The organism is Gluconacetobacter brunescens (assembly GCF_048695475.1).
Lineage (GTDB): Bacteria > Pseudomonadota > Alphaproteobacteria > Acetobacterales > Acetobacteraceae > Gluconacetobacter.
Genome location: NZ_JBLHEN010000001.1, coordinates 1 through 57,671, shown reverse-complemented (window position 1 = coordinate 57,671; position 57,671 = coordinate 1). Strand labels below are relative to the sequence as shown.

41 protein-coding genes and 11 pseudogenes (1 of these 52 running past the window's edge) are annotated in these 57,671 nt (G+C 60.0%); 24 read left to right on the top strand and 28 right to left on the bottom strand.

All coding sequences use genetic code 11. The annotated features are described in order from the left end of the window. Together ACMAUO_RS00265 and ACMAUO_RS00260 are read left to right on the top strand one after the other, a co-directional pair. Positions 1 to 167, top strand: partial view of an alpha/beta hydrolase gene (locus tag ACMAUO_RS00265; RefSeq protein ID WP_420357147.1) — the 3' portion only. It extends 784 nt beyond the left edge of the window; the window shows 167 of its 951 coding nt (coding positions 785–951); its start codon lies off the left edge, out of view; the stop codon is at positions 165 to 167. A 235-nt stretch (positions 168 to 402) separates the two neighbouring features. Beyond that, entirely contained in the window at positions 403 to 1,653 is a 1,251-nt protein-coding gene (locus ACMAUO_RS00260; protein WP_420355012.1) for an MFS transporter, read from the top strand. A 377-nt stretch (positions 1,654 to 2,030) separates the two neighbouring features. Here the strand turns inward: ACMAUO_RS00260 and ACMAUO_RS00255 are convergent, their stop codons facing one another. After that, positions 2,031 to 3,716: an NAD(P)/FAD-dependent oxidoreductase gene (locus ACMAUO_RS00255; RefSeq protein WP_420355011.1), complete on the bottom strand. Its 1,686-nt coding sequence runs from the start codon at positions 3,714 to 3,716 to the stop codon at positions 2,031 to 2,033. 176 nt (positions 3,717 to 3,892) lie between these two features. On the opposite strand from ACMAUO_RS00255, the gene ACMAUO_RS00250 reads away from it, so the two are divergent. The 3 genes from ACMAUO_RS00250 (at position 3,893) to ACMAUO_RS00240 (ending at position 7,417) form a co-directional block, all read left to right on the top strand. After that, the gene (locus ACMAUO_RS00250) at positions 3,893 to 4,912 is read left to right on the top strand and encodes a cation diffusion facilitator family transporter (RefSeq protein ID WP_420355010.1); all 1,020 of its coding nucleotides are present in this window, start codon (positions 3,893 to 3,895) and stop codon (positions 4,910 to 4,912) included. 4 nt (positions 4,913 to 4,916) lie between these two features. Then, positions 4,917 to 5,828 (top strand): cation diffusion facilitator family transporter, encoded by a 912-nt coding sequence (locus ACMAUO_RS00245; RefSeq protein ID WP_420355009.1) that lies wholly within the window; start codon positions 4,917 to 4,919, stop codon positions 5,826 to 5,828. A 212-nt stretch (positions 5,829 to 6,040) separates the two neighbouring features. Further along, entirely contained in the window at positions 6,041 to 7,417 is a 1,377-nt protein-coding gene (locus ACMAUO_RS00240) for a chloride channel protein (RefSeq protein ID WP_420357146.1), read from the top strand. Between the two features lie 39 nt (positions 7,418 to 7,456). On the opposite strand, the gene ACMAUO_RS00235 is transcribed toward ACMAUO_RS00240, so the two are convergent. After that, positions 7,457 to 8,524: a WD40 repeat domain-containing protein gene (locus tag ACMAUO_RS00235; RefSeq protein WP_420357145.1), complete on the bottom strand. Its 1,068-nt coding sequence runs from the start codon at positions 8,522 to 8,524 to the stop codon at positions 7,457 to 7,459. A 5-nt stretch (positions 8,525 to 8,529) separates the two neighbouring features. Beyond that, the gene (locus ACMAUO_RS00230) at positions 8,530 to 9,516 is read right to left on the bottom strand and encodes a CobW family GTP-binding protein (RefSeq protein WP_420355008.1); all 987 of its coding nucleotides are present in this window, start codon (positions 9,514 to 9,516) and stop codon (positions 8,530 to 8,532) included. A 182-nt stretch (positions 9,517 to 9,698) separates the two neighbouring features. Here ACMAUO_RS00230 and ACMAUO_RS00225 point away from each other — a divergent pair, with 182 nt between their 5' ends. Next, entirely contained in the window at positions 9,699 to 10,457 is a 759-nt protein-coding gene (locus ACMAUO_RS00225) for a hypothetical protein (RefSeq protein WP_420355007.1), read from the top strand. 4 nt (positions 10,458 to 10,461) lie between these two features. Here ACMAUO_RS00225 and ACMAUO_RS00220 read toward each other — a convergent pair whose 3' ends face one another. The 6 genes from ACMAUO_RS00220 to ACMAUO_RS00195 all read right to left on the bottom strand — a co-directional run bounded on the left by ACMAUO_RS00220 (position 10,462) and on the right by ACMAUO_RS00195 (position 16,343). Then, positions 10,462 to 11,568 (bottom strand): glycosyltransferase family 4 protein, encoded by a 1,107-nt coding sequence (locus tag ACMAUO_RS00220; RefSeq protein WP_420357144.1) that lies wholly within the window; start codon positions 11,566 to 11,568, stop codon positions 10,462 to 10,464. 10 nt (positions 11,569 to 11,578) lie between these two features. Continuing rightward, positions 11,579 to 12,247: a glutathione S-transferase family protein gene (locus tag ACMAUO_RS00215; protein WP_420355006.1), complete on the bottom strand. Its 669-nt coding sequence runs from the start codon at positions 12,245 to 12,247 to the stop codon at positions 11,579 to 11,581. 275 nt (positions 12,248 to 12,522) lie between these two features. Further along, positions 12,523 to 13,635: a tRNA 2-thiouridine(34) synthase MnmA gene (mnmA, locus tag ACMAUO_RS00210; protein ID WP_420355005.1), complete on the bottom strand. Its 1,113-nt coding sequence runs from the start codon at positions 13,633 to 13,635 to the stop codon at positions 12,523 to 12,525. 22 nt (positions 13,636 to 13,657) lie between these two features. Then, positions 13,658 to 13,972 carry a ferredoxin family 2Fe-2S iron-sulfur cluster binding protein gene (locus ACMAUO_RS00205; protein ID WP_420355004.1) on the bottom strand — a complete coding sequence of 105 codons (315 nt, stop codon included), beginning with the start codon at positions 13,970 to 13,972 and terminating at the stop codon, positions 13,658 to 13,660. Beyond that, positions 13,960 to 15,201, bottom strand: coding sequence for a cysteine desulfurase family protein (locus tag ACMAUO_RS00200; protein ID WP_420355003.1), 1,242 nt, complete (start codon positions 15,199 to 15,201; stop codon positions 13,960 to 13,962). Before ACMAUO_RS00200 ends, ACMAUO_RS00205 begins: the two co-directional genes overlap by 13 nt. Beyond that, positions 15,198 to 16,343, bottom strand: a complete 1,146-nt coding sequence (locus ACMAUO_RS00195; protein ID WP_420355002.1) for a cysteine desulfurase family protein — start codon at positions 16,341 to 16,343, stop codon at positions 15,198 to 15,200. Before ACMAUO_RS00195 ends, ACMAUO_RS00200 begins: the two co-directional genes overlap by 4 nt. Before the next feature lie 612 nt (positions 16,344 to 16,955). On the opposite strand from ACMAUO_RS00195, the gene ACMAUO_RS00190 reads away from it, so the two are divergent. The 3 genes from ACMAUO_RS00190 to ACMAUO_RS00180 all read left to right on the top strand — a co-directional run bounded on the left by ACMAUO_RS00190 (position 16,956) and on the right by ACMAUO_RS00180 (position 19,501). Continuing rightward, positions 16,956 to 17,621 (top strand): alpha/beta hydrolase, encoded by a 666-nt coding sequence (locus ACMAUO_RS00190; RefSeq protein ID WP_114726738.1) that lies wholly within the window; start codon positions 16,956 to 16,958, stop codon positions 17,619 to 17,621. 240 nt (positions 17,622 to 17,861) lie between these two features. After that, positions 17,862 to 19,103 carry a tyrosine--tRNA ligase gene (gene tyrS / locus ACMAUO_RS00185; RefSeq protein WP_420355001.1) on the top strand — a complete coding sequence of 414 codons (1,242 nt, stop codon included), beginning with the start codon at positions 17,862 to 17,864 and terminating at the stop codon, positions 19,101 to 19,103. Next, positions 19,103 to 19,501 carry a DUF4186 domain-containing protein gene (locus tag ACMAUO_RS00180; protein WP_420355000.1) on the top strand — a complete coding sequence of 133 codons (399 nt, stop codon included), beginning with the start codon at positions 19,103 to 19,105 and terminating at the stop codon, positions 19,499 to 19,501. Before tyrS ends, ACMAUO_RS00180 begins: the two co-directional genes overlap by 1 nt. Here ACMAUO_RS00180 and ACMAUO_RS00175 read toward each other — a convergent pair. Next, the gene (locus tag ACMAUO_RS00175; protein ID WP_420354999.1) at positions 19,467 to 19,808 is read right to left on the bottom strand and encodes a Rieske 2Fe-2S domain-containing protein; all 342 of its coding nucleotides are present in this window, start codon (positions 19,806 to 19,808) and stop codon (positions 19,467 to 19,469) included. The two genes, ACMAUO_RS00180 and ACMAUO_RS00175, sit on opposite strands and share 35 nt — an antisense overlap. 122 nt (positions 19,809 to 19,930) lie before the next feature. Here ACMAUO_RS00175 and ACMAUO_RS00170 point away from each other — a divergent pair, with 122 nt between their 5' ends. The 3 genes from ACMAUO_RS00170 (at position 19,931) to ACMAUO_RS00160 (ending at position 22,545) form a co-directional block, all read left to right on the top strand. Then, positions 19,931 to 21,193, top strand: a complete 1,263-nt coding sequence (locus ACMAUO_RS00170; protein WP_420354998.1) for an aminopeptidase — start codon at positions 19,931 to 19,933, stop codon at positions 21,191 to 21,193. Beyond that, entirely contained in the window at positions 21,190 to 21,681 is a 492-nt protein-coding gene (locus ACMAUO_RS00165) for a hypothetical protein (protein WP_420354997.1), read from the top strand. The genes ACMAUO_RS00170 and ACMAUO_RS00165 overlap by 4 nt, the downstream gene beginning before the upstream one ends. Positions 21,682 to 21,981: 300 nt before the next feature. Beyond that, positions 21,982 to 22,545 carry a hypothetical protein gene (locus ACMAUO_RS00160; protein WP_420354996.1) on the top strand — a complete coding sequence of 188 codons (564 nt, stop codon included), beginning with the start codon at positions 21,982 to 21,984 and terminating at the stop codon, positions 22,543 to 22,545. Positions 22,546 to 22,750: 205 nt separating this feature from the next. Here the strand turns inward: ACMAUO_RS00160 and bfr are convergent, their stop codons facing one another. Beyond that, positions 22,751 to 23,239: a bacterioferritin gene (bfr, locus tag ACMAUO_RS00155; protein WP_420354995.1), complete on the bottom strand. Its 489-nt coding sequence runs from the start codon at positions 23,237 to 23,239 to the stop codon at positions 22,751 to 22,753. Positions 23,240 to 23,471: 232 nt separating this feature from the next. Continuing rightward, positions 23,472 to 24,356, bottom strand: coding sequence for an ion channel (locus ACMAUO_RS00150; protein ID WP_420354994.1), 885 nt, complete (start codon positions 24,354 to 24,356; stop codon positions 23,472 to 23,474). Between the two features lie 265 nt (positions 24,357 to 24,621). Between ACMAUO_RS00150 and ACMAUO_RS00145 the strand changes: the two genes are divergently transcribed. Continuing rightward, entirely contained in the window at positions 24,622 to 24,855 is a 234-nt protein-coding gene (locus tag ACMAUO_RS00145) for a VOC family protein (protein WP_420354993.1), read from the top strand. 91 nt (positions 24,856 to 24,946) lie between these two features. Beyond that, positions 24,947 to 25,213: pseudogene (locus ACMAUO_RS00140) on the top strand (integrase core domain-containing protein); the annotation flags it as partial. 40 nt (positions 25,214 to 25,253) lie between these two features. Here the strand turns inward: ACMAUO_RS00140 and ACMAUO_RS00135 are convergent. From ACMAUO_RS00135 to ACMAUO_RS00085, 10 genes and pseudogenes are all read right to left on the bottom strand, one after another. Next, on the bottom strand, positions 25,254 to 26,372 hold the full coding sequence (locus ACMAUO_RS00135; RefSeq protein WP_420354992.1) for a hypothetical protein: 1,119 nt from the start codon (positions 26,370 to 26,372) through the stop codon (positions 25,254 to 25,256). A gap of 11 nt (positions 26,373 to 26,383) precedes the next feature. Further along, the gene (locus tag ACMAUO_RS00130; RefSeq protein ID WP_420354991.1) at positions 26,384 to 28,210 is read right to left on the bottom strand and encodes a glycosyltransferase; all 1,827 of its coding nucleotides are present in this window, start codon (positions 28,208 to 28,210) and stop codon (positions 26,384 to 26,386) included. A 5-nt stretch (positions 28,211 to 28,215) separates the two neighbouring features. Next, entirely contained in the window at positions 28,216 to 29,349 is a 1,134-nt protein-coding gene (locus ACMAUO_RS00125) for a glycosyltransferase (protein WP_420354990.1), read from the bottom strand. 42 nt (positions 29,350 to 29,391) lie between these two features. Next, positions 29,392 to 31,065 (bottom strand): hypothetical protein, encoded by a 1,674-nt coding sequence (locus ACMAUO_RS00120; RefSeq protein ID WP_420354989.1) that lies wholly within the window; start codon positions 31,063 to 31,065, stop codon positions 29,392 to 29,394. A 184-nt stretch (positions 31,066 to 31,249) separates the two neighbouring features. Next, positions 31,250 to 32,110 carry a WcbI family polysaccharide biosynthesis putative acetyltransferase gene (locus ACMAUO_RS00115; RefSeq protein ID WP_420354988.1) on the bottom strand — a complete coding sequence of 287 codons (861 nt, stop codon included), beginning with the start codon at positions 32,108 to 32,110 and terminating at the stop codon, positions 31,250 to 31,252. Positions 32,111 to 32,534: 424 nt separating this feature from the next. Next, a pseudogene (locus ACMAUO_RS00110) lies at positions 32,535 to 32,723 on the bottom strand (transposase); the annotation flags it as partial. A 251-nt stretch (positions 32,724 to 32,974) separates the two neighbouring features. After that, a complete protein-coding gene (locus tag ACMAUO_RS00105) occupies positions 32,975 to 33,859 on the bottom strand; it encodes a DUF6492 family protein (RefSeq protein WP_420354987.1) in 885 nt (294 codons plus the stop codon). 687 nt (positions 33,860 to 34,546) lie between these two features. Continuing rightward, positions 34,547 to 34,749: pseudogene (locus ACMAUO_RS00100) on the bottom strand (transposase); the annotation flags it as partial. A gap of 345 nt (positions 34,750 to 35,094) precedes the next feature. Next, on the bottom strand, positions 35,095 to 37,959 hold the full coding sequence (locus tag ACMAUO_RS00095) for a glycosyltransferase (RefSeq protein ID WP_420354986.1): 2,865 nt from the start codon (positions 37,957 to 37,959) through the stop codon (positions 35,095 to 35,097). Positions 37,960 to 39,250: 1,291 nt separating this feature from the next. Then, positions 39,251 to 39,565 (bottom strand): annotated as a pseudogene (locus ACMAUO_RS00085) (transposase); the annotation flags it as partial. On the opposite strand from ACMAUO_RS00085, the pseudogene ACMAUO_RS00080 reads away from it, so the two are divergent. Together ACMAUO_RS00080 and ACMAUO_RS00075 are read left to right on the top strand one after the other, a co-directional pair. Beyond that, positions 39,515 to 40,424 (top strand): annotated as a pseudogene (locus tag ACMAUO_RS00080) (IS630 family transposase). The pseudogenes ACMAUO_RS00085 and ACMAUO_RS00080 sit on opposite strands and share 51 nt — an antisense overlap. Before the next feature lie 93 nt (positions 40,425 to 40,517). After that, positions 40,518 to 41,276: pseudogene (locus tag ACMAUO_RS00075) on the top strand (IS5 family transposase). On the opposite strand, the pseudogene ACMAUO_RS00070 reads toward ACMAUO_RS00075, so the two are convergent. Continuing rightward, positions 41,252 to 41,702 (bottom strand): annotated as a pseudogene (locus ACMAUO_RS00070) (transposase); the annotation flags it as partial. The pseudogenes ACMAUO_RS00075 and ACMAUO_RS00070 sit on opposite strands and share 25 nt — an antisense overlap. A 406-nt stretch (positions 41,703 to 42,108) precedes the next feature. Between ACMAUO_RS00070 and ACMAUO_RS00065 the strand changes: the two are divergent. Together ACMAUO_RS00065 and ACMAUO_RS00060 are read left to right on the top strand one after the other, a co-directional pair. Next, positions 42,109 to 42,843, top strand: coding sequence for an FkbM family methyltransferase (locus ACMAUO_RS00065; RefSeq protein WP_420354985.1), 735 nt, complete (start codon positions 42,109 to 42,111; stop codon positions 42,841 to 42,843). Between the two features lie 146 nt (positions 42,844 to 42,989). Then, positions 42,990 to 43,606, top strand: a pseudogene (locus ACMAUO_RS00060) (IS5 family transposase); the annotation flags it as partial. A gap of 201 nt (positions 43,607 to 43,807) precedes the next feature. Here the strand turns inward: ACMAUO_RS00060 and ACMAUO_RS00055 are convergent. Further along, a complete protein-coding gene (locus tag ACMAUO_RS00055; RefSeq protein ID WP_420357142.1) occupies positions 43,808 to 44,158 on the bottom strand; it encodes a transposase in 351 nt (116 codons plus the stop codon). A 42-nt stretch (positions 44,159 to 44,200) separates the two neighbouring features. Between ACMAUO_RS00055 and ACMAUO_RS00050 the strand changes: the two are divergent. The 4 genes and pseudogenes from ACMAUO_RS00050 to fcl form a co-directional block, all read left to right on the top strand. Then, positions 44,201 to 44,995 (top strand): annotated as a pseudogene (locus ACMAUO_RS00050) (IS3 family transposase); the annotation flags it as partial. A gap of 251 nt (positions 44,996 to 45,246) precedes the next feature. Beyond that, positions 45,247 to 45,342, top strand: a pseudogene (locus ACMAUO_RS00045) (IS5/IS1182 family transposase); the annotation flags it as partial. 151 nt (positions 45,343 to 45,493) lie between these two features. Beyond that, the gene (gmd, locus tag ACMAUO_RS00040; RefSeq protein ID WP_420354984.1) at positions 45,494 to 46,624 is read left to right on the top strand and encodes a GDP-mannose 4,6-dehydratase; all 1,131 of its coding nucleotides are present in this window, start codon (positions 45,494 to 45,496) and stop codon (positions 46,622 to 46,624) included. Further along, positions 46,624 to 47,562, top strand: a complete 939-nt coding sequence (gene fcl / locus ACMAUO_RS00035; RefSeq protein WP_420354983.1) for a GDP-L-fucose synthase — start codon at positions 46,624 to 46,626, stop codon at positions 47,560 to 47,562. Before gmd ends, fcl begins: the two co-directional genes overlap by 1 nt. Before the next feature lie 21 nt (positions 47,563 to 47,583). Here fcl and ACMAUO_RS00030 read toward each other — a convergent pair. Next, positions 47,584 to 47,746 (bottom strand): annotated as a pseudogene (locus ACMAUO_RS00030) (transposase family protein); the annotation flags it as partial. 82 nt (positions 47,747 to 47,828) lie between these two features. On the opposite strand from ACMAUO_RS00030, the gene ACMAUO_RS00025 reads away from it, so the two are divergent. Next, the gene (locus ACMAUO_RS00025; RefSeq protein WP_420354982.1) at positions 47,829 to 48,140 is read left to right on the top strand and encodes a transposase; all 312 of its coding nucleotides are present in this window, start codon (positions 47,829 to 47,831) and stop codon (positions 48,138 to 48,140) included. 305 nt (positions 48,141 to 48,445) lie between these two features. Next, on the top strand, positions 48,446 to 49,441 hold the full coding sequence (locus tag ACMAUO_RS00020; protein WP_420354981.1) for an SGNH/GDSL hydrolase family protein: 996 nt from the start codon (positions 48,446 to 48,448) through the stop codon (positions 49,439 to 49,441). A gap of 955 nt (positions 49,442 to 50,396) precedes the next feature. Here the strand turns inward: ACMAUO_RS00020 and gltB are convergent. From gltB to ACMAUO_RS00005, 3 genes are all read right to left on the bottom strand, one after another. Further along, the gene (gltB, locus tag ACMAUO_RS00015) at positions 50,397 to 54,944 is read right to left on the bottom strand and encodes a glutamate synthase large subunit (protein WP_420354980.1); all 4,548 of its coding nucleotides are present in this window, start codon (positions 54,942 to 54,944) and stop codon (positions 50,397 to 50,399) included. A 5-nt stretch (positions 54,945 to 54,949) separates the two neighbouring features. Beyond that, positions 54,950 to 56,404: an NAD(P)-dependent oxidoreductase gene (locus tag ACMAUO_RS00010; RefSeq protein WP_420354979.1), complete on the bottom strand. Its 1,455-nt coding sequence runs from the start codon at positions 56,402 to 56,404 to the stop codon at positions 54,950 to 54,952. Positions 56,405 to 56,609: 205 nt separating this feature from the next. Continuing rightward, complete coding sequence (locus ACMAUO_RS00005; protein WP_420354978.1) at positions 56,610 to 57,533, bottom strand: complex I NDUFA9 subunit family protein; 924 nt, start codon at positions 57,531 to 57,533, stop codon at positions 56,610 to 56,612. Positions 57,534 to 57,671 lie beyond the last annotated feature (138 nt).

Here is a 57,671-nt window from a genome sequence, read left to right as displayed (position 1 = left end):
AGCAGAGCCTGATTTACGCTCATGCGCTCGAAGATGCCGGGGTTCCCGCCGAGGTTCATCTTTTCGCAAGAGGTGGCCACGCTTTTGGTCTGCGGCAGACGAATCGTCCAATCACAGGATGGCCCACATTGGTGGAGAACTGGCTCAAGGAAATCGCGATCCTGTAGACCGGGTGGCAGCATTTCACATGCGCGTGTCCGGAAGGCGACAGTCGCAGGTTCCCGCCAAAAGCATCGAGAGCCCGTGCATACTCGGCCGTCATCGCCGCCAGCCCGCATTTTCGGTCAGGCTCTCAGGGCAGATGGGCCGCAGCCTGCGTGAATGTGCTACGGATTGCGTCCATGTATAAAAATGGAAGCAATCCATGACATTCTACAGGCGCTGGCCGTTCGGATATCAAGCATGAACGAAACGAGTTCCGAGAGGCATCTCGATAATCCCGGCAAGCGCGGCTGGTCGCCTACGGTCATCCTGCTGCTCGGCGTGGCGGGGATGCTCGATTTCATCGACCGGTTTGTGTTCTCGACGGCGAATGATGCGATCAAGCATGATCTGCATCTCTCGGATGCCACGGTGGGGCTGCTGGGGGGAACGGCCTTTGCGCTGCTTTATGGCGTGATGATCGTGCCGTTCGCGCTGATTTCCGACCGGGGATTTGCGGCGCGCATGGCGTCGTTCGGGATTGCGCTGTGGAGTGTCGCGACCGCCCTGATGGGGCGCACGCATGGGATCGCCAGCATGGCGGCCGCCCGTGTGTGCGTGGGGCTGGGGCAGGCTGCGTTCTCGCCCTCCTCCGCCTCGCTGAACGCGGCCTACTCGACGCCGGAGAAGCGCAGCACGTCGTTCTCGATCGCCTACGGCATATCCTATCTTGGCTATATCGTCGGGCTGGCGGGGGGCGGCTGGCTGGTGGAGCATGTCGGCTGGCGCATGACATTTACGGCGGTCGGGTTGGCGGGAATTCCGGTCGCGATCCTGATGGTTCTGTTCGTCCGCGAGCCGCGCCTGCCGCATGTGGCGCGAGAGGCGGAATCATGGCGGGCGTTGCTTGCCAACCGGCCGTTGCGCGACCTGCTGCTGTATGGTGTGACCGGCCAGGTCGTGACCTACGGCGTCACGTTGTGGGGGGTTTCCTTCTATATGCGGTCCTTTGGCCTGTCGTCGGGGCAGGCCGGTGCGTGGTTCGGAATCGGCATCGGGATTGCGAGCGTGGTCGGGACCTTTCTTGGCGGGCCGATTGCCGACCGCGTGGCAGCACGCTTCGGTTTCCGTGGTGCGATGCGGTTCGCCTTCTGGGCCTATCTCATTGCCCAGCCGTTTCAGGTCATCCAGGTGCTGACGCATTCGCTTGATCTGTCGCTGACGATGCTGGTGGTGACATCGACGCTCTCGGCCCTGTGCACCGGCCCGGTTTACGGGGCGATCCCGAGCGTGGTGCCGGCGCATCGCCGGGCGGCCGCGATGGGGATGTACGCACTGCTGGCCAATGCGATCGGCATCGGGCTCGGCCCGCCGCTCTTCGGGTGGATCAGCGATATGCTGACGCCGCATTTCGGCGCCGATGCCCTGCGCATGTCGCTGCTGGTGGCTGCCATTCTCAGTTTCTGGCCGGCGGTGCATCTCTTCCAGTTGCAACGCCGGTTCGGAAAATAGACGATTACCGCACCCTTCTCACCGATCGGGTGGAAGACCGCGGGCGCTTGGAGCCTGATCGAAAATGTGGGCTGGTGAGCGAGAGTGCCGCGCAGCGGCACGACCGTCGTGGGTTTCCGAGCCTCGGCGCGGAGCGGCCTTGATGGCCGTGAGCACCGAAGCACAGGAAACGCGCGTCGGATTGCCGTCAGCGCGCGTTTTCGGTCAGGCGCTTGGAGCCTGATCGAAAATGTGGGCTGGTGAGCGAGAGTGCCGCGCAGCGGCACGGCCGTCGTGTGTTTCCGAGCCTCGGCGCGGAGCGGCCTTGATGGCCGTGAGCACCGGAGCACAGGAAACGCGCGTCGGATCGCCACCAGCGCGCATTTTCGGTCAGGCTCTTACTGGGCCTGGGCGCTGCGGGTCATGGTCTGGCGGATCAGCCCGTCCACCGGGCGGCCCGCCATGGTCAGGGCCACGGCTTCGGCCACGCGGATGCCGTCGATGGCTGCCGAGAGGATGCCCCCGGCATAGCCTGCCCCCTCGCCCGCCGGATACAGGCCGGCAACGTTGGTGCATTGTCCGTCCGGGCCGCGCGGAATGCGCAGCGGCGAAGACGTGCGGGTTTCCACGCCGGTCAGGACCGCGTCCGCCATGTCGAACCCGTTCAGTTGCCCGCCGAATGCCGCCAGTGCTTCGCGCATCGCCAGTACCACGAAATCCGGCAGGCAGGTGGCAAGGTCGGTCGGTGTGACGCCGGGGCGGTAGCTGGGCTCGACCGTGCCGAGATGGGTGGAGGGGCGGCCGGCGAGGAAGTCGCCGACGCGCTGCGCGGGAGCGCGGTAATCGCCGCCACCGGCCAGAAAGGCCTGGCGCTCCCAATGGCGCTGGAAGGCGATGCCGGCCAGCGGGCCACCGGGATAATCGGCATCGGGCGTCACGCCGACCACGATCCCGGCATTGGCGTTGCGCTCGGCGCGGGAATACTGGCTCATGCCGTTGGTGACGACGCGCCCTTCCTCCGAAGTCGCGGCCACCACCGTGCCGCCGGGGCACATGCAGAAGGAATAGACCGCGCGTCCGTTGGAGGCGTGATGCACCAGCCGGTAGTCCGCCGCCCCCAGCAGCGGGTTGCCCGCCTGGGTGCCGAACCGTGCCGCGTCGATCACCGATTGCGGATGTTCGATCCGCACGCCGATGGAAAAGGGCTTGGCCTCCATCGCCACGCCGTGGCCATGCAGCATCGTGAAGGTGTCGCGCGCACTGTGGCCGACCGCGAGCACGACGTGGTCGGCCGCGATCTCCTCGCCATCCGCCAGGCGCAGCCCCACGACCCGCCGCGCGCCGGCTTCATCGGTGGCCAGCAGGATATCCTCGACGCGGGTATCGAACCGGTAGGTGCCACCCAGGGCCTCGATCTCGGCGCGGATATGCTCGACCATCGACACCAGGCGGAAGGTGCCGATATGCGGCTTGGAGAGATACAGGATCTCTTCCGGCGCGCCCGCCTTGACGAATTCATGCAGCACCTTGCGCCCGTAATGGCGCGGATCGCTGACCTGGCTATACAGCTTGCCGTCGGAGAACGTACCGGCCCCGCCTTCGCCGAACTGCACGTTGCTCTCGGGCGTCAGCACCGATTTGCGCCAGAGCGCGAAGGTATCGACGGTGCGTTCGCGCACCACCTTGCCCCGTTCCAGGATCAGCGGGCGCAGGCCCATCTGCGCCAGCAGCAGCCCCGCCAGCAGGCCGCACGGCCCCGCCCCGATCACCACCGGGCGGCGATAGCCCGGCCGGTCGGCGAAACTGGCGCCGTCGCGCATCACGAAATGATAGGCCGTGTCGGGCGCGACGGCGACATGCGGCGTGCCGGCTAGCCGCGCGAGGACGGCTGCCTCGTCCCGCACCGCGCAATCGACCGTATAGACCAGCGTGATCGCCCCCCGCCGCCGCGCGTCGTAACCGCGACGGAAGATCGTATGGTCCAGCAAATCCTCGCCCGCGATGCCCAGCCGGCGCACGATTTCCGCCGCCAGCGCATCGGGCTGGTGATCGAGAGGGAGCCTGATTTCGGTCAATCGGATCATGCGGGGCGGAGCATCCGTTCGCGGGAGTACGGGAGTGTTCAACAGCGGGCCGGCGCGACCGGCAGCCACGCGCCGTGCCTTATCACGACCGCGCGCCATGACGAAAGAACGCGGGACTGGCCCCCGGCGCAATGCTTCTGATAGAGAGAGCCGCCGTTCGAGGAGAACCCGCTTTCATGGCCCATTCGCACGATTCCGCATCCGCGCACGGGCATGCAGGGCCGACCGGGGCGCACGCATGCAACCATGACCATGACCATGACCATGACCATGACCATGACCATGACCATCATGGGCACCACGGACACGGGCATGTCCATGCCCCCGCGTCGTTCGGCGCCGCCTTTGCCTGGGGAATCGGGCTCAACCTGGTCTATGTGTTCGCCGAGGCCGCCTGGGGCGTTACCTCCCACGCGCTGGCCCTGCTGGCCGATGCCGGGCACAACCTGTCCGACGTGCTGGCCCTGGGCGCGGCGTGGCTGGCCCACACGCTGTCGAAGCGCGCGCCCAGCGCCGAATTCACCTACGGGCTGCGGCGGTCTTCCATTCTCGCAGCGCTGGGCAATGCGGTGGCGCTGCTGCTGGTCACCGGCGGCATCGTCTGGGAATCGATCCTGCGGCTGATCGAACCCACGGCTGTTCCGGGCGGCACGGTCATGGCCGTGGCCGCAGGGGGCATCGTGGTCAATGGCGCCACGACCCTGCTGTTCGCCCGTGGCGGCGACGATTTGAACATTCGCGGCGCCTTCCTGCACATGCTGGCCGATACGGTGATGTCGGCCGGCGTCGTGGTTGCGGGTGCGGTCATCTACTATACCGGCTGGGCCCGGCTGGACCCGATCGTGGGCTTGGCGCTGTCCTGCGCCATCGTCGCCGGCACGTGGTCGCTGCTGCGCGATTCGCTGGACATGGCGCTGGACCGTGTGCCGCGCACCATCGACCGCGCGGGCGTGGAAGCCTATCTGCGTGCCCTGCCGGGCGTGGAGGACCTGCACGACCTGCATATCTGGCCGATCAGCACCACCGAGACCGCGCTGACCGTGCATCTGGTCTGCACCGCTCCAGCCGACGACACGCTGCTGGGCGATGCGACCGACACGCTGCGCACCCGCTTCAGCATCGGTCACCCGACCTTCCAGATCGAAACCCTGTCCTACGCTACCCGCTGCGTGCTGGCCGACGCGAGCGTGCCCTGAGCCCATGCCCGAGATCAGGATGCCCGACATCAGCAAGACCGCGCTGGCCTGGACCAGCCTTGGCGTCAGCATCGCGGCGCTGGGCCTGAAATACGCGGCGTGGCGCGCGACCGGCTCGATCGCGCTTTACTCCGACGCGGTCGAGACGATCATCAATGTCGTGGCCGCCCTCACCGGCCTGTGGGCACTGCATATCGCCAGCCTGCCGGCGGACGAGAACCATACCTACGGCCATTACAAGGCCGAATATCTCTCGGCCGTGGCCGAGGGCGTGCTGGTGCTGATAACGGCCTTCGTCATCGGCCGCGAGGCGTGGATCGACTGGCAGCATCCCAGCCTGCCCGATGCGCCGTTGCTGGGCCTTGCATTGAACGGGTCGGCCGGGCTGCTGAACCTGGCGTGGGCGCTGGTGCTGCTGCGCGCCGGGCGTGTGAAGCGGTCGCCCACCCTGGTCGCGGCCGGCCGGCATGTAATGTCCGACGTCTGGACCACCGTCGGGCTGGTGGGCGGCTTCATCCTGATCCCGCTGACCGGATGGCCGTGGATCGACCCGCTGCTGGCGGGGCTGATCGCGCTCAACGTGCTGCGGGTGGGCTGGGGCATGATGCGCGAATCCATTGCCGGCCTGATGGACGAGGCCCCCGACCCCGAGACGCTGGAGACGATCCGCCAGGTCATCGCCACCAGCGGCCACGGCGCGATCGAGGCGCATGACCTGCGCGCCCGCATCGTCGGTGCCATGGCCTTCGTGGAATTCCATCTGGTCGTGCCCGGCGCCATGAGCGTGGATGCGGCACACGAGATCTGCGACCGGATCGAGGCCGCGCTGCGCGCGCGCATCGGCGACGCGCTGATCCATATCCATGTCGAGCCCGACCGCAAGGCCAAGCATTGCGGGATCGCGATCCCCCAGTGAGAACGCCCGCATCGTGAAAGTTCCGTTGTGTCGGGCACAACACAGCATCCGCCCCCCGTCAGGGATATGTGCGCGGTTCCTGTGGAAACATCGGCCGTGTACGGAGTAAAGGGCGGTACATACCGCACGTTCCCCGGTCCATCCGGCCCGGGGCCATTGTTCCGGACACCCCGCCGATGAAGACCGACCTGACCGAACTGCGCATCCGCCATATGCGACATCTGCGCCGTTCCGCCCGGGTCACCACCGCGCAGTGGCGCCGCAAGATCGTGTACTGGACGGCGTCCGTGGTGGTCGGCCTCGTCGCCGTTGGCTTCGCCACCTCCGCCGACAAGGCCTCCGCCCTGTGCGACCGGCTGGTGGCGTGGGACCCGTGGGTGATGCTGGCGCTGACGCCGGCCGGCCTCGCGCTCTCGACGTGGCTGACGCGCACCTGGTTCCGCGGTGCCCAGGGCTCGGGCATTCCGCAGACCATCGCCGCCCTGCATCTGGAAAATTTCACCATCGTCGACCGGCTGCTGTCGCTGCGCATCGCCTTCGGCAAGATCCTGCTGACCACGCTGGGCCTGCTGGCCGGCGCCTCGATCGGCCGCGAGGGGCCGACGGTGCAGGTCGGCGCGGCCATCATGCATGGTTTTGGGCGGTGGCTTAATCTCTCCACGGTCAGCGTCCGGCGCGGGCTGATCCTGGCGGGGGGCGCCTCGGGCGTGTCGGCGGCCTTCAACACGCCGCTGGGCGGAATCGTGTTCGCGATCGAGGAACTGAGCCATTCCTTCGAACAGCGCACCAGCGGCACGATGCTGACGGGCGTGATCCTCTCGGGCGTTACCGCCATCGCGCTGGTCGGCAACTATACCTATTTCGGCCATACCGACGTCGTGGTGCCGATCGGCATAAGCTGGATGGCGGTGCTGACCTGCGGCATCCTGGGCGGCATCAGCGGCGGCGTGTTCTCGGCGATCCTGATCCGCACCTCCCAGGGCCTGCCGGGCGCGCTGGGCCGGTTCGTCACGCACCGGCCGATCGCCTTCGCCGCCCTCTGCGGGCTGGTGCTGGCCATCCTGGGGATCGCCTCGGGCGGCATCACCTACGGCACGGGCTATATCCAGGCGCGCGAGATCATCGCCGGGCAGACCAGCTATCCGGCCTCGTTCTTCATCCTCAAATATTTCGCCACCATCGTGTCCTACTGCTCGGGCATTCCGGGCGGGCTGTTCGCGCCGTCGCTGGCCATCGGGGCGGGGATCGGCGGCTGGGTGGCGCAGTTCCTGCCGCATACGACGCCCGGCGCGGTGGTCCTACTGGGCACGGTCGCCTATTTCTCGGCCGTGGTGCAGGCGCCGCTGACGGCCAGCGTGATCGTGATGGAAATGTCGGACAACCAACAGGTCACGCTGGCGCTGCTGGCCACGTCGTTCCTCGCCTATGGTGTCTCGCGCATGATCTGCCCGCGCTCGCTCTACAGTGCGCTGGCGGAGAAATTCCTCTCGGTGGTGGAACACGCCCCGCCGCCACCGCCGGCCGAGACGCCCGCCCCCGGCGCGGGCGGTGGCGTCCTGCCCGCCCCTGCGGCCTCCGACCGCGCCTGATCGCACCGGGGCCGCTGACACGGCCCCGGTGCCGAACGCCTAGCGTGCGGCCAGATCGACGATCCCGATCGCGCCGTCCTCGGTCCCGAATGCCAGGCCGGTGCCGTCGGGGCTGAAGGCCAGCGCCGAGATCGCCCCGCCGCCGGAATCGCGCACCGGCAGAACCTTCTGCGCCGCCGCGTCTTCCAGCAGGATGGTGCCGTCGGCAAAGCCCGCCGCCACGATCTCATGCACCGGATGGCACGCCACGCGCCGGCAGATCACGCCGGGCATTCCGGCCAGTTCGACCGGCGCCTTGCCCATCGGGCCGCCGCCGAAGAACGGCCACATCACCACGCTGTCCGCCCCGCTGGTCACCAGCCACTTGCCGGTGCGCGAGAAGGCCATCGACTGCACCTTGGCCGGATAGCCGCTCATGCGCATGTTGTGCCCGTCGGCCAGCCGCCAGCCATGCAGTTCGTTTTCCTGCATGCTGGTCACCAGCGCATCGCCGCCCGGATGGATGATGATGCCGGTGTGGCTGCCCTTCCAGTCCAGCCGCCGGGGGTTGTCGACCTTGGCCTGCACGAACCACATCGACGCGCCGTTATAGTGCGACGCCGCCACCCGCTTGCCCTTGGCATCGAAGGTCAGTCCGCTGACGGTGGAGGGATGCTCCAGCACCTTCAGCGTTGTCGTGCCGGCGGCATCGCGCAGTTCGACCTGCTTGCCGGAGGCAAAGGCGATCACACCCGATTTCGGCGTGTTCTTCGCGTCGATCCAGGTGGTGACATGCTCGATCCAGCGCCGGCCACGTACCAGGTCGGTCACCGCGCCGTCCGCGCCGATCCGGCGCAGCGTGGAATCGTCGCCGCCGGTCAGGAAGCCGGTCGGCGCGGCGTCGGGTGCGAGGCACAGGATGGCGCCGTCATGCACCGTCTGCACCTGCCACGCGGCGGCGTTGGTGAAATCCGCGCGCGCCGCCAGCACCACGTCGCCCTCGGCGGTCGCGAAGGCGAACTGGTTGCTGTCGCGCGATGCCACGCAGCCGATGACATGGCCATCGAGCGTGCGCGTGGCGCCCCGCCGTTCGAGCAGCCCGGCCGGGGCCCCGCTTTCGGTCTGCATCCCCGTCATCGTGCGCGGCAGCTCTCGAAGCCGCGACGCAGGCGCGGGCGGTTGAGGTTGCGGCCGATCATCACCAGGCGGGATTCCTTCTTCTCGCCTTCTTTCCACGGCCCGATGAAGCCGCCATCGGCCATCATATGCACGGCCTGGAAGGCGAAGCGCCGGTCCTCGCCCTCGTAGTTCATGATGCCCTTGGCGCGCAGGATGTCCGGCCCCTGCTCCTGAAGCACCGCGCCGATCCATGCCTGGAACTTCGCGGCGTCCAGCGGCTCTTCCACCACATAGGAGACCGAAGTCACGTTCTCCTCATGCGAGTGGCTGGTGTCCTCCAGAAAATGCGGCGCATGCTCCAGCGCCCGCGCGAGGTCGAACCCGCCCTGGTCCAGCACCTCGGCCAGCGCCACATTGCCGCGCTGGGCACGATGCAGGCGCGCCACCGGGTTGATGGTGCGAATGCGTGCCTCGATGGCTTCCAGCGTCGGCTCGTCCGCCAGATCGGTCTTGTTGAGGATGATCACGTCGGCGAAGGCGATCTGGTTCACCGCCTCGGGGCTCTCTTCGAGGGTCTGCACCACGTTCAGCGCATCGACGACCGTGACCACCGCATCCAGCCGCGTCTTGCCGCGCACGTCCTCGTCGACGAAGAAGGTCTGCGCGACCGGCGCCGGATCGGCGAGGCCGGTGGTCTCGACGATGATGCCGTCGAATTTCGTCCGCCGCTTCATCAGGCTGCCCAGGATGCGGATCAGGTCGCCCCGCACCGTGCAGCAGATGCAGCCATTGTTCATTTCGAACACTTCCTCGTCGGCATCCACCACGAGGTCGTTATCCACACCCAGTTCACCGAACTCGTTGATCACCACGGCGTATTTCCGCCCGTGTTCGGCCGTCAGGATATGATTGAGCAGCGTCGTCTTTCCGGCACCGAGAAAGCCGGTCAGCACCGTGACCGGCACCAGCCCGTCGCCGGTCGCCGCTTGGGTCTCAGACATGTCGTCTCCTGTCCATGCGTCCATATTGGCTTCAGCATATAGGCGCCCCGGCGCGTCCATCCCATCCCCCGCGTGAGGGAAACAGGCGCATACCCACCGGCGGCCCCGTCCCGCACCGAGTGCCATTAACCACCTGTTAACGATTCTTCCGAACACTCGGGCGGCTATCAAGGGATAGAACGATGCCCGTTTCCGCCGTCATCACCCAGACCGGCACCTCCCCTGCGGCCGTGGCCGACATCGCGGAAAGCGAAACCGCCCTCGTCGTCACCACCGGCCAGCCGGGTCGGGCCGAAACGTCGTCGGTCATCGTCACGCTGTCGCAGGCGGGCCTCGCGTTTCTGGCCGATTCGTCCACCCAGGGTGGAAACAGCGAGTCCGCGTCTCAGACGGCGCTCGCGCGGCTGGATCAGGATATCCAGTCCAGCCAGCAATCCATCCGGGCCATGGCCGAGCAATGGGTCGATCGGCTCACGGCGCAGATCCGCCAATTGATGCTCATGGAAGCCTTCATGTCGCCCAAGGCCCTGGCCGGCGAACTGGCACAGCTCGCCCGCCAGCTCGCGGTCGCCGTGCAGCAATATACGCAGAATCAGGGATCGGCCCCCAGCCTCGCCAACGTGGGCACCATGATCACGACCGCGCCACAGGCCACAACCCAGGCCCCCGCGCCGGACGATCAGGACATCCCGGATGTCTCCGAGCCGGCCGATACGGCCAATACACCCGATCCTGCCTCCGAAAGCACTTCGCCTACCGGGCAGAGCGCCACGGGGACGAACGACAACCAGAATTTCCAGCAAGCCGTGCGGACCCTGGCAAAGCAGATGGAAGCCCTTCTTCGGGAGGCCCGGCACCGCCTGAAGACACAACCGGACAGCGACATCCAGGTCGCCCAGCGCGCCCTGAACGAGGTCGAGCAGACCCTGCCGCAATTATAGACGGCTAAAGGTCATCCGGCGGCCGTCCCGCGACAGCCGCCCGACGCAGAGCGCCCAGCCTTTCGCGCGCCGCCACGCAATCGAACAGCGCCGCCCGCGCCCGCCCGCGCGCCGAGAGCACGGCGCGCCGTTCGGGTGAGGTCGCCAGGTCGCCGATCGCCGCCGCCAGCCCGGCGACCGGGTCCGGCGGCGCCAGGATGGCGGCATCGCCCACCAGGTCCCGCAATCCGCCCACCGGCGAGGCGACCAGCGCCGCGCCACAGGCCATCGCCTCCAGCGCCGTCAGGCCGAACGGTTCGGCCCAGCGGCTGGGCACCACCACGATGGCGGCCCGCGCCATCTCCTCCAATACCTGTTCATGTGGCCGATATCCCGCCATCTCCACCCCGGCCGCCTGCGCGGCGGGGCGCAGGGCCCGCAGAAACGGTGTTTCGGGCGAATCCGCGCCGAACCGGTCGGCCCCGATCATGCACGCCCGCCAGCCCGGCAGATGCGGCAGCACCGCGCCACAGGCGGCGACGAATGCATCCGTCCCCTTGTCCGCCACCACCCGTCCGGCAAACAGGATTGTCCGCTCCCGCGCCGCCGCCGGCAGCGGCGGCGGCAGGGAGGCGATGTCGATGCAGTTCGGCATTACCGCCACCGCGACATCGGGCAGCCCTTCGGCAAAGCGCTGGCGCACCCAATCCGACACCGCGATGACCTGCATGCGCCGCGCCAGCGCCGCCCGCTGTGCGGGCGATACAGCGCCCCGCATGCCGCACGGGTCGTTATGAAGGGTCAAAATCATGGGCAGATCGGGGAAGCAGCCTGCCAATGACAGGGCGATATCGGGCCGATTGTGGATTTCGACCAGCGCCGGCCTTACCTGGCGCACGATTCGCGCCACGCCGGCCGAATAACGCCCTACCATGCTGCGGGGCCAGATGATCCATGGCACGCGCTGCACCGCCTGAAACGCCACGCCGGCAAAGGGCCGTTCGACTGGCGACCCGACCACGATATCGCCGGGCGCTACCAGCCGATGCACCAGCAGGCTGATCGCCCCCGCCTGCCCCGGCGCAAACCGCTCGCGCGGCGGCAGCACGGTCAGGACCGGCGCGCTGTGCATCACCAGCCGTTCAGGCGAGGGTTTCGAACCGCTCCAGTTGCCACGATTCCGGCTCGCGGGCCGCATCGTCATACCAGCGCGCCATCAGCGGGTGCGCCCGCAACAGGGTCGCGTAATCGGCCGCCACCGTCGACAGTTGCACGCCGTAGCCCAGGAAGCGGGCGATCACCGGCGCGAACATCGCATCCGCCACCGTCAGGTCCGCGCCGAACAGATACGGGCCGCCCTGCCCGAACGCGGCGCGGGTGCCCGACAGCAGGGCGTCGATCCGCGCGATATCGGCCTGCACATCTTCGGCCAGGCCACCCGCCAGCGGTCGGCCGTGGCGGCCCAGATTCATCGGCAGGGCCATGCGCAGCGGCCGGAAGCCGGCATGCATTTCGGCGGCGATGCTGCGCGCATGCGCCCGCGCCAGCCGGTCCGACGGCCACAGGGCGGGCGTGATCTCGGCGCAATATTCGCCGATCGCCAGGCTTTCCCACACGCGCGCGCCGCGATGCTCCAGATAAGGCACCATTCCGTTGGGCGAGACCGCCTTGATCGCGGTCGTGCCGCCGCCGCCGGCAAGCGGAATCACCACCTCCTCGACATCCAGTCCCGCCAGATGCACGGCCAGCCAGCCACGGAGCGACCAGGAGGAATAGCGCCTGGTGCCGATATAGAGTTTGCCGTCCGCCATGGTGGGTCCCCTTTCGCAAGAGCCTTTGTTCTTTTTTGAAAAAAAGAACCAAAAAACTTCTGATCTGTTCAGGAGCCTTGTGCTGGGGGCACGCGAGGCTCTTTAAGAGCCTGACCGAAAATGCGCGCTGGCGGCGATCCAGCGCGCGTTTCCTGCGCTTCGGTGCTCACGGCCATCAAGGCCGCTCCGCTCCGATGCTCAAAAACACACGCCGGGCGCGCCGCTATGCGGCGCTCTCGCTCACCAGCCCACATTTTCGATCAGGCTCTAACGGATCAAAGTCTTTTTGCTTCTTTTTCTTCAGAAAAAGAAGATGCTACCGGCTCCCGCCGCCGGATGAACCCGCCGCCCAGCACCCGGCTGCCATCATACAGCACGCAGGCCTGCCCCGGCGCCGGCATCGCCGGCTCGTCCAGCGTCACGATAGCGCCGTCCGCCGTCCGCCGCACTGTCGCCGCCCGCACCTCTTCGCGCGCGCGGATCTGCACCATGCAGCGCAGATCCTCTTCCGGCGGAGGGATCAGCCAGTTCATGTTCCGCAACGCGACCTCATGCACCGCGCCACGCGCACGCGGGCCGATCACCACCCGGCGCGCCGCCGGCTCGATCCCGACCACCATCTGCCGCTCGCCGTCGCGCATCGCGGCATTGCCCAGCCGGCGGCTCTGCCCGACCGTAAAGCGGGTCACACCGTCATGCTGGCCGACCACCCGGCCGGTTTCGTCCACGATCTCGCCGCTGCCCGCCATTTCGGGGCGCAGCTTCTCGACCACTTCGGCATAGGAGCCGTCGGAGACGAAGCACAGATCCTGGCTGTCGGGCTTCGAGGCGACTTCCAGCCCGAACCGCTCGGCCTCGGCGCGCACGGCGGCCTTGTCCGGCATGTCGCCCAACGGAAAACGCAGGAAATCCAGTTGCTCGCGCGTGGTCGCGAACAGAAACCACGACTGGTCGCGGGAGGCATCGACCGGGCGATGCAGTTCCGGCCCGGCGGCGCCTTCGATGCGGCGGACGTAATGGCCGGTCGCCATCGCATCGACGCCCAGATCGCGCGCCATGCCCAGCAGGTCGGTAAATTTCACGCCCTGATTGCAGGCCACGCACGGCACCGGGGTCTCGCCGCCGGCATAGGCGTTGGCGAAGGTCTCGATCACGCTCTCGCGGAACCGGCTTTCGGCGTCGATCACATAATGCGGAATGCCCAGCCGGTCGGCCACGCGGCGCGCGTCATGAATGTCGCGCCCAGCACAGCACGCGCCCTTGCGCGCGCTGGCCCGCGAATCATAGAGCTGCAACGTGGCACCCACCACCTCGTGGCCCTCGGCCACCAGGCGCGCGGCCACCACGCTGCTGTCCACGCCGCCCGACATGGCGACCATGATCCGCATGGGCTGGGGTCCTTCCGTTCGTTCAGGCCGTACGGGGCAGCCGCACGACCAGCCCGTCGAGGGCTTCGGTCATCACGATCTGGCAGCCGAGGCGCGAGGTCTTTTCCAGCCCGAAGGCCAGGTCCAGCATGTCTTCCTCGTCTTCGGTCGGCTCGGCCAGCTTCGGCGCCCATTCGGGGTCGACCACGACGTGGCAGGTGGCGCAGGCCAGCGAGCCCTCGCACGCGCCTTCCAGATCGACCCCGTGCTTGTGGGCGATCTCCAGAACCGACAAGCCGACCGGTGCGTCGACCTCGCGACGGGTTCCGTCATGCTCGATGAAAATCATATGCGGCATTCTGCTATCCTGGCCGTGTCGTCATCAGTGGGGTGAAGGGCGGCGACCCCCGCCGCGCGCGCATCCGCCACCGCCCGGCACAGGATCGCCGCCGCGCGATCCATATCGGCGGCTGAGGTATAGCGTCCCACCGCCAGACGCAAGCTTCGCGCGGCCGCGTCCGCATCCAGCCCCATCGCGGTCAGCACATAGGAGGGCACCAGTTCGGCCGAAGAACAGGCCGATCCGGTGGAGACACACAGATCCGGCGCCCGCGCGATCACATCGAGCGCCCGCACCTCGGGGAACCGCAGATTGAGGTTGGCCGGCAGCCGGTGCGTCATGGACCCATTGACCACCACACCCGGAATGGCCGCCTGCAAACGGTTTAGCAAACCGTCGCGCAGCCCCGCCATCCGCCGCGCTTCCTCCACCCGCACCGCACGCGCGATGCGGCAGGCCACGCCGAACCCCACCAGCAGCGGCGTGGCCAGCGTGCCCGAACGCAGCCCCCGCTCCTGCCCGCCGCCCGAGAACAGCGGGGCCAGCCGCACGCGCGGCCGCCGGCGGACATACAGCGCCCCCACGCCCTTGGGCCCATAGAGCTTGTGGGCGGAGACCGATGCCAGATCGAGATCCATCGCCCGCACATCCAGCGCCACCTTGCCCGCCGCCTGTGCCACGTCGCTATGCAGCAGCGCGCCGGCCGCGCGCACCTCCGGCGCCAGGGCGGCCATGTCGTGCAGCACGCCGGTCTCGTTATTCGCCGCCATGATGCTGACCAGCAGGGTCGGCACCGCCAGCGCCGCGCGCAGCACCGCCGGGTCCAGCCGCCCGTCCGTCCCCACCGGCAGGATCACCGGCTCGAACCCCTCCGCCGCCAGGTCGCGCACCGACTCCAGCACGCATTTATGCTCGGTCGCCACGGTGATGACACGCCGCCGCGTATCGCCCCGCGTCGCCAGATGGCGCACCGCGCCCTTGATGGCGATGTTGTTGGCCTCGGTGGCGCCGGAGGTGAACACGATCTCGCGCTCATCCGCCCCCAGCAGCGCCGCGACCTCCGCCCGTGCCGCCTCCACCGCGTCGCGCGCCTGCCGGCCCATCGCGTGGTCCACGCTGTGCGGATTGCCGAACGCCTCGGCGAACCAGGGCATCATCGCCGCCACCACCTCCGGGTCGCAGGGCGTGGTGGCCTGATAGTCCAGATAGAGGGGGCGCATGTTCGCGCCGGAAATGTCCGCTGTCATGCCCCTGCCTCCTCCAGCGTCGCGCGGCGCGCGGGCAGCCGAGCCGCCATCGCGCGATAGGCGTCGATAAAGCGCATCACATCCTCCTCCCGCGTCGTCCAGGGCAGCGAAACCCGGATCGCCTCGCCCGCCAGCGGCCCAAGCCCCATCGCCTCCAGCACATGCGACCGCGCCACCTTGCCCGACGAACAGGCCGACCCGGCCGACACCCCGAACCCGGCGAGATCCAGCGCGATCAGTTGCGTCTGCGCAGCGCGCTCCGGCAGCGCCAGAGAGGTGGTGTTGGGCAGGCGCGGCGCGGCGTCGCCGCAGGCCACGGCCCCCACGGCCACCGCCGCCGCCTCGATGGCATCGCGCCAGCCCGCCATTTGGGATGTGCCGTCTTCGTTCGCCAGCGCCCGGACAGCCTCCGCTGCCGCCTCGGCCATCGCGGCGATTGCCGGCAGGGCCGGCGTGCCGCCGCGCCGCCCTAGTTCCTGCCCGCCGCCGGCCATGACTGGCGACAGCACCCGCGTCGTCTCGCCGGCCAGCAGCAGCGCCCCGGCCCCCTTCACCCCGCCGAATTTGTGCCCCGATATCGCCAGGCTGTCGGCACCCAGTTCGCGCAGATCCACCGCGATCCGCCCCGCCGCCTGCACGGCATCGACATGCAGCAGCGCGCCGTGGCTGCGGCAGAGGCGCGCCGCCTCGGCGACCGGCTGGATGGTGCCTACCTCATTATTCGCCAGCATCAGGCAGACCAGCGCCGGCGGGGCATCCGGCTCGGCCAGCATCCGCTCCAGCACATCCAGCCGCACCACGCCGTCGCCATCCACGGGAATGCTCTCCGCGACCGCCGCCGCACGCACTGCGTCATGCTCGATCGCCGAGGCCAGCACCCGCCGCCCGGCCCCCAGTCCGGCTACCGCCAGCAGGTTGGCCTCGGTGCCGCCGGAGGTCATGACGCAATTCTCCGCCCGGGCGCCGAACAGGCCCGCCAGCCGCTCCCGCGCCGATTCGAGCACGGCGCGCGCCTGTCGCCCCGCCCGATGCACCGATGACGGATTGCCGGTCACGGATGCCGCACGAACCATGGCCTCCAGCGCCGCCGGCCGCACGGGTTCCGAGGCGTTGGCATCGAAATAGATCCAGTCCCGCTCCATGCCATTCTCCCCCTGTTTCCGGTGCCCGCCCGTTCGGCATGACGGCACGCTGCGGGCCGCGCCGGCCAGTGTAAACACGAATTATCTGGCAATTGGCGATTCCGGATCGCTATATACATCCCCACAGCAAGGCGGTCGGTCCATGAACCGCCGGAAGCGCGATGAGTATTGTCAATGCCGGGCGAACAGCATCGTCCGCATGGGCGTTCAATGGACGGTGGCTACCGCCCTGATGCAATGAAGGGATACTGGACTATGGCCACACCCCGCAGGAAGTCAACCAGCCAGCCTCAGGCGGCCTTCCCTGGGGTTCCATGACTGTCTGAAATGCAATCCACGCCTGACGAACCGGCATTTCGCGCCGCCCTCGCGTTGCGTCACTTTAACGAGGATGCAATGTCGGCCTGCCCCCATCCCATTCGGATCGGCGCTGTCGGTATGACCAGACGTCAAGCGTGATCGCAAGGGCCATGTGCCCATCTGTCGGGGGCGGACCGTGAGCCGCCCTTTCATATCCGCCGGCAGGCGACGGGGCATCGTCGTCCACCGGCCGCCACAGTAACGATCCCGACGCCATGCCAGAGGGCGCGGGAAGCATATTGCGGGATACGAATGCCTGAGGTCATGTTCGCCGGCCCCGACGGCCGCCTTGAGGGACGTTATCACCATTCAAGCGAGCCCAATGCGCCGCTCGCTCTGGTCCTTCATCCGCACCCGCTTCATGGCGGCACCATGAACAACCGCATCACCTATGCGATGTATCGCTCGTTCGAGAAGATGGGTTTCTCGGTCATGCGATATAATTCGCGTGGGGTCGGCCGTTCGCAGGGCCGCTACGATGGCGGCATCGGTGAAATCTCCGACGCCGCTGCGGCGCTGGACTGGATGCAGATGGTCAACCCGAATGCCGGCGGGCTGTGGATCGCCGGCTATTCGTTCGGTGCTTTCGTCGGCATGCAGCTTCTGATGCGCCGGCCGGAAATCACCGGCTGGATCAGCGTCGCGCCGCCGGCCAATCATTACGATTTCGGCTTCCTCGCCCCCTGCCCCTGCGGCGGACTGATGATCGCCGGCGAGGCCGACGAGCTGGTTCCCGAGCCCGCGATCCGCAAGCTGGTCGACAAGCTGAACACCCAGAAGGGCGTCTCGGTGGATTATCGCATCTTCGCCGGCGCCGACCACGTCTTCGCCAACCATGCCGACCAGGTGGCCGAAGCCCTGGAAGACCATGTCAGCACCATCATGGCGCGCGGCGCGCTGGCCCTGGCCGCCGACTGACCCCCTGTTGCCGCGCCGCCGGGCTTTGTTCCCGGCGGCGCGGCAAGAGATTGCGCTCCATCCTCGCCCGGGTCTCCCAGAAACCTGTCTGGAAATGCGCGGAGGACACGCCACCAGCACGCATTTCCAGACAGGTTCGTCTCTGGGTTCATGTCCTGGGGCCGGCATGCTAGAGGATCGCCGCCCCTGTCCGGCATCTTCCATCCGGCCGGGCCGCCATAAGACCAGAGTGACCCGACCATGCCGAAAAGCAAATTCCTCCAGGAAGCCGAGGCCCGCGGCTTCATCTTCCAGTGCACCGACATCGACGCGCTGGACGCCGCCCTGACGGCCGGCCCGGTGGCCGGCTATATCGGCTTCGACCCCACGGCCGACAGCCTGCATGTCGGCAGCCTGATCCAGATCATGATGCTGCGGCTGATGCAGAAGCACGGGCACCGGCCGGTCGCGCTGATGGGCGGCGGCACGGCGCGGATCGGCGACCCCTCGTTCCGCGAGGAAGCCCGCCAGTTGATGACCGGCGAGACGATCGCCGCCAATCTGCGCGGGATCGAAGGCTGCCTGCGCCAGTTTCTGAATTTCGACGGCGACACCGGCGCGCGGCTGGCGAACAATGCCGACTGGCTGGACCGGCTGTCCTATATCGACCTGCTGCGCGATGTCGGGGTGCATTTCTCGGTCAACCGCATGCTGGCTTTCGACTCGGTGCGCTCGCGCCTGGAGCGCGAACAGGGGCTGACCTTCCTGGAGTTCAACTATTCCATTCTCCAGTCCTACGATTTCCGTGAACTGAACCGCACCATGGGCGTGACCCTGCAAATGGGCGGGTCCGACCAGTGGGGGAACATCGTCTCGGGCATCGACCTGGTGCGCCGCACCGACCAGAAGCAGGTCTTCGGCCTGACGACGCCGCTGCTCACCACCGCCTCGGGCGCCAAGATGGGCAAGTCGGCGCGCGGCGCGGTGTGGCTGTCGGCGGCGCGGCTGCCGGTGTTCGAATACTGGCAGTTCTGGCGCAATGTGGAGGATGCCGATGTCGGCCGCTTCCTGCGCCTGTTCACCGACCTGCCGCTGGACGAGTGCGACCGGCTGGCCGCGCTGGAAGGGGCGGAGATCAACGAGGCCAAGAAGATCCTGGCCACCGAAGTGACCGCCCTGTGCCACGGCCGGACCGCCGCCGAGGAAGCCGCCGAGACCGCGCGCCGCACCTTCGAGGCCGGCGAATCCCCCGCAGCTCTGCCCGCGACGACGATTCCGGCCGACCTGCTGGATGCCGGCATCCCCGCCTTCCGCCTGTTCGCCGAGAGCGGCATGGCCGCCAGCAATGGCGAGGCACGGCGCCTGATCCGTGGCGGCGGCGCCCGGATCAACGACGTGGCGGTGAAGGACGAAGCCCTGATGGTCACCCCGGCGGACCTGGTGGACGGCGCGATCAAGCTGTCTTCCGGGCGCAAGCACCACCTGCTGGTGCGGCCGGCCTGATGAACCGGCTGGGGGAAAGCAGGGCCGTCGACGACGCCCCGCCCCCGCCGATCCCCGACGCGCTATGGCAGGCCCTGGCCCGCTCGGCCTTCCGCGCGCGCTTCCATCTGGACGCGAAAGACCGCGCCTATCTGGAAGACAAGGGCCTGCCGACGATCATGAAGCACGCGGCGGATTTCATCGCCCGCCGCCTGGCACCTGCCAGACCGGCGCGCGACGGTCGCCAGACGCCTTGGCGCGGCCATCCGGTCTTCGTCGCGCAGCATGCCACCGCCACCTGCTGTCGCGGCTGCCTGGAGAAATGGCATGGATTCACCAAGGGGCAGGCTCTGGACCCGACCGGCCGCGCCTATGTCCTGACGGTCATTCGGACGTGGCTGGAGCGGGAACGTCCCTGACCCAGATCGCGCCGTCCCGCGCGCGGGCGGGAAAGCGCGGCACCGCGCATTGCGGGTCGGGCACGCCATCGGGGCCGACATAATGGCCCGATTCGTCGAAGGCCCAGAGATGGAAGGGGCAGATCAGACGCCCATCTTCGACATATCCCGCCGAGAGCCGGGCGTCGCGATGCGGGCAGCGATCGGCGAAAACACGCGGCGTGCCGTCCGCCGTCAGCCAGGCCACCAGCCCCGTTCCGTCCAGCACCACGCGGTGCGGCGCGGCACGCGCCGCCTCGATGTCGCACAGCCGTATCCAGCCATCCATGCTTCGGCCGCAATCCTCGTCCATCTGTGTCCCGCTCCGATCCTTCCAGGGCGGTTGCCTATCCGCTCCGGAGCGATCAGGCTAGAGTCAGCGCATCAACGTGAGCAGGATATCCGCTTTCAATGACATCCTCATCGTCCCCTGACGGGTTGTCCCATGACCGGCTTCTGGACCGCCTGGGCGAAGTCGCGGTCCGGACCGGGCTGAACGTCGCGCCGGGCCAGCAGGTGCTGATCACAGCACCGCTGGACGCCGTGCCGCTGGTGCGCAAGATCGCCGAACACGCCTACCGGGCCGGCGCCTCGCTGGTCACCCCCTTCTATGCCGACGACGCGGTGACCCTGGCGCGCTTCCATTACGCGCCGGACGATGCGTTCGACATCGCGCCGAACTGGCTGCATGACGGCATGGCGAATGCCTACCGCGCGGGTGCCGCCCGCATGGCCATCACCGGCGGCAATCCCGTGCTGCTGAGCCAGGAAGACCCCGACCGCGTGGCCCGCGCCGGCAAGGCCGCATCGCTGGCCGGCCGTCCGGCGATGGAACTGATCACCAGCTTCGCCGTGAACTGGAACATCGTCGCCTGCGCCACCCCCGCCTGGGCGGAGCAGGTCTTCCCCGACGAGCCCCCCGAGCGGGCGCTGGCGATGTTGTGGGATGCGATCTTCCAGGCCTCGCGCGTTACGGTCGACGATCCGGTGGCCGCCTGGGCCGCCCATAACGAAACCCTGCACCGGCGCGCCGACTGGCTGAACGACCGGCGCTTCGCGGCGTTGCACTTCACCGGCCCCGGCACCGACCTCACGGTGGGCCTGGCGGATGGCCATGCCTGGGCCGGCGGCTCGGAGCCCGCGCGCAACGGCATCGTGTGCAATCCCAACATCCCGACCGAGGAAGTCTTCACCACCCCGCATGCCCGGCGGGTCGAAGGCTTCGTCCGCGCCACCAAGCCGCTGTTCCACCAGGGAACGCTGATCGACGGCATCGCGGTGCGCTTCGAGGGCGGACGCATCACCGAGGCCCACGCGACGCAGGGCCAGACGGTGCTGGAACGCATCCTGGCCACCGACGACGGCGCCCGGCGCCTGGGCGAAGTCGCGCTGGTGCCGCATTCCTCCCCGATTTCGCAGAGCGGCGTGCTGTTCCGCAACACGCTGTTCGACGAGAACGCCTCCAGCCATATCGCGCTGGGGCAGGCCTACACGAAATGCATGGTGGAGACCGAAGGCCAGACGCCGGAACAGCTTGAGGCCCGAGGTGCGAATACCAGCTTCATCCATATCGACTGGATGATCGGCTCGGCCGAAATCGACGTGACCGCCATCACCCAGGATGGCGCCCGCGAACCCCTGATGAAACATGGTGAATGGGTCAAGACGGTATGACAAAACGACTGACAATCCTGGCGGCCGCCCTGGCCGCCGCCCTGCCCGCGGCGGCGCTGGCCCAGCAGCCCCAGCAGCAGCCCGCCCAGCAGGCGCGCCAGCCCTCGGCCGCCGAAATCGCGGCCTTCCAGCGCGACATGCAGACGGCGGCGCAATATCCGCTGCCGGCCGACTTCCTGCCGCGCATGACCGCGACCCTGAGCGCCATCAGAACCGCCAACATCAGCCCGCCGAACGCCCAGAACCTGTCGCTGGCGCAGACGATCGACCAGACCGCCGCCGTGCCGGGCCTGGCGCCGATCCTGTCAGCCCACGGCTTCACGGCCCGTGATTTCGTGCTCGGACTCAGCGCATTCGGGCTGACCGAATCCCTGATCCGCCAGCCGCCGCCGGCGGATGCGCATGCCCCCACCCCGAACCCGGCCAATGTGGCCCTGCTGCGCGCCCATCAGCAGGACGTCGATGCCCTGTTGCAGGCAATGAACTAAAAGCCCAGGGCTGGACTGGACCGAATGGTACGCCCCGATTCCGGATGACGGAATCGGGGCGTCGTCGTTTCACGCAAGCGTGATAGGCCCCACTAAGACCGCCCACGCGGCAGGCTCCACCGTGCACCGACCCGGACGGAATTGATTCCTCTTCAAAAAATCACAGGTTTTAGGAAACCCGACACGCCTGCGCGCGTCATGACGGCATGATGAACAGTGGGTTTTATATTGCAATTGAGAGGCGTTCTCAGTTAAGGCCATGTTCACGCATGACGCGCAACGGCCGATCGGGAGTGTCCCATGACTGACGCAATGCCCCGCCTTCACGACCTGTCCCCCGGCGAGAGACTGACGGTCCGGATCATCCGGCGCCTGTCCGCGCAATGGGTGGCCCGACAGGCGAACAGGCAGACCGCCCTGCCGCCCCCGTCGCGCGCGCGGGCAGCGCATGCCACCATGGCGCACGCCTTCCAGGATGCTTTCGGCCGCATGACGCATCTATGCCTGCCCGGCCTGGCGGTCGGCACGGCCGGCACCGCCCGGCTCACCGCGACCGAACAGAGCTTCCTGCACGCCACGGCCGCCGCCCAGCAGGGCCACACGCCGGAAGTCGGCGCGGCCCTGTATCGTGTCTTCTCCCGCCCCTCGGTCCATGCCCGGTTCGTGGCGGCGGTGAAGATGCTGGGCGACTACCTCACGGCGTCCGGCTACCGGCTGCCCTATGCCAGGCCACGCCTCCCGGCGGAGGAAAGGCTGGTGCTCGGCGGCGCCTGCCTGATGACCATGTCCCGCTGGCACGGGCTGGATATCAAGACCACCCGCGTCCTGTGGCCCCGCACGGCGCCCGAACACGCCGCGTCCTGAGCCTGAAGATCGCCACCAGCAGCCTTTGTCAGGCAGTTACACAGACCCTGCCTGGAAATGTGGGCTGGTGAGCGAGAGCGCCGCGCAGCGGCGCGCCCGTCGTGTGTTTCCGAGCACCGGAGCGGAGCGGCCTTGATGGCCGTGAGCACCGGAGCGCAGGAAACGCGCGCCGGATCGCCACCAGCGCGCATTTACAGGCAGGGTCTCAGGCCTGGTCGGGAGCGGGGGCCGAGTTCAACTGAATGTAGCGCTCGATCCCGACCAGCTTGATCAGGTCGAACTGACGGTCGAGGAAATCTTCATGCTCTTCCTCGTTATCGAGGATCTTCAGAAGAAGGTCGCGCGACACGTAATCGCGCACGCTCTCGCAATAGGCGATGCCCTCGCGCAGGTCGTCGAGCGCCTTTTCCTCGAGCTTCAGATCGCATTCCAGGATCTCCTGGACGTTCTGGCCGACCAGGATGGTGTTCAGCCGCTGCACGTTCGGCAGGCCGCCGAGATAGAGAATGCGCTCGATCAGCCAGTCGGCGTGACGCATCTCCTCGATTGATTCCTCGTATTCCTTCTTCCCCAGCAGGGTGACGCCCCAGTGGCGCAGCGTGCGGGCATGCAGGAAATACTGGTTGATCGCCGTCAGCTCGTTGGTGAGCTGCGTGTTCAGGTGCTCGATAACCTTGGGGTCTTTGATGGCCATGTACCGTCTCCGATGAATGGGGCAACGCTTCAATCTTCGACCTACACCCTGACGCACCCCAATTGCAAACACAAAACACATATATATCAGTATGATAATGGATGTGATTATTATTTGCAGTCGATCAGCCTCGCTTTCTGGATCGCAGAGTGTTCCACCGCGCGGCGATCATGGCGATAGCGGGCTCTTCCCCTTCCCGCCCCGGCGGCTGGCATCGGCGACGCCAGCGCGGTTACTCACCTTCGGTCGCGTGGAAGCGGGTATAATCGACCGTGATCCGTCCGTCGGCCGCGGCATCGATGATATCGACAAAACGGTGATTATACAGCACCCGGTCGAAGCCGTAGGCCGTGCGGGCAAAGACGCTCTGCCCCGAGACCTCGTCGGTTCCAGTCACGGTCAGGACGATCTCCGCCTCCTCCTTGCGCAATGCCTCGATCGTCAGACCGTTCAGCGGGCTGTGCGCGTCGATGACATGCATCAGCGAAAAGGCGAAGCGCAGGACCGGAATATGCGACTGCACCAGCACCAGCGGATCGAACTGCCGGGCCAGCCGCCCGTTCGGCTGGACGATCAGGCGCGAGAGAAACAATTCCACATCGACCGACAGGATCGGGCTCAATCTCTGGTTCGCGATCCGCAGGCTCAGATGCGCCGTATCGCCGTCCTTGCGGATCAGAGCGCTGTTGCTGAACATGAGCCGGGCCCGCGGCCGGGCGAAACGGGCAAAGACCAACCCGGTACCCACCGCATTCAGGATCATGCCCCCCAGCAGTTCGCATGACGCAATCACATGCGCAGTACGGCCCACGGGGGCCATGACGCCATAGCCGACGGTGGAAAAGGTCTGGATACTGAAGAAGAAATAATCCCAGAATACGCCCGGCCGCGTGCCGGCGACCTGCCGGGGCACCGTCATGTAGAGCAGCGCGAACGTGGCGTTGACCACGACATAGGCGGCCAGGGCATACCAGAAGAAGCTGCTCCAGCGGATCGTCAGGGCATGATGATAGAAATCGGACCACGCCCTGTCGGCATGGCCCACCCGCACGATATTGTCATCGCCCCGCCCTTCCAGCGCACGATGAAGGCGCAAGCGGGACAGCGCCTGCGGCATATGGGCTGCCAGAGGTCCCTTTCCTATTCGCTCCCGTCGCCCCGACGGCTCCGAAGCCCCGCCCATTGCCACGAATCCTTCCGTAAACATGATGATCGGGGGAGAGAATGGCGGCAAAATCGAATCCCGCGTATGGCACGGATCGCGCAGGTCTCATGCGCCCGACGCTCTACCCGCCACCTGCTCTCCGGGCCTGTCGGACCATGCGCGCCGGTGGCGACCCGGCGCGCATTTCCCGCCACGCCCCAGCATGAAGGACGCCGCCATGATCGAGGCTTTTCACCATGTGGCGATCATCTGCTCGGACTACGCCCGTTCGAAGGATTTCTATACACGCATCCTCGGCCTGCGGGTGCTGCGCGAGACCTGGCGGGCCGAGCGCCAGTCTTGGAAATGCGACCTCGCGGTCGGCGCGATGCAGATCGAGCGGTTCTCCTTTCCCACCCCGCCACCGCCCCCGTCCCGGCCGGAAGCCTGCGGATTACGGCACTTGGCTTGAAATGATCCCCGAAAATGGGACCGTCCCTTCTGAAGTGGTCCCCGTCATGAGGACCACGGGTGGCCAAATTTAAGTTGGAGAGCGTGGCCGGACCGCGAATGTCGTGCTGAAATGGACACAGGATCATGGCGTGCAATGGCACTATATCGCCCCCGGCCGGCCCATGCAGAACGGCTATGTGGAGAGCTTCAATGGCCGGATGCGTGACGAACTGCTGAACGAGACGGTCTTTACCAGCATAGCCGAGGCCCGGGCCGTCATTTCTGCCTGGAAAACCGATTACAACACCGCCAGGCCGCATTCGGCCCTGGGATACCAGACCCCTGCAGCGTATGCTGCAACGTTCGAGGCAATGGGGCCAGGATCTCCTTTCAATTGGATGAAAGTTCCAGACTTGGCTAATTTTTGACACGACGTATTTCTATGGAATGCAAAGCATAACCTAGACTTCGTGAATCATTGGCGCTCGCGGTAACCGTTGGACAAACGACCTCAATAAGAAGATGGCGGATGGCAAATGTATTAAAGACAATCGATCTTCCGTCGTCATTAGACGAAAACTCAGCCCTATCCCCATTTACATAGATCTCCCTGATGCGCACGGCATCAGAGGCATAAAATCTTACTCTTAGCGTAACTTCATACTCGGATTTAGCCGGCACCCCCACATAGATTTTGCTGTTGGCGCTTCCTATAGACCACCGCCAAGAAGAGCCCTCCGATTGCTCAACACTCCCGATATTTTGAGTGCCAGTGATATTAAACGCGTCGATCGTCCATTTTTCCGGCCATGCCGCGCCAAGCCTGCCAGAAAACGGCCGGAGATTAGATTGCATAAGATTTGGCGCTGATAATGGAATCGAAGATAGCATTCGCTGAAAGAACGGACCAATCCAATATGGATCCAGATAACCAATTGCGACCCGCTCACAATCGAAACGTTCCGAACTGCCATCCCCTTGCTCACTGAGCAAAAACGAATAGCCGACTTCATTTTGGAGGAAATCTAAAGCCGGAATTAATGCGTTATAATTGGACGACGCGCGAAGAACGATCACGGGCTTGTCGCGCAAAAGGGATGCTTCTGCAGACTTAAGGACAGAAGGAGTTGCCGACATTTCTCCAAGAACGATCAAGTTCACATGCCTTAGCCCACTGAGAAAATACTCCAGGGATCGGCCATCATGACGACGGGTCTGGCAGGCATCGGAAGCACAAAATGGATCAATATCGTATATTTCTTCGACGTCCTGTTCAGCAAGGAATCCTTCCAGACCAGCGACAGCGGAACGCGGCGCATGAACTGTAAGCTGCTGATCATGTAGCCAATTGAGTTGGTTTAGAGTCGAGGCAAGCCTCGTCTGTGGCTCATTGAGCCCACGCGCCGAATCAGAATAAAACGCGCTAACGAGTTGATCAATCTCTAAGCAAACTCCGCAATTTTTTAGCAGAAGAGGGAGATAAGTGACAAGCTCCCACCAACTGATTGTGATAAAGCGATTATCACGCGACATCATCGTGGCTGCTCTCACTCGTAAATCTCATGATACGGCGAACCGGGGGGGCTTATTATATTTGACGCTTTTATTGCCAGAACCGAATATTGAAGAGGCTGCCGCCCCTTGTCGGCACCCTCTAATATTTCCGGCGATAAATTTTCCATATCAAGAGTCTTGAAGCCATATTGCTCTAGAAGCTCAGACGCGTCGAAAGGTCTTGGTGTCTCGTCCTCACGAGATTGATCCTCGTCTATTATGTTCAAGAGCAAAAGTGCTCCGAAGGGCAGAAGTTTTGCGATAGTCTTAAGAATGTCAGGATATTTCAGCGTGAATTCTCTGCCGCCCAAAAGCACAAGTAGGGCATTATAATATCGGCACGTTTCATTTCGTTCATCATGTAAATAGACATTCTCCCAATCAAAACTGGCCTTGACGAGCGACACTTCAAATTCTCCGCCCCCGATTACGCCCAGATTGTCGCCGGGATGTGGAAGCGGAAGCATGAGCGACCGCCACCATAGGCTGTGTCCCGTTGTTGATTCTCTTGATAGACGAGAAGCAGTCGCTTCAACCTTTCGCCGGGCTGTTTTGGGCAATCGACGAACACGGTGTACAGGTGCGCATAGAGGAGGTGTCTTGGCATTCTTGGAAAAGGTCTTATCAATAGCCAGAATATACCCTTCAATAAAGGTCGAAAGTCTTAGCTGCTGAGTCGCAAATTTTCGAGCATTAACCTCCAGACGTTTGCGCCGTTCCGAAGAGCACACGATCGGAACAATTTTATCGAGCAGCCCTTCTCTTGTCATTTCATTGACAGCCACTTTAACAGCGCAGGTGTCGGGCAACTCGCTAAATGTCCCAATGTCCGTGACGACAATACAGCATCCCATACCCAAGCCGTTGGCAAGAGAACCGGAAGACTCGCCCAATGTCGGATAGCGCAAATTTACCAAAATATCACAGGCCGCTAGATACTCCATCAGCAAGCTATCGGGCACGTAGCCACGCGCGATTACGTGGGCCTCAAGACCAAGCCGCCTAACGTGAAAATGCAGATCAAAGTCGTCGGGAGACACCTGCCCCGCAACGACGAGTACTACTGGCCGGCCTTCCGAGACGAGAACGCTTAGCGCCTCGAGCGTCAGATCGACGCGCTTGTGTCTGGTTACAAAGCCAAGAGAAAGCAAAATTATCTTGTCTGATGGGAGGTCCAGACGTACGCGCGCCCTTCGGCGGGCCGTCTCACGATCTTCCGCCATCGGATCGATACGATCCTGATAGGGATGTGGAAGATGATATATCGGCCGATCATATCCGGCAGCGGCAACACGTAACATTCCAGTCAATGAATGTGTAACAATGCCACGGGAGCGTCGCACGAACGCCGGTACAAACCCGAGTTCACTATGGACGACCGGTGATTGCCACCCCCATTTCGTTACGTCCTCTGCAATAAGCTTTCCTGCGCTACCGTAGGCATCGAACATCAGATCGCTATAGAGGCTGCCGGCGGGGCCGCCTGGCAGCGCAAGCCCTAGCATATGTTGAAGCCCCATATCATGGATTGTTACCAGACCAGGTACCCGTGATAATGTTGGCAGCATGTAAGGATGGTCGAGGTTGTTACCGATCTGATAAATATGGGCGCATGACTGAAAAGCTGCACGACGATGCTCATATTCTGCCAGCTTTAACGGCTGATAATCCGTTGTATTCGGAAGCGTCGCATCATTCGCCACTACAGCAAAGAGATCATAGTGCTTGGCCAATGGTGCCATCAAACAATCGCAATAATCGGCAATGCCGTTACGAGTCGGGGGGAGTGGCGAAAATAAGACTAATGGCTCTTTACTCATCGGACTCAACACGTTTCCAAGTTGCGACTGGAGGCAGCATCAAGTAAGCCATGGAAACCACTAAGTTGTTTTCTTATATAGTTATTGAATACTTCTCGTGAGGCATCTCTCAAATTGGCAAGAGATCGCTCCGTCGACACTTCGGCGAGACGATCGAGAAGAGCAGTCATGTCGGCACAAAGATGAAAATGGTATCGGCTGGGAATTCCACACATGCCGTCCCTTGTAGTAATCAAAGGCAAGCCAAACGAAAGCGCTTCCACAGTCTTAATCTTCAGCCCCGTCCCACTGATGTTGATATTCATTATAATATCGACATCGCGATAGAAGTCGGAGGCTTCTTTAATGAAACCTCGCAGGTGGAAACCTGGCAGATCGGGACGAATCCGATTGCTGATATTACCAGCAATATGAAACTCGAAATTGTTCGCGATGTTAGGGCGGTCAGCGAGGCATTTGAGAAAGACTTCCAGTGATATGCGATTACTGGGGTTATCACTGGCAATATAGCCGACTCTTATTTTTCTCGATATCTTGCGAACCGGCAAGAAATTTTGGGGAAGAATGTGCCCGACCGTAAAAATGCGGCCCGAAAAACGTTCAGAGAGAGCCGCCGCTTCGACGTCTTGAATCGCAATGACACTGTCTGCGCGGGACAGACCTCTAGCCTCTTCTTCAGGCGAACAAAAGAACCAAGCTGGCGCCACGCCCTGCTCTTGCAAAACCTCGTGACGGCCGCCAAATAAATCATGAGTGTCTATGACACTATATGTCTCCGGCAATATTTCATCCGCAACACGCGACATCCACACATAATTTATTATGGCGATATCAAATTGCCATATGGACTGCAGCTGTTTTATGTATTCAGGCAATTCATCGCCGCAATAATCGTCGATGCCATACCCATCAAAGCGTGTTTGCGCCTTTGATATATTGGGAGAAACGAAGTGGAAACTATCCCACCTGTCTTCCATCGCCTTCCTTTGGTCTGGATGGATCCCCTCCATACCATAATATACGAAATGCACGTAATATCCGTGATATTGAAGCAACTCACAAATCCGGGATATCCGTGCAGAATTCCCTTGATTGACGGGATTCGAGGGGATTGGTGATACGACAAGCGCGTGCATCATCAATGATGTCCGGCGGGCTTTATGGAGAACCAATCTTCCACCTTAAACATCTCCATCCGTGATAGACTTGATGCCCCCCAAGGCGATGCTTAAAGATCTCAGGTCACCTCCCTCAGGGACAGAGGACTGAGCAGTCAGTCTCAGCAGAACAACCCGCCCTTCAACGCCCTCCAAATGCACTGTGGCACTCCAAGCCTGACCGTCGCGCGTAAATTCAGTAGACTTGATATTGCCATTAACACAAGTAACGCTGAAAGTTCTTTCGGCGTACTCTGAGTAAGTCATCGGCCCATATATAATAATCTTGCCGCGCTCAGTTTCCATTGGAACGCTGACAACTCCATCACCGCTCATCCAACGGAACGGCTCTCCACTTGCTGCCTTCTCAAGGTGATGGAAACCGGCCAAGCAATACGTCAAATCATTGTTAGATGTATACCATTCACGGACTATACTAGTGGAAAAAACACTTATATTTTCAATCCCTAATGATAGTCCGTTAGAAGGTTTTCCTTCTTTGGTCAATTGGTCAACCTCGGAGCGTATACGCAGAGAAAGGAGGCCGTCAGATGTGATGAACTGGCGCGGCACCAAGCCTACCGCGCTCCACGATCCATCTGCACTATCCTGAAATCGCGCCATCTCGAGATTTTTGTTTTCGACAGAGAAAAGGCAGTCGTCCACCGCTTTGGCAGATGCAGCCCCAACTCCTTCCACTAAAAATATGACGTCTTCTTCAGGACTAATTTCAAAGGCCACAAATGCCTGACGACCAAACCACCGAACCCGATTGGTTTCAGTCCAGCCATAGCCGATGAAAGGCATCCCGCTCCGGAAGTGGGCTTGCCGTTCGTAAGCCGGGGCGATCGCCTCAAAATGGTTAGCTGGCATTGCCCGCCACAGCGCCATCATTTGGCGCTCAAGTGCTGTACGCTGCAAACCCACGATCGCATCCACGCGCGGAACTATGACGTGCAAGTATTGATCGATAAGGCCTGAAACAATCGAGTTTTGCTCGCTACTAACCTTTGCCGTTACAGCTTCCAGTTGTTCTTCCACCAACATTAAACGTCGTGCGAAGTCCTCGCCGAATGCAATGGATATAAAGACGGGAGCGCCTGTCAATTGAGTGGCTGATCCCTCAATACCAACCGATATGATCGCGCCCCGATCATCCAACACATCTAAGGGCAGACCCAATTTGAAAGGTATCGCCTCAATGAGGCGATTTTCGGCGTTGTCGATATCGTATTTTCGATTCGGCTCAGCGTTGAGCTTCGTTCGAGCGATCACACGCCCGCGCATAGACGCACAAATTGTCAGCGGCAACGCATCTGGATTGATATTCGTTAACGCGCCGACCAAAAAACCCGCGGTTACTGAAACGTGACCATCGGCAACAGTGAGAGCTTGCGCAACTTCTTCCTGAGTGCGCAATATCAGGCTGCTGGGAACCTCACAATCAAGGCCGACAAATCGACCGCGGATTGTAACCGGAGCCTCAAGCAGCATATCTGTGGGCATTTTTAATTTAAAAAATGACTCACCATTAGCTGCAACTCGGGTGATTGAAACAAGGCCGAGGCTGAGACCATTTGCAGACAATTCGAGGCCGAACTGTACAACGCCGGTGATCCTGCCATAAATCACGCCTCGAAACGCGTTCTCGATGGAGACGACCACCTCCGCGGGTCCTGGTGACGTCTGATCCATCATTATTTCCGACACGGCCAACTCCCGGGACAATTAAGTCATCTCTGAACGAAAAAAACGCGTCCGTATGATGATTAGCTCTTCAATCTCACACGTGCAACATTGCGATACAAGCTATTCCACCACATCACTGCTGAGACCGATAGAATAGAATCAAGTTCCTGACTTTCCATTGAGAAAATAGAAGTCATGCCTGCAGTTCCCTAAAACCCGGAACAGTGTCATAAAACCTGTAGAAAACGTTCACCAGATCCTCCAGGTCCTCATACACCCTTGTAGACGAGGTGTCAGATGAGTTTGTATAATCTAATCTATCGATACCGACAAAACTTCCCTCAGCGAGATTATCGAGGCCGTAATGCCTGCGGACGGCCGAATAGACCGGCACGTTTATTTTTGAAAGCGTGTAGGGATGACTTGGTGGATTGTCAAAATTCAGCCCAATCCCATACAACATTCTCCGAACCATTTCAAATAATAAGACATTGACAGGATGATTAGGTGTATAAAATAACTTTCTTCCTTTCCCATATTCTTCGATACAATCCGAAATCTTTATATCGACATCTTTTTCACGGCGCCGCAATTCAGCGAGGGACGCCTCGATAGGATTAGGGAAAATAGATGTAAAATTCTCAACGCTGTAACAGGAGAGGCACTCGGCAACGCTGGCACCCCTCAGATAAGCGGTCCTGACAGTTTTCATGTGATAATCATCAAGCGGGCCGACAACTTTTCCAATTCCGCCAAGATACAAATACTCAATATCAGGGGAATAGCCTGCGTGATAGATATTCGGCCATATCAGCACATTTGGGAACATGCTACGAAGGCTGGCCGCCCTTAGAAAAGGAGGATTGTAGTCTGCACTAACCCTCTGGGCGAATATAACATCCACCTTACCAAGGACGTCTAGCGTCCGATCCTTATCGGCATCACTCATTTCAAAGACCGGTGGCAACCTCAGAATTTTACAATCGGTATGCATCGCTATAATCGCTTCAATTGCCTGCGCTTGGCAATTCCCTATTACCGCAATAGTGGGCATAAAAGGGGCTTCCTTTTGTTCTGAGGGGTTTACGAATATGGCCTAGATTTGTTACGGAGATCGCTTCTTATGGTTGCTGATCGCCCCCCGTTGTCGGGAGGCACGTATAATATGCCTTGCCAGGTACGGTCCACCCCCGTAACTGCTGACCTGATTGGCGACGAGAGATCGTGCTGTGTAGGGATGATCTGGTTCGCTACACAGATTGCCCTTCCTCCCAGCACTGAATAAGCGAAGCTGAAAGGGTCCCCTGCTCTACGGGCCAACCGAGACGATCAAACGCTGGGTCGCGCAGATGTCGGAACTTCAGGCACTGGCGGGCCGACCGTGCAAAACCTCGTCCAATTCGCATATTCCACCTTCGAAGGACGGTTCGGTCAGGGCCGAAGCAAAGCACGTTTCGTACAGGAACAGGCTATCGGCATCAAAGAATGCCTGTCAGGCGTTTCCTGCGTGAGGCCACACCGATCCCGCGGGCATACATCGAGATGATCCGCTCGTCGCAGTTCGCGAAGCGCCACCGGAAGCGGGCGATCAACCACGGATCGAACGTGCCGGCCCGGTGACGCGGAATGTCCCGCGTCATCGGGCCGGCATCCATCCGCACGGTTTTCTGGTTGCAGCCCTAGCCGCAGTTCGTCGAGTCGCCTCAGGCCCCACCGTCCAGATGGTAGTCCGACTCGGCATTGAGCAGCCTCTTCGCCAGCGCCTTCTTCATACTCCCCAGAAAGGTATCTGCCTCCGCTATGGTGCAGACCACCCGACATCCCCCAGTGGCAATGGGTCTCCATCTCGGGCAAAACGATCCCGCCAAGATCACGCCAACTCCGCAGCGCTGCTGCCGAGGACGTGCTGATGATTATATCAAGACTCAAAATACAAACGTTTCACCGGCCTCAATCCTAGTGAAGACATAAATGCGGCGTAGTCTAAATATTGTTGCTCATCTAGCGTGCCAATAATTGTTCTGTGAATTGCCATCACTGCCGGATCAAGACCTTTGGCCCATTTCATCCAGGCCGCCACGTCTGGATTGGACGAATAATTCATAAACCACATTGTAATATTCAAATTATTCCAGTCGGCGTAAAATTCTGTGGGGTCAATCCCCTTATATCTAAGGTAAGTAGAGTACAGCATAAATTCCGACTGTACACTATCCCGACAAAATATTTCGGAGAAATTTTTTCCAGATCTCTCCTCTACACTGCGAACCAGACTGCGGGCAATTCCAGAATGAATTATGAACGGAGTCATTATCCCCATTACTAGATCTCCCTCCTTAAGAGGAGGAATCGAAAACATATTCGAATAATTTGCATTTAACTCAAGATGTATACCCCCGCTCAAAGGTTCTATCTTTGCAGTCGGTTTTCCATTCCGAAAAAAATCATTCGCCTCTAACGGGCGGACAAAGAAATTCTTCGAGTCCAAACAAACATAAAAACTATCATCCGAAAAATTTCGGGCAATTAGTAATTTTGCGACCTGCTGCAAAGTATATGATGGCGCATCAAATGAAGTAAGATCATCTATTGGAACAATTTTTACCTTGTCTTTAATGTAAAAAAGTATGGAATCTACAATATTCTCTACTAAATTAAGACAAAAATTATAGTCTCTATTTATTATAATAGTATATGATTTAATTTGATCTGGTTGAACAAAATTTTTTATAGAAAAAGCTTGAGCCTCAAGCAGGTCAATCTCATCCTTATATGCAACTACCACAAAATTTATAGGCTGCATTATACTTCTCTCACTTTAAAATCGAATCTGTTATTGACTATAGTGAATTCCGCTGTGAAACCCAATGGATGCCACTTTTAAGCTGGTGAGATCTGCCCGGTTGATCCTTCCTTCAGTTCAAGCGACCGCCAGAACAATCCGCTATTGCTGAGCCTGTGGAAATGTGGGCGAAGCACCTGCTTCATCCATATTTCCACAGGCGTCACTTCTGCGCCGCAGCTTGCTGTCCAGACATTCATCGGAAACAATAACCCGATGCCTGATGCAAACGTGTCCAATTATAGAGGGCGGACCCACCGGAAGGAAATACCAGCTTTTGCCTCCCGTTCGTTGGCATAGCACCTTCAGGTAAATGCCCTCATGTTTAAGCGAAGGCCAGAAGCGCTGCGATGAAGCCACTATCAAACCATCAGCCCCGGCCAACCATGGAGATCCAGATGGCGTACCTGTAAAGACGCCCCTGGTAAACTGAGGCTCTGACATAAATTGAAAGGGCACTTCCACCACAAACCCATCTTGCGTGTTCGAGAGCCATCCGGAGCACGCCCTCGTATCTAGTGTCCCGAATTTGAAATCCTTCAGATTCAGATTCTAAGCGGACACTAGCCAAATCAATAGTTTAGTAGCCTGCTGATCTCCGAAATTCACCTATGAATTTCGGAGGCAGGACACTAGAGCATGCCCACTTTATTCCAGCTCATATCCAGCGACTGTAAAGAAGTTGGCGCATTCATCAGGAGTGAACGCATCCAGGACCGATCCGGCGGCCTCCCATAGGGCTATGACGGTCTTGCTGCCTTAGCGCGCAAAAGGGCCTTGAGCTTGGCGAATGCCATTTCGATCGGGTTGAAATCAGGGCTATAGGGAGGCAGGAACATCAGCCGCGCGCCGACAAAGCACTTCACGGGATCTGGTTCCCTGGCAATTGCCCCTCTTACGGCTTTCCCGCCCCCGAAACGCCATCCCTTGCGCCCGTCCCTGTTGCTCCTGAATCAGAAGAACAGACGCTCGCATAGGCCGACTTTCGCTCAGTGGATGAAAAACTGCGCGCTTCTCACCACGGCTCCACTCGGCCGGCGCTCCCGCCATTTCACGCCGTTCGTGATGGCAGAGTATCGCCGCCAAGATGCCGCTGCAGTTCCTGCGGCGGGTCTTCCATGAAGGCAAACAGCCTTAATCAAGAGGAATCCGTATCGCCCTAACTTCGTCCGTGAAAATTCCGGCGCCTCCATTCCTCAAGCCATAACAGGGGTTAATCCCCTCAATTCTATCGCCTGTGAAATTAGCTCGCCCAGTTGCATTTTGACCGTATTCATCAGTTTTTCAGAAAAAATAAAATCATCCCCATTTAAGTCAATAAGGAGTTTTTTCGCGTTCATGTGCAGCAATAAATCAACAGAAGCCAAGACATTTCTGGATAATATCTGGATTCTTGACATCATGTCATCTGAATTCCCATTCAGATAAATTCTAAATACCGGGCCATGATCGAATTCGATATACTCATTCGGCACTCGTTCGCCTTCGCCCCAAAGCGATACGTTAAACTGCAACGAAATGTTGTCATTGTACGATTGAATCTTGCAGAGAGATTCCGCCTCATCAAACCCACGAAGATCGATAATCTCCACATGTGAATATTTTCCATCAACCAGTAAGTTCGCTCCAAAAGGCCGCGAAATAGAGTGTGCATTAGCCTCAAGATCAACATTCATGATATTAACGCTCGACAAATCATCAGCGTCTGCATCATTTAGAGCATATTCCGAGCATCGCAATTTAATATGCCCTTTCCTATCAAATTCTTCTTTACTATAAATACAGATCGATTTCAAAAGGACGCCCAATTTCCGATGTTCTGAGGCGTCGGCTTGTGGAATATACAGATTCTCAATGGTAAAATCCAACTCGCAACGCTTACTTGATCCGGAGGCGATTTCAAACGCACATTCAAAATTATCCCATCCCATTATTTCATAGCTTTGCACTATTGTGGAATTCATGGATACACAAAGGCTACCTATTTTACCTGCATAAGCACTCATGAGATTCACGACTAGAACGCCGCCCATTTCGATAATTTCATCATCTAAATCGAACTGCGCTTGCGCAGATTTATCGCTGGACCAGACGCCAACATCTTCATAAGGGTGAAAATTCTGAAGATGAATGTAATCTCCGAGAACCGCTCCACTGTCGAGAGGAAGATCAAGCGGAATTGGCAAAATATTCGTTCCCGGCCCTCTGAGAGAGGGGACGTTTTCCCGTCTAGCGGTCATTTCCTTTAATGGAATTAATGATGCATATACGGGGTATTGTATGCGACTCAGGCGCCGCACCACTCGCGAACAGTCTCTATCCCAAGCCTTTTCCTCTACCGAAAGCATGGAATTTTCTTTACCTGCGGACCTCCAGTGCCATACAGCAGTAGCGCTACCGGTAAATTTAAATGGACCAAACTGGGCTAAGAGTAGGTACAAATAAACATCTTCCGCCACCTCAAGCTCTGGGTCGTCGCCAATGACCGCCTGAACGCTGTCCGTGCGCGCCATCCAAGCGTTGCTCTGTATATAATTGTCAAATTGAGCCAATTGAATAAGATTGAAATCCTGTATAAATTGCAAACGGCGATTTTCTTTAATTTCCAAACCCACCGGGCCCATAAAGTTTTCTTCTCTAAAATACAAACCTTCGTCATCTTCTTTCTTAATTACGCCACTATAGGCCAACTTAGCATCTTTGTTTTTGGAAAGAACAAAAATCAACTGCCTATAGTGATTTGGAAATACGGTATCATCGTCATCCAAATGAGCGACAAATGGAGCCTCTGCAGCGCGGAGGCCAGTCCAAAGAGCTGTAGACCGGTAGCCAGTATCAGGCGAAGTGATGTATCGCGTACTAATCCGCTTTCCAGCGTTATTTATAGCAAAATCCTTTAGATCCTGGCGGTTCTTATAGTCAACAATTATTATTCCCAAGCGAATACCATTACCATCCGCATTTATAACTGAATCTACAGCTCGCTTCACAAAATCAAGCGATCTTCCCCCAGCGCGAACTATTACATCACAGTCAATCTTCGGACTGAAACGCTTTGAGATGAAACTCAACGCTCCCCTTGAGGGACGAGACAAGTCTACCCGATCAAATAAACCGGCTTTTCGCACTTCCTTAGCAAATGGTATAAATAGCTTCTCAATCTTTGATTCTAAAGACCAATGCTTTTCGAACCATGCTTTCCCCCGCTCTGCCCTCTCTATAGCGGCCTCCGGGTTCTGTTTAATCCAATCTAGCTTTTCGCGAATTTGCTTTACAATATGGCGTGGTGACTTGGTTGTATCTATAAATAAGACAACATCTTGCAGATTCTCCTCGGCGAATGCAATGGAGTCGCATATTGGGAGCGCACCCACAGATAATGCCTCAAATATTCGCATCGAAGGCGTATTTTGTTCTCTATGTTCTTTTTTATGGAAGCAAAGTGCAACGCCGTGTCTGGCAATAGTCTCCATCACGGACACGCCGTCGAACGGAAGCATTCCCTTATACGCCCCCCCGACGTGATCCCAGCCTTTTGGTGGACCGTAGAATGAGACCAAGCCTTCTTTAGCAAGCAATTGAAAAACTCTACTATGTCGCGCTCCGTCCCAGTGGATACCTAGATAGCATAGCGTAGGGTCTACAATATTTCTTAGCGAAACCACATCATTTCGATACGTAGTCGGCAGAAAATAATCTGGCGCGACAGGCTTTTCAATCGAACTGTCGATCTGTACATCTTTGGCAAAGTGTTCCAGTTCGCGACTTCCTGCAATGTAACCATCGAATGAATTGATTGATTTCATTCGGTACTCGTCGCCGCTAAAAAACGATAACGGACTCCACAGCAGAGCAATGGTGGGATATTCGGTCAGCTTTCTGCTGAACTCATGGGTGATCAAAACAAAATCTGGCTTATACTCGTAAATATCATCACTTGTCACCACAACTTTAACATCGACATTGCCGATATGTTTGGATGCGATTTTAAATCTTTCAATAAATTCAAGCTCGGCACTCTCAGCAAGATTTGGCCAACTATTGGTAATGGCAATTTTCATTTCGAACTCTCTTTTACTAATAAAATATTCAATCGCATAACTTCGCGATTTCACCCGGTCGCGAAGAATACATGACAATCGCTAGATGCATCTCGCACAAGAAACACTCAATCACGGGCTCACAGGTTCAACGCAAACATATACTATGCATGTTTCGGCTTGGCAAGATGAGCTTAACCTCGGGATGTAGTCGGTACGTTGCCCTCAGACAGTCCTCATTCATAGCTACAATGACCAGGGCCCCATCCTGAGGACCATTGATAGCCGATTTTAAGTTGAAAGGTCCGGCTCGGGTTACTTTTTCTGTTCAAGCGACCATCAGATTGACCTAAAGTAACCGAGCCGGTGGATGTAGGCGACGCGTCAGCGTTTCAACCCGACTTTCCTACCAAACTGCCATGAGGGCTGCGGTAGCCCTGCGTCTGATGCAGACACGTCCGCTTATAGAAGTCGAGCCATCCGGCAATGCCCGCCTTGCCCTCCCGCCTATCGACGCAACCCTTTGGGCAATACTTTAGATAGATGTCCTCATGTTGAGCGAGCGCCAGAAACGCCCGATGAAGACGTTATCCATCCAGCGGCCTCGGCCGTTCATGAAGATCCGGACGCCCGAGCCTATCCTGAATTTATGGAATGCCTCTTTTACAAAAGGGACGTAGATTGCCAATTTTCGAACAGTGAAAGGTTGGTATGAGCGGCTCTGCTTTAGCAGTATCGATCTGAAAAAACTATTGTATTGTAGTGGGGATGGATGCGGCAGCGCAAGAGCTGTTTCGACATCGACGTCAGCGCTCGACGCTGTCTCGAATCGTAGCGGATTTCCTGCGCTATATCATCGCGATGAAAGCATGCTGTGGTGCGCACCACCTCGGGCGTATTTTTCAGTCACGGGGCACGAGGTCCGACTGATGCCGCCGGAGCATGTACAGCCCTACGTCAAGGCACAGAAAATGACGACCGGATGCCGAAACCATTACCGAGGCGGCGACGCGGCCAACTATGCGATTTGTCCTACTCGATAGTGAAGCGCAGTTCGATGTGCAGCGGCTGCATCGGGCACAGGACCGGCTTACGGCGGAGCGGACCGCCCTGATCAATCAGCTACGGGCCTTCATGTCGAAACACGGGATCACCGCACATCAAGAGTCCCGAAAGCCCGAAATCGCCGTCGATCAGTCAATAGTCAGATGTGAACGAGACGTTCAGCCCGCGCCCAATGACGTCAATCCCGGTTATCTGGCCGCTGAATGTCTCCACGCTGGTAACGACAATCGCTAGGTTCTGTCTGCATTCAACGTAGCCAGATCATGGCGCATGCGAGGTGGACGAACCCCATGAATGCAGGGAGAGTTTTCTCACATCGCAAGGCAATCCTGCGGAAGCGTTTGAGTTTGTTGAAGAAGCATTCGATTTAATGGTGCTCCTTGTAGAGGCTCCAGTTGATTGGGGGCATGATGGCACGGCTGGGATTGGCTTTGATCTGTGCGATTGCCCAGAGGTCATCAGCTATGAAAGTGCGTAGCGGGTCTGCGTCGTAAGCGGCATCGGCAATGACATGGCCGACGCCCTGCAAGCCGGACAGGAGCGCCTCGGCCTGTGGCCGGTCGGGATCGGGATTTCCACGGCGATCCGGTGGCTTCGGCGCGAACGTGAAAGCGGCGAACGGGCAGCGCGCCGCCAGAGCAAGCCACGCGGCTCTAAGCTGGACGGGCATGAAGCCTTTATTGCTGGCATGATCGAAGCGCAAAAAGACATCACACTCAACGAGATGGTCGCGCGCCTGCAGGGTGAGCAGTCCGTCGGGATCGGCCGCAGCATGCTCAGCCGATGGCTGCGACAGCGCGGGTGGACATGCAAAAAAAAGACCGCACATGCATTGGAGCAGGAGCGCGAAGATGTGCTGACACGTCGGCAGGACTGGTTCGACGGCCAGCCTGATCTCGATCCGCACCGCCTGGTCTTCATCGACGAAACCAGCCTCTCCACGAAGATGGCCCGCCTGCGTGGTCGCGCCTTACGCGGAGAACGCTGTCGGGCTGGTGTCCCTCATGGCCATTGGAAAACCACGACTTTCACCGCCGGCTTGCGCCTCACGGGCATGACCGCACCCTTCGTGCATGAGGGCGCCATGAACGGCGAGATTTTTCAGGCCCATGTCGAGCATGGTCTCGTGCCGACGCTGAGCCCGGGCGATATCGTCGTGCTGGACAATCTGCCCGCTCACAGGATGCCGGGCGCGCGAAAGGCCATCGAACAAGCGGAGCACGGATAATGTTCCTGCCTCCCTATAGTCCCGATTTCAACCCGATCGAAATGGCGCGTTCGCCAAGTTCAAGGCCCTCTTACGAGCCAAGGCAGCAAGAACCGTCACAGCGCTATGGGACGCCGCCGGATCAGTCCTGGATGCTTTCACTCCGGACGAATGTACCAACTTCTTCACCACCGCAGGCTATGAACCGGAATAACGTGGACGCGCTCTAGGCCCGATCGACATTCAGGATTTCCTTCTTTTGGAATGAGTGATTCATAGAGCACCGTGTTGGAGCACGGAGCGTGGGATGGGGACCAAGCGTTACGAGTTGAACGAGGCGCAATGGCAGAGGATTGCAGCCTCTGCTACCCGGCAAGGTCGGTGATGCGGGGCGCAGCGGGACGGATAACCGCATGTTCGTGAACGGCTGTCTTTGGATTCTGCGCTCCGGCGCGCATTGGAAAGACCTGCCTGAGCGGTATGGCAAATGGAAGACGGTACATCGTCGGTTCAGCCGATGGTGCCATGCCGGGGTGTGGGAAAAGGTTTTCGAGACGCTGACGGCCGATCGGAACAATCAGTATCTGATGCTCGATTCAACCATCGTTCGCACCCATCAGCAGGCCGCGAGCGGAAAAGGGGGGCCAAAGATCAGGCGCTGGGGCGTTCTCGAGGTGGTCTGACGACCAAGATCCATATGCTGGCCGATGCGCTGGGCCGCCCGCTGTGCTTCGTTGTCACGGCTGGTCAGGTTGGCGACGTCACCCAGGCGCCGGCCCTGCTCGCGGGTCAGGAAGGGGCGGCCGTCATTGCCGACAAGGCCTATGACAGCAATGCGTTACGTGCCCTCATCGCTCAGATGGGTGCAGAAGCCGTCATTCCTTGCAACCCGACCCGCAAGATTATCATCTCGCACGATCCCATCGCCTACAGGCTACGCAATCGTATCGAGCGGTGCTTCAACCGCCTCAAGCACTTCCGACGCTTCGCTACCCGATATGATCGACGCACCATCCATTTCCTCGGCTTCGTTCACCTCGCCTCAGCCATGATCTGGATGGCCTGAATGTCGATCGGTCCTAGCGAAGCTTCCACGCCATAGATCTCCAGCAGATGCCATGGATTTCGCGCACACTCATCCCGCGCGCATACATCGAGATGATCCGCTCGTCGAAGCTGGGGAAACGCCACCGGTAACGAGCAATCAACTGCGGATCGAACATCCCCGCCCGATCGCGCGGGATGTCCAGCGCCATCCGCCCGGCATCGCTCAGCACGGTCTTTGGCCTATAGCCGTTGCGGCAGCTCCAGCGACCGGTCGCTACCTCGCCGTCCAGATGATGGTCCAACTCGGCGTTCAGCAGCCGTTCCGCCAACGCTTTCTTCATATCCCCCCAGAAGGGCGTCCGCGTCCACATGGTGCGGACCACGCGACCAGCCAGAACCTGGTCCCGAACATCGTCAGGGATCACGGCTTCTTGCGCCGGGTCATGATGCTACTGCTTTCCCAGCATCACATCAAACACGCGAAATTCAGGATACGCCTGGCCGGATAGGTTGGCGCAGACTTTCACGGACAAAAAAAGCCAATGCGGACAGGGTAGGCCATAGGTTGCACCCATGTCCGACGCGATCGTCTCGGCCGCGAAGCCGACGACAATCCGCCGTCCAGATACCTCTCCACAAGCCACCTGACCTGCGCTACACTCTGGCCAACATCGGCTTTTTGTCTTCGCTCGCGAATTTTCCTTTTCTAACAAGAACTTTCGCCGCTTTCAGAATCTGATGTAACTATCATATGTGAGATATCCGGATTAAGACGCAGCGCCTGTCAAATAATAGCAATTGAATACTATAATATTTTGTGTCACCGCCCGTGTAAATAGGAGCAAAGAAGTATGAGTAGTATTGGGATAGATTCTTTCTTTTCTTTTCTTTCTTCAGAAAGATACAGATCACCATCTGAACACGAAAGTCTTTTTATTCGCCAATGTCTGATAAATTATAATATATCAAAAGCGCAGTTGTTTCAGGATATATTTGCGTTGCATGTACTCGGCTGGCGGAGATCTGGATTTTTTGTGGAATTCGGAGCGACAAATGGCGAAGATTTGAGCAATACATATCTTCTTGAAAGAAATTTTGAGTGGAAAGGAATACTGAGTGAACCGAATCCGGTTTGGCACAGAGATCTCAATAAATCTCGACAATGTATTATTGATCATCGATGTGTGTGGTCTGAGAGTGGATCGAACATTATGTTTTCGTACAATGACGTAGACGCAGAATTCGCCACTGCTGAAATTTTTCAACTTTCCGATATGCATGCGAGAATCCGAAAAGATTTCAAACTTATGGAAGTTGAAACAGTATCCTTGAACGATTTACTTTATCAAAATCACGCACCAAGCATCATTGACTATCTTTCCATCGATACGGAGGGAAGTGAGTTAGAAATATTAAAAGAATTTGACTTCAAAAAGTACCACGTAAATGTTGTTACGGTTGAACATAACTTTAATGCAATCGCAAGAGAAAATATTTTTCGCCTGATGAATGCAAATGGGTTTACTCGGCAATTTGAAAATCTCAGTCAATGGGACGATTGGTATGTTAATTCACACATTTCTTAACAGGGCGATGAAGAAGTTGCTTTCCAAGTAGTGAGGCGTTCCGCATTTTCGGTCAGGCTTGTCTGAGTGTCCGTCTGAGATCATCTTGAATCTTTGGAATCATCTGTGATTCCATGTCGGCAGCCCCGATTTGGAGAGGCCGCTCGATGTGGACGATTGAAAATCGCGTCCGGTATGACAGCGGCAAACTCCGCTATCCCAGCGACCTGACTGACGAGGAATGGTCGCTGATCGAGACGATGATCCCCCATGCGAAGCGGGGCGGCACCAAGCGGACCGTGAACGTGCGCGAGGTCATGAACGGTCTGATGTATATCCTGAGCACCGGGTGCTAGTGGCGCGCGCTCCCGAAAGATCTGCCGCCACGCAGCACGGTGAACTATTATTTCTGCCGCTGGCAGTATGAGGGTACGCTCGAGCGGTTGCACCATGCCCTTTACGTGCTCTGCCGCGAACAGGTGCATCGCGACGCCAGCCCCACAGCGGCCATTATTGACAGTCAGAGCGTCAAAAGTGCCGAAAAAGGGGGCGCCGGATCGACCCGTCCGGCTTCGACAGTGGCAAAAAGATCAAGGGCAAGAAGCGGCATATCCTCGTCGATACACAGGGACTTCTGATGGCCGCCATCGTGCATGCGGCTGATATCCAGGACCGCGACGGCGGCGTCATGCTGATGGCGACATTGTTCGGACTGTATCCGTTCCTTCTGAAACTCTACGTCGACGCTGGCTATCAGGGACCGAAGTTCCAGCAGGGCAGAGCCCCATAGGCGCGAAGTTAATATTTTCTGAGGTCTTGAGCTTGTGAGCTTCGCTTTCTGGCGGGTTGTGCCTGCCTTCGTCGAAAGCGCTGGATGTCGTCATGTCTGTCGAGCCTGATGGGAGGCGGGATGGCATATCTGAGGATTTCGCGCGCTTTCTGCCATGCGGCCCAGATGAGGTTGTATGTGGGCCTGGCTCTGCCATCAGGCTGAGGGGGAAACGCCGATGATCTCGTTGGCGAGATCATCGGTCATCACAGCGGCGATGAGATGTGCCAGCAACCATGTTCTGGCCAATGCAGGATTTGTAGCCGGCAGGCGGTCAATACCGCCGAGAGTTTTCAGTCGTTTGAAACCGATTTCGACCTGCCAGCGGTTACGGTAGAGGGCAATGATCTGTTCGGCCGGATGCCTGTCGCGTGAGAGGGATGTGAGCAGGATCAGAAAGCCTGCGGCCTCGGCGGTGCGCGGGTCGAGTTCATGGCCGTTTCGGCTGGCCTTGCGCGCCTTCCTGCGGCGTGCCGACCCGGCGCTCTCGGCGGGCCTATCCTGAATTTCGTGTGTTTGGTGTGATGCTGGAGAAGGAGAAGCGTCATGGCCCGACGCCTTGTCGATCCCAGCAACCGGCCGATCCGTGCTCGGCGCAATGACCTAAAGGACGAGATCAAGCGGGCGCAGGAGGCCCGTTTGGGTTCTATGGGACGCGCAAAGCCTGGCATCAGGTGCGCCGTGAAGGCATCCGATGGCCAAGTGCACCGTGGAGCGCCTAATGCACACCATGGGCTTGGCCGGTATTCAGCGAGACCCTCTGCCCACTGGACAAGGTGAACCGCGAATTCCGCGCGTAAGCAGGCCGAATGCCCTGTGGGTGGCCGATTTTATCTATGTCCACACAGGCGCCAAGTTCGCGTGGGGGGGCGCCCTGGAACAAGTAATCAAAGCTCTCAGGCCCGGCCCCGAGGATGGCCTGATCCACTACAGCGACAGGGGCACACAATAATTTTTCATGCTATACTCCACGCCCAGAGCATTTCCACCGAACACAGGTTCGGTAGAAATGCTCTAGTTTATTGTTTTTACGAGCATCTTCACCTGTTCGAACGCACACGTTCAAACAGGATCTACTCTAGCCGAGGTCAATCTGGCCTCTCGGTCGGCAGCGTCGATGTTTCCAATGACACCGCCTTGGCCAACGCCATCAACGGCCTCTACAAGGCCGCGGTTATCTGGCGGCAGCGATCTTGGCCGGGAGCATCAGCGGTGGGAATGGCAATGCTGCGCTGGGCCGATTGGTTCAACAATCACCACCTCTTTGGCCCCATCGGATATATCCTGGCCGCCGAGACCGCAGCCAACTACTATGCAGTCCTTGAGAACACCGACATGCTGCGTGACTCAAACCAGACAATCTCCAGAAAACCCGGAACGCTTCAACCCGTCCGGAATGATATATAATGTTTTCTGTTGTTTGGTGGTTACGGCTTGAGTAAAGGGGCAGATTATGATTGGTTGGCGATCTCGATAGCCGAGGCGCTTTTATGTGGACTGCCAAAAACCGTTGCCGTTACGACCTGGACCATCTTCGCTACCCGAGCGATCTGACCTGACCAAGAGTTGAATCCTGATGTCGTCCAGTCTGCAACGCGAAAGAGTGGGAGAATCTGACCGGTCGCGCCGTCAGCCTCTTCCGTCTCGCCTCCGTTCGGTTGATGCTCAGAAAACTATGCCAGAAAAAATAAACTTCCCTGATGGAGTCTCAGATCCTGTTTGGAAATACGCGCTGGCGGCGATCCGACGCGCATTTCCAAACAGGATCTGAGAGATCGTTAATGTCGAAATAAATGAACTGATGTATCTCCGGATATTAATATAACAAATACGGAAAAATTGATGACCCAAAGAAAAAAAACTGCTCTCATCACCGGCATTACCGGCCAGGATGGATCGTATCTAGCTGAATTTCTCATATCAAAGGGTTACGACGTCCACGGCATCAAAAGACGCGCTTCTCTATTTAATACGCAACGGTTAGATCATATTTACGAGGATCCGCATGCAGCTAATGTACATCTTAAATTACATTACGGCGATCTGAGCGACACATCAAATTTAACGCGTATTATTCAGGATATACAGCCAGACGAAGTATACAATCTTGGTGCCCAATCGCACGTAGCTGTATCATTTGAAGCGCCCGAATACACGGCGGATGTGGACGCACTTGGCACTTTGCGGCTGCTTGAGGCAATACGTTTCCTGGGCCTCGCGGAGAAGACACGCTTCTACCAGGCTTCCACGTCTGAGCTCTACGGTTTAGTGCAGGAAATCCCGCAGCGCGAAACCACGCCGTTCTACCCGCGCTCGCCTTACGCAGTTGCCAAGCTTTACGCATACTGGATTACGGTGAACTACCGTGAGGCCTACGGAATGTATGCTTGCAACGGCGTCCTTTTTAATCATGAATCGCCACGTCGTGGTGAAACCTTTGTTACTCGCAAGATAACACGTGGCCTATGTAATATCGCTATGGGGCTCGAGTCATGCCTGTACATGGGCAATATAGATAGCTTGCGTGACTGGGGCCATGCCAAGGATTATATCCGCATGCAGTGGCTCATGCTGCAGCAGGAGAAGCCCGAGGATTTTGTTATTGCCACCGGCGTGCAGCAATCCGTGCGGGAATTCATTACTTGGGCGGCCGAGGATTTAGGTATTACAGTCGAATTCAAGGGCACAGGCGTCGATGAAGTCGGCGTCGTTACGGCTATTCGCGGCACCATGGCACCTGCGTTGAAGGTTGATGACGTGATTGTTCGTATCGATCCTCGTTATTTCCGCCCTGCAGAAGTTGATACCCTGCTCGGCGATCCGACGAAGGCCAAAGATAAGCTCGGTTGGGTACCAGAAATTTCCGCGCGCGATATGTGTCGGGAGATGGTCGCCGAAGATCACAAGGCAGCACGCCGCTACGCTCTTCTCAAGACGCATGGTCTTGATCTGCCTGTAAGCGTGGAAGGCTAATGATGAACTATTCGATCGAGCGCAAGCGCGTTTGGGTTGCCGGTCATCGCGGAATGGTCGGCTCCGCACTCGTGCGTCGGCTGCAATTAGAAAACTGTGAAGTGCTGACGGTTTCCCGGTCTGAGGTCGACCTTAAAGATCAGATGGCCGTCAGGGCGTGGACCGCTCGCGAGAAGCCAGACGTGGTGTTTTTAGCCGCCGCCAAGGTTGGCGGCATCCTCGCCAATGATTCCTATCCGGTCGATTTCCTTTACGATAATCTTATGATCGAAGCGAATATCATTGAAGCTGCGTTCAGAAACGGTGTGGAAAAACTTTGCTTCCTCGGCTCGTCCTGCATCTATCCGAAGTTCGCCGAGCAACCAATCGTTGAAAACGCGCTTCTCACTGGCGCGTTGGAGCCCACCAATGAGTGGTATGCAATCGCAAAGATCGCGGGCATAAAACTGGCACAAAGTTATCGTAAACAACACGGTGCCGATTTCATCTCAGCCATGCCAACAAATCTTTACGGTCCCGGCGACAATTTTGACCTGAATTCAAGCCATGTTATGCCGGCACTAATCCGTAAGGCGCATGAGGCGAAGCTTCGTAATGACAAGACGATCACCGTCTGGGGTACAGGCAAACCACGTCGCGAATTCCTGCATGTGGACGATTGCGCCGACGCCTGCGTCCATTTGATGAAGAGCTACTCCGATTTCGAACACGTCAATGTTGGCTCGGGTGAGGACGTCACTATCCTGGAACTCACGCAGCTCGTTTGCGAAGTTGTCGGTTTCAAAGGCGAGATTGTGCACGACCTCTCCAAACCCGACGGCACACCGCGCAAACTAATGAGTGCTGATAAAATTCGGTCGCTTGGGTGGAAGCCTTCAATTGACTTGAGAGAGGGATTGGCCGCTACCTATGGTTGGTTCAAAGCGAATATCAACTGACCCCCCCTGCGCCAGAGGGTGTTATGCACCATGAGCGAGTATAGCGGCGCTTTTGAGCATAAAGCATGCGAAAGCTACGACGTGGAGACGTGCGAGCGTTGAAGCCGTAATGCTCATAATCCTTGACGAGCCTGCGGCATCGCGTGGCCCATGCGAAAGATCGTTCGTAACCGGCCATTCGTGGTCAGCCTTATGATCGGAGTGTCTGGTTGGTAAATTCACGTCATTAACCAGGCCGTTATTGACGTCGTTTGAGAGGGGTGAGGATGCGACAGAAGATCCTGATTGGCGTGGAGCGTCGGCGGCGCTGGTCCGATAACCAGAAGATGCGCGTTCTGTCCGAGGTTGGAGTGGACGGGGCGACGGTATCGGATGTGGGCCGCCATCACGACCCGACACGGCAGCATCTCTACCAATGGCGGCTCTGGCTGCGTCAGTGCTCCCCTGCTGGCGGTCGCGGTGTGCGCTTTCTCCCGCTCGAGCGAGTGGACAAGAAGACCGTCCCGTCAGGGCCTTGCGATGTAACCAGTCCTGACCGGGGAAATCTTGCTGCGCAATGGCCAGTCGATCGGCGTTAAGGGCGATCCAGGAGACGCATTGCTGGCGCGGATCATCCGGATCGCGGAGATGGCATGACCGACCGGAAAACGGCGTTCGCGTCTAGAGCATTTCCACCGAACACCGGTTCGGTAGAAATGCTCTAGTTTATTGTTTTTACGAGCATCTTCACCTGTTCGAACGCACACGTTCAAACAGGATCTGCTCTGGGCAACGCGCTGCCGCTTGATTGCCTCGCTTTGTTTCGGATATTCATAGTCTAGTAACAGCTTGAATATGCGAACTGAAATGCAATCCCCGAGAAGCTTTAAGGTATCAGAAGCATATGATTAAGACGCTTTTTATTGGCTTTAGCGTTACCGAAATGCCGAGCAGCTATATCCCTCGGCTTCAATGGTTAGCTTCAGCTCGCCAATTAGATATAGAAATTGATAAATGCGGCATTGGAGGTATCACAACACAAGCACTCCCCTATATGATAAATCGTATTTTATCTAATCAAGCGGATGCGGAAAGAGTAGTATATGAGGTTTCTACCAGCTACGTGCGCTCCGTTTATTCTACTCATTTGGATTTTACGAGATCTTACTATATGGAGATATGGTCGCATATAGAACAACTCATTTTATGCGCAAGAATTCACGGAAAGGACGTCGCTTTCGTTAATCTTCCAAGGGCGGATGTAGATTATTCTGACGATAGTCTGGAGAAGATTATTACGCAGGTATGTGCGCTATATGGGGTCCCCGTACTATCCGTGAGTATGGAGTTGGTGCTTGCGGGGGTACCGATTGATCGAATTTTAAATGACGAAGTTCATCCGAACGCTATTGGCGTTGAAATTTATGCAGAGAAAATACTTAATTTTATTGAAAAACTTGGCCCTGCGAAGCAATCGAAGTATACGTGTCTTTCTTCTCGAATCCGTTTCGATTCCCTGCGGTTTGCGGATTACTCTACAACCAATCAGCGCAGATTTGATCGCCATGGGTTTTCAGAGGAGGCTGCAAACATTCGCGAAGGAGAAACGATTGTTCTCAATCTTCCAGAAAATACGCAGATTGATGGATTCTCAGTTTTATGTGGGCCGAAATCGGGGACGCTAGTTGTTGAAACCGATGCTGTCCGCGAATTTGTCTGCTATGATAAATTTTGTTACTACGAAAGAATGATGACCGCAGTTGACAGCCTTGGTCAAACAAATCGGGTTTCCGTTCATCTTCTTCCGGTATTACCAAATATTCCTCTAATCAAGGGTGAAAGTGATCTCGGCCCACGTGAAATGGGATTATTATATTTATTTGTTAAGAGGTCGCTTTAAAATTCACGCCCGAAATGATCACCGATCTGAAGACCAGCGTTGGGAGATCTGGCCCGATTGATACTTTCTGTTCATGAAACCATCATATCCACAGGCGTCACTTTTGCGCGGCAGCTTTCTGTCCAGACGGCCCTCGGGGTGCGATAGCCCAACACCTGATGCAAACGGGTCCAATTATAGAAGTGGAACCAATCGGCAATACCTGCTTTCGTCTTCCCCCGTCGGCATAGCCCTTCAGGTGGATGTCCTCATATTTGAACGAGCGCCAGAGGCGCTCAACGAAGGCATTATCCCCTCATCGGCCCGGCCCGCGTCCATAGATATCCGGATGCCCGCCTGTGCAGCGCGCCCATAGAGGCGCCACTGAAAAACCGTGAATCCTTATCCGTATTGAAAATCTCCGGCTTTCCGTGGCGCGATAGGGCGTCTTCCAGCTCCAGGAGGCAGAAACCCGTATTCAGCGTGTTCGACAGCCACCAGAACAGAACGGCCCCGTTACGCCAGTCGATGATCGCCACCAGATACAGGCCCGCTTCGCGCGGTCGACCGCCAGATCCCGTAGAAGATGCGGGTAGATCCTGAGCCCGGACGCCGGAAGCAAGGTCTGCATAGTCGCTGACAGGCGCGACTGTGCAGTCCCTTCACCCCGGCTCCCAATCAGGCGCACGCATTGCCACTCGCACCTGCCATCCTCGACCGTCCGCCACGCGAAACCATTGTGGGCCGCCGGCGACAAGGCTACGCCTCCGGAGCATGTCTGGAGCAAGGAAGCGTTGCTGGCGCCGCCTGCCCACAATGGGCATATCGCAACCGGCATCTGGCGAAAACCTCTGGGTCTATCTGAAGGAATGGCGCGGCGTCACAACGCGTTACGCCAAAACCGCCACCTCCTTCCTCACCATTCGTCACCTCGCAGCAGCAGATTGGATCAAGATCTAACAGGGCCTATTGTTCTCTATGCGCTACGCACGACTTCGGTCACCTGATTGTACCCGATCACCTTTGCATATTCGCGCGGCACCAACTGCCAGAAGCGCGGCAGGATATTCTCCCACTTGTGCAGCATCAGCGCGGCATAGCGGCTGTGCGTCTCGCGCGCATGGGTCTCCACCAGTCCGCGCAGCACGCCCTCCCATTTCGGGTCGACTACCCGGTTCCACAGCAGGGTGTCGGGATTGATCCGCTGCTCGAACGTGCCGTTCTCGTCATAGACAAAGGCCATGCCCCCGGTGAAACCGGCGCCAAAATTGTCGCCCGCCTCACCCAGGATCACCACGGTGCCGCCCGTCATGTATTCGCAACCGTTCGACCCGCAGCCCTCCACCACCGCCGTGGCGCCGGAATTGCGCACCGCAAAGCGCTCGCCCGCCTGGCCGGCCGCATACAGCGCCCCGGCCGTCGCGCCATACAGCACCGTGTTGCCGATAATGGCGTTCTCGTTCGACACAAGGTTCGACGACGGCGATTGCCGCACCACGATGGTCGCGCCCGACAGGCCCTTGCCGACATAATCGTTGGCATCGCCCAGCACTTCCAGCTTCAATCCCTGAACCGCGAATGCCCCCAGCGACTGCCCGGCCGAGCCGCGCAGGCGCACCGTCAGATGCCCCGGCGCCAGCTTGGTCATGCCGAACTGCCGCACGATCAGCGAGGAAATGCGCGTGCCGATCGCCCGGTGCGTGTTCTGCACATTGTAGTGCAGTTGCATCTTCTCGCCATGGTCGAACAGCGGCCGCGCATCGGCGATCATCTGCGCATCCAGCGTCTCGGGCACCTCGTTGCGCCCTTCCCGGGTGCAGTAGCGGGCATGCGGTCCCGGATCGGCCTGCGCCAGAAGCGAATTGAGGTCCAGATCGTCCAGATAATCCGCCCCGCGCGACACCTGCTTCAGCAGGTCGGTCCGCCCGATAATCTCGTTCAGCGACGAGAAGCCGAGTGACGCCAGAATATTGCGCACATCCTCGGCGATGAACGAGAACAGGTTGATCACCTTCTCCGGCGAGCCCTCGAACTTGGCGCGCAGCGCCTCGTCCTGGGTGCACACCCCGACCGGGCAGGTGTTGGAATGGCACTGCCGCACCATGATGCAGCCCATGGCGACCAGGCTGGCGGTGCCGATACCGAATTCCTCGGCCCCCAACATCGCCGCGATCACCACGTCGCGCCCGGTCTTCAGCCCGCCATCGGTGCGCAGCTTCACCCGGTGGCGCAGCCGGTTCAGCATCAGTACCTGATGCGCTTCCGCCAGGCCCAGCTCCCACGGCAGGCCGGCATATTTGACCGAACTCTGCGGGCTGGCCCCAGTGCCGCCGCTATGGCCGGAAATCAGGATCGCATCGGCCTTGGCCTTGGCCACGCCGGCGGCGATGGTGCCGATCCCTGATCGCGCCACCAGCTTCACCGTCACTGTCGCCTCGGGATTGATCTGCTTCAGGTCGTAGATAAGCTGCGCCAGATCCTCGATCGAATAGATGTCATGATGCGGCGGCGGCGAGATCAGCGTCACGCCCGGCGTCGCATGCCGCAGCTTCGCGATCAGCCCCGTCACCTTGAAGCCCGGCAACTGGCCGCCCTCGCCGGGCTTGGCGCCCTGGGCCATCTTGATCTCGATCTCGCGGCAATCGTTCAGATATTGCGCCGTGACGCCGAAGCGGCCCGAGGCGATCTGCTTGATGGCCGAAGACGCATTGTCCCCATTCGGGCGCGGCTTGGCGCGCGACGGGTCCTCGCCCCCCTCGCCCGAATCCGACTTCGCGCCGATCCGGTTCATCGCGATCGACAGGGTCTCGTGTGCCTCGGGGCTCAAAGCCCCCAGGGAAATCCCCGGCGCGATCAGCCGCTTACGCAACTGGGTGATGCTTTCGACCGCCTCCACGGGGATCGGCGTCCGCCCACCCCGGAAATCCAGCAGGTCGCGCAGCGCCACCGGCGGCTGGCGCCGCACCGCATCGGCATAGCGGCGATAGATGGTGAAACTGTCGGTCGCCACCGCCGTCTGCAACATATGGATCAGGTTGCCGTCAAAGGCATGGACCTCGCCATGGCGGCGCATCTTGTACTGGCCACCCACCGGCAGCGCGATCACCGTCTGGTCCCACGCGGTCCGATGGAAGCTCAGCACGTTGGTCGCGATGCCCGACAGGCCGATGCCCGAGATGCGCGAGGGCATGCCGGGGAAGAACTCCGCCGTCAGAGCGCGCGATAGCCCGATCGCCTCGAAATTATACCCGCCGCGATAGGCCGAGACGATCGAGATGCCCATCTTGGACATCACCTTCAGCAGCCCCTTGTCCACAGCCTTGCGATAGCGTTCCACCGCCTCGCGCAGCGAGATCTCGCCGAACAGGCCGCGCCGCTGCCGGTCGGCAATGCTCTCCTGCGCCAGATAGGGGTTGATGCTGGTCGCCCCGACCCCGATCGTCACCGCGATGGCATGCACGTCCAGCGCCTCGGCCGACCGCACGTTCAGCGAGGTAAAGGTCCGCAGCGACTGGCGAACCAGATGCGTATGCACCGCCGCCGTGGCCAGGATCATCGGGATATAGGCCCGGTCGCCCGACTGCCCCTGATCGGTCAGGAACAGATGGGTACAGCCCTCGCGCACCCGGTCCTCGGCCTCGCGCCGGATACGGGCGATCGCCTCGCGCAGCCCGGCCTCGCCTTCCGCCGCCGGAAAGGTGCAGTCGATCACGAAGCCGCTGTCACCGCAGAAATTACGCAGCGCCTCGAATTCGCCGCTGGTCAGCACCGGGCTGGGCAGTTGCAGTAGGTCGCACTGGACCTCGGATTCCTCCAGGATATTGCCCAGATTACCCAGACGGGTCAGCAGGCTCATCACCCGCGTCTCGCGCAGACTATCGATCGGCGGATTGGTCACCTGGCTGAAAGCCTGGCGGAAATAATGCGCCAGCCCCCGATAGCGTGCCGACAGCACCGCCAGCGGCGCATCGTCGCCCATCGAGCCGATGGCCTCGGCGGCGGTCTCGACCATCGGATGCAGGATGGTCTCCAACTCCTCCAGGGTCGTGCCCACCGCCAGTTGCCGGCGCCGCAGCTCATCCCGGCCGAACAGCACCGGCTCCTGCACATCGGCCCGCACCACCGAGCCGATCTTCTGGATATTCTTCACCCAGGCGCCGAAATCCCGGCGCCCGGCCAGCAGGTCCAGCAGCGCCTCGTGGCCGTAGAGCTTCGCCTCCTGAAGGTCGAGGCCGATCATCTGCCCCGGCCCAAGCCGCCCGCGCCGCACGATGTCGGTCTCGGGCACTTTCACCATGCCGGTTTCCGAACCCACGATCAGCAGCCCGTCCGCCGTCACGGTATAGCGCAGGGGCCGTAGCCCGCTGCGGTCCAGCCCGGCCACCACCCAGCGCCCGTCGGTGGCGCACAGCGCCGCCGGCCCATCCCACGGCTCCATCACCGCGTTGCAGTAGGCGTACAGGTCCTGGTGCTTCTGCTTCATGCCCGAATTGCCGCCGACACTGGCCGGTACCATCAGCGCCTTGACCATCGGCGCATCGCGCCCGGCGAAGGTCAGCAGTTCGAACACATTGTCCAGCATCGCGGTGTCGGAGCCTGCGGCCTGCACCACCGGCTTCAGGTCTTCCATCACCGGGTCCAGCACCGGGTCGGCCAACCGCGTCTCGTGGCTCTTCATCCAGTTGACGTTGCCCGAAATCGTGTTGATCTCGCCGTTATGCGCCAGCCGGCGGAAGGGCTGCGCCAGCTTCCAGGTCGGGAACGTGTTGGTCGAATAGCGCTGGTGATAGATCGCAAAGCGGCTGACGAAGCGCGGGTCCAGCAGATCGGGATAGAAATCCGTCAGGTTCTCGGCCAGGAACATGCCCTTGTAGATCACCGACCGGCAGGACATCGAGCAGATATACAGGTCGAGCGAGTTCGCCTGCGCGCTCTTCTCGATCCGGCGGCGGATCACATACAGGTCGCGCTCGAACGCCTGCTCGTCCCGCCCCGGCAGGTTGCGGATCATGATCTGCTCGATCTCGGGCCGGGTGGCATTCGCCTTTTCGCCGATGCACGAGGTGTCGATCGGCACCTGCCGCCAGCCATAGATGCCGTAGCCGACAGCCAGGATCTGGGTTTCGATGATCTGGCGGCAGCGCTCCTGCGCCGCCAGGTCGGTCTTGGGCAGGAACACCATGCCGACGGCGATCTGCGTGTCCACGCAGCCTTCGCCACCGCTATGGATCGCCTCGGCAAAGAAATCCTGCGGAATTTCCAGGTGGATGCCGGCGCCGTCCCCGGTCTTGCCGTCCGCATCCACCGCGCCGCGATGCCACAGGGCCTTCAGGGCCGCGATCCCGGCCTCGACCACCTCGCGCCGCTTGCGCCCGTCCAGCGCCGCGATCAGGCCCACGCCGCAGGCATCGCGCTCCTGCGTCGGGTCGTACAGCCCGCCGATCGCCTGCGCGTTGTCCTGCCACTCGGCCACGAACTCCTGGCCGGCATCCCGCGATCCGTGATCCTGGGTCAACTGGTCCATGTCCGTCACTCCGCCGCCTGGGCGCACTGGGCCGCCCGGTTTTCCAGCCAGCGATGCATCTGCGCCGCCGCATCCCGTCCATCGCGAATGGCCCACACCACCAGGCTGGCCCCGCGCACGATATCGCCCGCCGCGAACACGCCCGGCAGACTGGTCATGAAGCTCTCATGGTCGACCCGCAGCGTGCCCCAGCGCGACACGGCCAGATCCGGCTGCCCCCACAGGGTCGGCAGCGGCTCGGGGTCGAAGCCCAGCGCCTTGATCACCAGGTCGGCTTCCAGCACGAAGGCACTGTCCTCGACCGGCTCCACCGACTGGCGGCCGCTGGCATCGGGCATGCCCAGCTTCATGCGCACGGCACGCACGCCGCTGACGGTATCATCCCCCAGAAACGCCTCGGGCGCCGCCAGCCAGACGAAGGAGACCCCCTCCTCCTCGGCATTCTTCACCTCGCGGATCGAGCCGGGCATGTTCGCGCGATCGCGGCGATAGAGGCATTTGACCGATTTCGCACCCTGGCGGATGGCGGTGCGCACGCAATCCATCGCCGTGTCGCCACCGCCGATCACCACCACCGACTTGCCGGCGGCATTGAGCGCCGCACTCTCCTCGGGGGCGAACTGGTCGCCCAGCGACAGCCGGTTCGACATCGTCAGATAATCCAGCGCCTTGACGATGCCACCCAGCCCCGCACCCGGCCCGCCGATATCGCGCGACTTGTAGACGCCGGTGGCGATCAGCACCGCATCATGCCGCGCCCGCAAGGTCGCGAAAGAGAGCGTGCCCGCGCCGTCGCCATCCGCGATATCCACCCCGAGATGGAACTGAACGCCCGATTCCTCCAGATAGAGGTGACGGCGCGCAACGATGTCCTTCTCCAGCTTGAAGCCCGGAATGCCATAGATCATCAGGCCGCCGATCCGGTCATACCGGTCATAAACATGCACCTGATAACCCTGCTGACGAAACTGCATCGCCGCCGCCAGGCCACCGGGGCCGGCACCGACAATGCCGATCGAGGTCTCGCGCTCGAAGGGCGGCCGGATCGGCTCCACCCACCCGCTGGCGAAGGCGGTATCGGTGATGAAGCGTTCGACGGCGCCGATGGTGACGCTCTCGAACCCCTTCTCGATGACGCAATTCCCCTCGCACAGCCGGTCCTGGGGGCAGATCCGGCCGCAGATCTCGGGGAAATTGTTGGTGGCGGAGGAAAGCGCATAGGCTTCCTCCAGCCGCCCCTCGGCCGTCATCTTCAGCCAGTCGGGGATGTTGTTGCCCAGCGGGCAATGAACCGAGCAGAACGGCACGCCGCATTGCGAGCAGCGGCTGGCCTGCTGCTCCGCCTTCTCCACCGCGAATGCACGATAGATCTCGTCGAAATCGCCATTCCGCTCCGCGGCCGGCCGCTTGTCGGGCTGGCTCTGCGGCACGGAGACGAATTTCAGCATGTGCTCGACCATCGGTCCCCCCTGGATAACGCCCGACCGTCACCTGCGGTACGTTGTGTTGGCGGAACACCTACGCCAGACACATCTACCATAAAAGACAGCATTGCTGCCCTTTATCCCAAAAAGGCCGCTCGGCAGCCGTCCGAAAGAATGGAGCCTTCGGCCACATTGGTCCGATCCGGACCAATTGACCATATAATGCTTTGAGTCCGCTTGTTTATGTAATTTTATATCCGCTCAGATAGGATGGAACAATCATTTCCATCGATGCCGGCTGAATACCAAGCTGCTCCAGACCGGGGGCGCCATCGGCTGCCACATTGTCGCTCGCTAGCATCGCAAGCTGGTCGCGCGTCAGCATCCGTCCGGGCAGGCGCTCCAGCCACATGGCCTGCCACCAGGCCAGGGCCGGCGGCACCGCGAACACCAGCCGGCGCCGACCGACCGCCGCCACGATCAGCCGCGCGATCTCCTCCATCGTCCGAATCGCCGGGCCACCGAATTCGAAGATCGCGCCCTCATGTCCGGCACCCGCCACCAGCCGCCGGATCCCCTCGGCCACGTCGGCGACATAAACCGGTTGCAGGCGCGTCCGCGCGCCATAGACCGGCACCACCGGGCTGAACCGCGCGAGCGTGGCGAACAGATTGGTAAAGTGATCCTCCGCCCCGAACAGGATGGACGGCCGCACGATCGTCGTCTCCGGCATCGCCCGCAGCACCGCCTCCTCGCCGGCCGCCTTGCTGCGGCCATAGGCCGAGCGGCTGTCCGGCGCGGCCCCGATGGCCGAGACATGCACCAGCCGCTCCACCCCCGCCGAGGCCGCCAGACGCGCCACCTGCGCGGCACCGTCCACATGCACGGCCTGGAACGTCGCCGCCCCGCGCTCGGCCAGAATACCGACGAGGTTCACCACCACCCGCGCGCCCTCCACGACCGGCACCAGCGAGTCGTGATTCAGGATCGAGGCGCCCAGCGGCACGATCTGCCCCACATCGCCCAGCGGGCGCAGCGACGCCGCCCGATCGGCACGGCGCGCGGCCACCCGCACCACATAGCCATCCTCGGCCAGGCGGCGCACCACATGGCGCCCCAGGAACCCCGAACCGCCGATTACCGCCGCCACTTTTCGCGTCGTCATGTCCCGCCCCTGTCCTGTTTTTTCATATTCCTAGCACAACGCCCGTCCCATCCGGCCGAATCCACATCCTCTCCCCACGCATGCAATAAAAACGATCCGAATCGTTTCCCCCATGTTGACCGCCCCCCACGGGCGGAG

Excerpts from the sequence above, each read along its gene's own strand:
- ACMAUO_RS00170 (WP_420354998.1), top strand. The coding sequence starts at position 19,931 with ATGACATCCTCATCGTCCCCTGACGGGTTGTCCCATGACCGGCTTCTG.
- ACMAUO_RS00130 (WP_420354991.1), bottom strand. The coding sequence starts at position 28,210 with ATGAGTAAAGAGCCATTAGTCTTATTTTCGCCACTCCCCCCGACTCGT.
- ACMAUO_RS00115 (WP_420354988.1), bottom strand. The coding sequence starts at position 32,110 with ATGCCCACTATTGCGGTAATAGGGAATTGCCAAGCGCAGGCAATTGAA.
- ACMAUO_RS00175 (WP_420354999.1), bottom strand. The coding sequence starts at position 19,808 with ATGGATGGCTGGATACGGCTGTGCGACATCGAGGCGGCGCGTGCCGCG.
- ACMAUO_RS00095 (WP_420354986.1), bottom strand. The coding sequence starts at position 37,959 with ATGAAAATTGCCATTACCAATAGTTGGCCAAATCTTGCTGAGAGTGCC.
- ACMAUO_RS00135 (WP_420354992.1), bottom strand. The coding sequence starts at position 26,372 with ATGATGTCGCGTGATAATCGCTTTATCACAATCAGTTGGTGGGAGCTT.
- ACMAUO_RS00005 (WP_420354978.1), bottom strand. The coding sequence starts at position 57,533 with ATGACGACGCGAAAAGTGGCGGCGGTAATCGGCGGTTCGGGGTTCCTG.
- ACMAUO_RS00205 (WP_420355004.1), bottom strand. The coding sequence starts at position 13,972 with ATGCCGCATATGATTTTCATCGAGCATGACGGAACCCGTCGCGAGGTC.
- ACMAUO_RS00245 (WP_420355009.1), top strand. The coding sequence starts at position 4,917 with ATGCCCGAGATCAGGATGCCCGACATCAGCAAGACCGCGCTGGCCTGG.
- ACMAUO_RS00200 (WP_420355003.1), bottom strand. The coding sequence starts at position 15,201 with ATGACAGCGGACATTTCCGGCGCGAACATGCGCCCCCTCTATCTGGAC.
- ACMAUO_RS00180 (WP_420355000.1), top strand. The coding sequence starts at position 19,103 with ATGAACCGGCTGGGGGAAAGCAGGGCCGTCGACGACGCCCCGCCCCCG.
- ACMAUO_RS00260 (WP_420355012.1), top strand. The coding sequence starts at position 403 with ATGAACGAAACGAGTTCCGAGAGGCATCTCGATAATCCCGGCAAGCGC.
- ACMAUO_RS00250 (WP_420355010.1), top strand. The coding sequence starts at position 3,893 with ATGGCCCATTCGCACGATTCCGCATCCGCGCACGGGCATGCAGGGCCG.
- ACMAUO_RS00020 (WP_420354981.1), top strand. The coding sequence starts at position 48,446 with ATGATTAAGACGCTTTTTATTGGCTTTAGCGTTACCGAAATGCCGAGC.
- ACMAUO_RS00195 (WP_420355002.1), bottom strand. The coding sequence starts at position 16,343 with ATGGAGCGGGACTGGATCTATTTCGATGCCAACGCCTCGGAACCCGTG.
- ACMAUO_RS00255 (WP_420355011.1), bottom strand. The coding sequence starts at position 3,716 with ATGATCCGATTGACCGAAATCAGGCTCCCTCTCGATCACCAGCCCGAT.
- ACMAUO_RS00190 (WP_114726738.1), top strand. The coding sequence starts at position 16,956 with ATGCCTGAGGTCATGTTCGCCGGCCCCGACGGCCGCCTTGAGGGACGT.
- ACMAUO_RS00215 (WP_420355006.1), bottom strand. The coding sequence starts at position 12,247 with ATGGCGGACGGCAAACTCTATATCGGCACCAGGCGCTATTCCTCCTGG.
- ACMAUO_RS00160 (WP_420354996.1), top strand. The coding sequence starts at position 21,982 with ATGACTGACGCAATGCCCCGCCTTCACGACCTGTCCCCCGGCGAGAGA.
- ACMAUO_RS00125 (WP_420354990.1), bottom strand. The coding sequence starts at position 29,349 with ATGATGCACGCGCTTGTCGTATCACCAATCCCCTCGAATCCCGTCAAT.
- ACMAUO_RS00150 (WP_420354994.1), bottom strand. The coding sequence starts at position 24,356 with ATGCCGCAGGCGCTGTCCCGCTTGCGCCTTCATCGTGCGCTGGAAGGG.
- ACMAUO_RS00220 (WP_420357144.1), bottom strand. The coding sequence starts at position 11,568 with ATGCACAGCGCGCCGGTCCTGACCGTGCTGCCGCCGCGCGAGCGGTTT.
- ACMAUO_RS00065 (WP_420354985.1), top strand. The coding sequence starts at position 42,109 with ATGAGTAGTATTGGGATAGATTCTTTCTTTTCTTTTCTTTCTTCAGAA.
- ACMAUO_RS00165 (WP_420354997.1), top strand. The coding sequence starts at position 21,190 with ATGACAAAACGACTGACAATCCTGGCGGCCGCCCTGGCCGCCGCCCTG.
- mnmA (WP_420355005.1), bottom strand. The coding sequence starts at position 13,635 with ATGCGGATCATGGTCGCCATGTCGGGCGGCGTGGACAGCAGCGTGGTG.
- ACMAUO_RS00105 (WP_420354987.1), bottom strand. The coding sequence starts at position 33,859 with ATGCAGCCTATAAATTTTGTGGTAGTTGCATATAAGGATGAGATTGAC.
- ACMAUO_RS00010 (WP_420354979.1), bottom strand. The coding sequence starts at position 56,404 with ATGGTCGAGCACATGCTGAAATTCGTCTCCGTGCCGCAGAGCCAGCCC.
- ACMAUO_RS00120 (WP_420354989.1), bottom strand. The coding sequence starts at position 31,065 with ATGATGGATCAGACGTCACCAGGACCCGCGGAGGTGGTCGTCTCCATC.
- ACMAUO_RS00240 (WP_420357146.1), top strand. The coding sequence starts at position 6,041 with ATGCGACATCTGCGCCGTTCCGCCCGGGTCACCACCGCGCAGTGGCGC.
- gltB (WP_420354980.1), bottom strand. The coding sequence starts at position 54,944 with ATGGACCAGTTGACCCAGGATCACGGATCGCGGGATGCCGGCCAGGAG.
- ACMAUO_RS00225 (WP_420355007.1), top strand. The coding sequence starts at position 9,699 with ATGCCCGTTTCCGCCGTCATCACCCAGACCGGCACCTCCCCTGCGGCC.
- ACMAUO_RS00235 (WP_420357145.1), bottom strand. The coding sequence starts at position 8,524 with ATGCAGACCGAAAGCGGGGCCCCGGCCGGGCTGCTCGAACGGCGGGGC.
- tyrS (WP_420355001.1), top strand. The coding sequence starts at position 17,862 with ATGCCGAAAAGCAAATTCCTCCAGGAAGCCGAGGCCCGCGGCTTCATC.
- ACMAUO_RS00025 (WP_420354982.1), top strand. The coding sequence starts at position 47,829 with ATGCGACAGAAGATCCTGATTGGCGTGGAGCGTCGGCGGCGCTGGTCC.
- gmd (WP_420354984.1), top strand. The coding sequence starts at position 45,494 with ATGACCCAAAGAAAAAAAACTGCTCTCATCACCGGCATTACCGGCCAG.
- fcl (WP_420354983.1), top strand. The coding sequence starts at position 46,624 with ATGATGAACTATTCGATCGAGCGCAAGCGCGTTTGGGTTGCCGGTCAT.
- ACMAUO_RS00145 (WP_420354993.1), top strand. The coding sequence starts at position 24,622 with ATGATCGAGGCTTTTCACCATGTGGCGATCATCTGCTCGGACTACGCC.
- ACMAUO_RS00230 (WP_420355008.1), bottom strand. The coding sequence starts at position 9,516 with ATGTCTGAGACCCAAGCGGCGACCGGCGACGGGCTGGTGCCGGTCACG.
- bfr (WP_420354995.1), bottom strand. The coding sequence starts at position 23,239 with ATGGCCATCAAAGACCCCAAGGTTATCGAGCACCTGAACACGCAGCTC.